Raw genomic sequence first — 57,671 nt, forward strand, 5'->3', positions numbered from 1 at the left:
GCCGAGCAGAGCGTTGATGGGATCGCCGGGCGCCAAACGGGGCAAGAAGAAGTTCGCCGCGAGAGCCGCGAGCAAAGTCAGCAGATACTGCAGTGTCGTGCGCAGATAATACATGGACTGAAACGCCAAAAAGCCCGCGCGACCGAAGCCGCGCGGGCGAGCCAGACTTATTCCGCGATCAACTGATCGATGGAGTCGGAGGTGCCGATACGGCCAGCTTCAGGCAAGAAGGAGTATTTGTGGAAGATGCCGTAGCCGAACGAAGAGGCGTAGTTGTCGTAGGCCTTCCAGTTGTAGGCAAACAGACCATCTGGGTACCAGAGCATGAAACGGCTCGGGTATTTCAGTTCATATTCCTGCAGCTTGAAGTGGGCGTCCTGACGCGTTTCGCGGCTGTCCGCTTCCCACCACTCATTGTAGAGCGCCAGACGTTCTGGTTCGCTTTCGAGCAGCGTCTTCATCTGCGGGCTCGAATAGAACTGCATGTACTGGTCCTGATCGGCCAAACCGTGCGGAGTAATTTCGGAGATCGAGAACTCGTAATTGCCATCGGTGGTCAGGCTGTTGAAGGTGGCAGCGTCCACGGCCTCAACATGGGTCTTGATGCCCACGGCATCGAATTGCTCGACCATGACCTCGGCAGCACGCACATAGAGCGGCTGATTGGTCGAAACCACGATGCGCCAATCGAACGGCGTGCCATCGGGCAGATCGCGATAACCATCACCATTGGCGTCGACAAAGCCGAGGGTTTCAAAGCCAGCCTTTGCGGCTTCGGCATCGAATGGCACTTCAAGACCGGGCTTGGTCCAGGTGCTGTCGAGGTGCGGCCAGCCGTGCTTGCCGGACTGCGCGCGACCGAGCATGACGCGCTCGACCATTTCTTCAGGATTGATCGCGAGCGAGAGGGTATTGCGCAGATCACGGTTGTTGAACACCGGATCGTTGAGGTTCATCTGCATCCAGGTGCCCCAAAGGGTTGGCGCCTGTGCGATCTCGATATTGGGATCGTCCTTCCACTGCGCGACCATTTCAGGCGGCAGAGCGCGCGCAGCACCGTCGATTTCGCCGGACTTCAGAGCCGCAAAGATGGTCTGCGGGTCCTTGATCATGACCAGCGTCAGTTCCTTGACCGTCGGCGCGCCGCCCCAGAATTCTTCGTGCGCTTCAAAGCGGTAGAATTCGTCGGCCTTGTATTCGACCAGCTTGTAGGGGCCGGTGCCAATGACCGGATCGGTCATGGTGCGCGGGTCTTCGATGCCTTCCCACTGCTTCTTCTGCATGATCGGCAGCTCGGGCGCGGTCACGAGATCGAAGTTTGGCATGGGGCGCGGCGCCGTAAAGCGGACGCGGGTGGGCGAAACCAGTTCGATGGTTTCAATGCGTGGCACGTCAGAAACGTGGTGGGTCCAGCGGTTTGCCGGGCCGTTGAGGTAAAGATTGTAGGTAAAGACAACGTCTTCGGCGGTCATGTCAGTGCCGTCGTGCCACTTTACGCCCTGACGGATTTCCGCTTCCCAGATGCGCGCGTCTTCCGACACCTGCACAACTTCAGTCGCCAGCCACGAGCGGCCCTTGGACATATAGGGCGATGGCTCAAGCAGTTTATCGAGCGCCAGATACAGCACCCAATCGTTCCAGCTGTTGCCGATCGTATAGGTGGTGATGTTGGCGGCGGTGTTCCAAATGCCGATGGTCAGGCTATCAGCAGTCTTTGGACCCTGATTGTTGACCGTGCTGAGGATGCCCGCAGCCGTGTGAGGGCTGCCATTGCCCGCTTCAGGATTAGCGTGGAGCCTCGCATCGTGAGCAGAGCTAGGCGCGGCAAGGCATAGGGCGAGCGCAACAGCACTCGCACCCCGAAGGAGTGAACGACGCATTTGGAAGATCCGGTTTTGTAAACTGGGCTACAAGCACCCTTAACCGGACTGCTAAACTCATGTTAATGCCAGGTCAAGAGATTCTTGACCATAATTGTCATGTTTATATGGCACGCCCCTATGCTTTCTAAATAGCTAAGGCAGGTCATAAAATTCAGCGATGAGTTTAAACGTCGGCTTGCCAGTTTTGCTGTAGCTTCTGCACACTGGAGGGTTCCACGTGACCGAGCTATCCCCACAAGCGTCTATCGTCGTACACGGCATTACCACTGTTTCAGGCCGCTACTCACTTGGCGCGAGACCTGCTCACGCTGGCCTCAACCTGTTTGCTTGCCGGTTACGTATGATCGCAACGACCAGTCTGGGCGTGGCCGCACCGATTATTCCGCAATTGGGTGAAATGGTTACGGCACGCTTTGCCGCTTTTGGTGCCCTGCAGGGCCCGGTGACACGGCGCCTAGAAGATGGGTTTGAGATGGCTTTGCTCATGAGCAGCGCGCGCACATTGGAGCACAACGAACGTATCAACAATTTCACTGAAACACTGTGGACGGAAACCAACAACCGCCGCAGTAGCGAACGTCTGCTACCAAAAAACCCACGCACCATCATTTGTCGCGGACAGGATGAGTGGCCACAGCCATGCCTCGTCATCGACTATTCCGGTCGCGGGGCAGCGGTATCGGCACCGTTCCAACCGGCAATCGGCGAACTCGTCACCATCGGTCAGCTTGAGGGGGCGGTCGTGCGCCTCTTCGACATCGGCTTTGCTGTGCAGTTCACCGAGCACTATTCCACACGCGACGCGCAATTGGCACTGGAGGCGCCCAAGGATTGGCGTCACGCCATGCGCCGCGCCTTCCCAAGCCTATAAAAGAAAAAGGGGCCCGAAGGCCCCTTCCCCAAACCCTGCCAATTAGGCCGAGTAGTACATTTCGTATTCGACTGGGTGCGGGGTCATTTCGACACGCAGCACTTCAGCCATCTTGAGCTCGATGTAAGCGTCGATGAAATCGTCATCCATCACGCCGCCGACCTTGAGGAACTCACGGTTCTTGTCGAGGCTTTCCAGAGCTTCGCGGAGCGAACCGGCGACGGTTGGGATTTCCTTGAGTTCGTCCTTTGGCAGTTCGTACAGATCCTTGTCCATTGGCTCGCCTGGGTGGATCTTGTTCTTGATACCATCAAGACCAGCCATCAGCAGTGCGGTGTAGGCAAGGTATGGGTTCGCCAGTGGATCTGGGAAGCGAACTTCAACGCGCTTTGCCTTCGGCGACTGGCCGAATGGAATACGGCACGACGCCGAACGGTTACGAGCCGAGTAAGCCAGCAGAACTGGAGCTTCAAAGCCTGGAACCAGACGCTTGTAGGAGTTGGTGGTCGGGTTGGTGAAAGCGTTGATCGCCTTAGCGTGCTTGATGACGCCGCCGATGTAGTAGAGGCAGTCCATCGAAAGACCAGCGTACTGGTCGCCAGCGAAGAGTGGCTTGCCATCCTTCCAGATCGACATGTGGCAGTGCATGCCCGAACCATTGTCGCCAAAGACTGGCTTTGGCAGGAAGGTTGCAGTCTTGCCGTAGGAGTTAGCAACCTGCTGAACCCCATACTTGTAGATCAGCACGTCGTCAGCCGATGCGATCATGGTCTTGTACTTCAGACCAAGTTCGTGCTGAGCCGATGCCACTTCGTGGTGGTGCTTTTCAATGATGACGCCCATTTCGCCGAGGGCTTCGAGCATTTCACCACGCATGTCCTGCGCGTTGTCCAGCGGTGGAACTGGGAAGTAGCCCTTCTTGATGCCGATGTGGTGGCCGTTGTTGCCGCCTTCGAAGTCTGCATCATTGTTGGTTGGCAGTTCTGCCGCATCAACCTGGAAGCCAACCTTATAGGTGGCGGTCGAGTACTTCACGTCGTCGAAGATGAAGAATTCTGGTTCTGGACCGAAAACGACGGTGTCACCAACACCAGACGACTTGACGAGACCTTCAGCCTTCTTCGCGATCGAACGTGGGTCGCGGTTGTATGGCTGGTAGGTTGCTGGCTCGAGAATGTCGCAGTTGATTGCGAGGGTCTTGGCAGCAAAGAACGGGTCGATGTAGGCGGACGCCGGATCTGGCATGAGAACCATGTCGGACTCGTTGATGGCCTTCCAGCCAGCAATCGAGGAACCGTCAAACATCACGCCGTCTTCGAACATGTCGGCGTCGACAACAGACACGTCCATAGTAACGTGCTGAAGCTTACCGCGCAGGTCGGTAAAGCGCACGTCCAGGTACTTGATGTCCTCGTCTTTCATGCGCTGGATGATGTCGGCTGCGGTCGTCATTTGGGTCTTTCCCCTGTCTTGCGGAAACGGTTGTATTCAGTCGGGTGCGATGCGCTCGGTCTAAGGGGACTTAGAGCGCGTCGTCACCAAATTCGCCGGTACGGATGCGGATCGCTTGTTCGATCGAGTAAACAAAGATCTTGCCGTCGCCGATGCGCCCTGTCTGGGCTGCTGCACGGATAGCTTCGATTGCCTTTTCGGCGACGTCGTCGGTGCAAACCACCTCGACCTTCACCTTTGGCAGGAAGTCCACCACATATTCAGCGCCACGATAGAGCTCCGTGTGGCCTTTTTGGCGCCCAAAGCCTTTGGCTTCGGTCACAGTGATGCCCTGCAGACCTACTTCCTGCAGTGCCTCTTTTACTTCGTCGAGTTTGAACGGCTTTACGATAGCCTCGATCTTTTTCAACTCATGCCTCCATGGCCACTTTCGGCAATTACCGCCAATACATATGCATAGGGTGTGCCAACTCACGCAAGCTTCAAGAAAACCATATTTTCCATAGCCTTAGTCAATAAGCGAAAAACAGTGTAGCACGGGCAAAGTGAGGTATATGCACAAAGTTTAGGCGGCACGCACAGATTTGCAGCCCAACCACCACAAGACGCGGTTTTGGTGCCGCAGTTTTAAGCGGCGCTCTTGGGCAATGTCATAAGAGAGTGGAAGTGACGTCTATTCGCCACCGACAATGTGCGCAGATCATCCCGGAGCGCCACAGGCTGTAGAGCCGTAGATAACAAGAGAAATATGCCGTCGGCAGATCACACTAGGGGGGCGATGGCCCGTACTAACGACGCCAAACGCTAGATGCGAAAAAAGCGGCATCACGGCTGCCGCTTTTTCAATCAGATTACATCTGAAACCACTCAACAGGTGAGTGATGGTGCGCCCGGAGGGACTTGAACCCCCACGCCGTGAAGCGCTGGAACCTAAATCCAGTGCGTCTACCAATTCCGCCACGAGCGCGCTGTCGGCTTGCTATGATATTGTCATAACGGGGTCAATGCCCTGCCCTCATTCTCCTCAGCTCAAAGCACAGAATCTTGTGAAACAGCCGACTCTGGCGCATTCAACCATGTGGAAAACTGCGCAGTGAACCCGCTCCCTCACCACTTGATTACCGCGCCAAGATGCAACCACATGAAAAATCGCAGGTTTGCTAGGGTATCCGGCGTTTAGACAGGCATAGCAATGCTTGCACCAAGCCCGAATAGCCTCTATACGCCTCCATCAACCCGGCCTGAGGCCGCGCTTTGTTTTGGCGCGTCCAAATGATGGATTGGTGAAAGTGTCGACCCAACAGATGGGTCTTGTGCTTTCAAGCCCTGTATTTAACGCGGGGTAAGAAAAGCAAACGGCTCATCTGGCGCGAAAATTTCGCGTGGCCTCGCCTCCTGAATCAATGCGTCATGCCGTTGGCCTAACGAGATCAAACAAGACGGGAATAGACCCCCATGCAGGTAACTGAGACCCTCAACGAAGGCCTGAAGCGCAAGCTCAGCGTCACCATTTCGGCCGCTGACCTTAACGCGCGCCTCGACACCAAGCTCGAAGAGCTCAAGGGCCAGGCTAACATCAAGGGCTTCCGTCCCGGCAAGGTGCCGACCGCTCACATGAAGAAGGTCTATGGCCGTTCGGCTATGTCCGAAGTCATGACCGACGCGATCAACGAAACCGTTGCTAGCGCGCTCGACACCCGCAAGGAACGCGCAGCTGCTCAGCCAAAGGTTGATCTGCCGCAGGATCAGGCAGTGATCAACGACGTGCTCGACGGCAAGACCGATCTGGCATTTGAAGTTGAATACGAAGTTCTCCCACCAGTAACACTGATGGACACTGCTGGCGTCAAGATCACCAAGCCAGTGATCGAAGTGACCGACGCAGAAGTCGACGTCGAAGTGAACCGCGTTTTCGCACAGAACCGCGGCTACACCGACAAGGGTGATGGCGCAGTTGTCGAAAACGGCGACCGTCTCGGCCTTTCCTTCGTTGGCAAGATCGATGGCGTTCCATTCGATGGCGGAACCTCCGAGCACGCTCACCTGACCGTTGGTTCGGGCGAATTCATTCCTGGCTTCGAAGAACAGCTCGTCGGCCAGAAGAAGGGTGAAACCAAGACCATCAAGGTTACCTTCCCATCTGACTACCAGAACGCTGATCTGGCCGGTAAGGAAGCAACCTTCGACGTCACCATCCTGCATGCTGACGGCCCGAACGCTGGCGAACTCGACGACGAATTCGCTAAGAAGCTCGGCCTCGAAGACGTTGCAGCACTGCGCAAGATCATCCGCGAACAGATGGAATCGGCTCTCGCTTCCATGGGTCGCCAGCACATGAAGCGCCAGGTTCTGGACGCTCTCGATGACGGCCACAAGTTCGACGTTCCAGCTCAGCTGGTTGAAGCTGAATTCGCGACCATCTGGCAGCGCGTTGAGCACGAAGTGCAGTCGCACGGCCGTTCCTTCGAAGACGAAGGCACCACCGAAGAAGCAGCTCGTGAACAGTACCGCCGTATCGCGGAACGCCGCGTGCGTCTCGGTCTCGTTGTTGCTGAAATCGGCAACACCAAGGAAGTTCAGGTTTCGGACGAAGAGCACCAGCAGGCGCTTATCGCTGAAGTCCGTCGCTTCCCAGGCCAGGAACAGCAGGTTTACGACTACTACCGCAAGAACCCACAGGCTCTCGCAAGCCTGCGTGCTCCAATCTTCGAAAACAAGGTCGTCGACCTGATCATCGATACCGGTGCAATCACCGAGAAGAAGATGACCCGTGAAGAGCTCGCAAAGCTCATCCAGGCTGACGAAGACGAAGTGCCAGAAGAGCACCACCACTAAGATCTGAGCATAGCTCAAACGAAAGCCGCCCGCCGGGGCGGCTTTTTTTTATTCTTTGTTACCGAACACAGCCATTTTGAGTGAACCTTTTGGCGTCTGCCACATTGCCACTACGCACTGTGGAGTCTGAAATCATGAGCTATATTTCATCCGCCTTTGCCCCCCAGCCGCAAGTCGATCGCGATCGACGCATAGCACTTGGTCTCGATGCGAAGAGCTTCGCGCGCCGTGCGGGCATCACAACTGGCGAACTGCATGAATACGAGCTGACCCAAGAGAGCCAAAGCTTCGATTCAGAAGTGGCGGCGCGGATCGGTGAAATGCTGTCCGCCCTTGAGGCCCGCAGTCCGGTTTAGCCCCAGCTGACCATCCCATAATAAGCAACACCAAAAAGGATTTCATTATGGACCATACTCGTCACACACCCCTTTCCGTTACCGAGCTGAACGCTGCCGTTTTAGAAGGCGCGACAATTTACGGCCCGGATGACCACCATGTCGGCAAGGTCGCCCATGTTCACGGACTTGGCGCAATTTCGCAGGTTGTCGTTGATGTCGGTGGCTTTCTCGGCCTCGGCGCAAAGCCGGTCGCTCTGAACGTGTCAGACCTCAATTTCATGCGTGACGAGGACGGCAATGTGCACGGCGTCACGCGCTTTACCAAAGATCAGCTAAAAGCTCTGCCAGAGCATGTTGATCGCTGAACACTGACCTGACCTCCAGTCAGTTGGTGAGAACGGGAGCTCCTCGCGGGGCTCCCGTTCTTTTTAGAGAGCGGCAGCCATCTCCGCGAAAAAGTCTTCCGGACTGTCAACTTCGACCAGCCGCCTGCCCTTGATCTGCAAAAACCGCGTCCCAACCGCCCGCAGAAACGCGCGGTCGTGACTGACGATAATGGCCGTGGCACCCTGCCCGCAGATATCGTCCTCAAGCTGTTCTTGCCCGGGGATGTCGAGGTGATTGGTCGGCTCATCCAGCAAATAGAAATTGGGCTTGGCTAATCTTAGCGCCAAGAGCGCGACACGCGCCCGCTGACCAAGGGACAGTGTCGCCATTGGCTTGGTTTGCTTCTCGGTGGCAAAACCCGCGCCCGCCAACAGCGCAATCGTCCGCCGATCGCCCTCGTCAAACCGCTCCAATAGGTAATCAAGTGATGACCGATTGGTGGGGAGCCAAGCGAGGGCTTGGTCCATATATCCGGGCACAAGCTGGGGCGAGAGCCGCACACCGTCAACCACATCGCCCGCAAGTGCCTCTGTAATGATGCGCATGAATTGGGATTTGCCAGCACCATTTGCGCCTAAGAGGACAACCCGATCTCCCTGAAAAATATGAAGCTTTTCAATTGAGAATAAGGGGATAGCATTCGGAGTGGTAACAGGAAGGCTACTGATTGTCATCATGACGCGGGCGTCCGCACCGCTGTTGCCGAGCTTGACCAAGCCCGTCCGGTCGCGATGCACCTCCTGGACTTTGTTCTCAATCTTCTCGGCACGCTCGCGCAACTGCTTGGATTTCACCGTCAGCAGATCGCTTCCCGAGTTGATACCGATATTGGTCAGTTTTGCAGCTTGCTTGCGCAGCTGAGTGGCTTCTTTGAGATCGCGCTCGCGCTGGGCTTGGGCCGCCGCATCGACGCGATCAAGCTCCGAGCGGGCGGCTGAGTAGGCAAGCGGCAGATAGACAGGCTCGTCAGGACGTAGGAACAGTGTCCTATTGGTTACGCGATCGAGAAAGGCCCGATCGTGGCTAGCGATAACCACCGGCATGGATTTCGCCGCATAGGCGAGCCAATCCTCAAGCGCGACGATACGGGAGAGATCAAGATGGTTGGTGGGCTCGTCCATCAGCAAGCCATCCGGCTCGCCAACCCAACAGCGCGCCAAAAGGGCCATGCGCTGCCACCCACCACTCAACTGGTTGAGAGCCTTGTCTCGAAATTCTTCTGGGATGGAGAACTCCTCCAGCACCACATCAACACGCCAGCCTTCGCTTTCGAGCTGGCTGCGGTCGAGCCCCGTGCCAACGAAGTCGCGGAAGGAGAGCGTGAGAAATTCTGACGGAATGTCCTGCGGAATATAGCCGAGTTTCAAGCCCCGCGAGCGCGTGATCGCGCCTTCGCTCAATTCAAGCTCCCCCGCCAGGGCCCGCAAAAGCGTAGACTTGCCACGCCCGTTTGGCGCCACAAGGCCAACACGGTCGCCATCAGCGATGGAAAGAGTGAGCTTTGAGAATAAGAGATCGCCCGCACGGTGGCCGGCATTTTTGAGACTGAGAGTGCCCATGGATTTCGCTCATTGGATCGGCGCAAGTGTGGCGCCATTTGCCGTCAATTCAGCGCTACAGCATCAGCCGAAGCGCCATAAAGGGCGAACCAAGTGGGAAGGAGCGAAATATCGTCCGGACCGACTGGTCAGCCCTGCCGCCTAAGCAACAGGGCATGAACGGGACCACGCTGGCGATGCGTCGGAAATATTGTCACGTCACCCTCCCGTCTCGACATTGAACGATGCATAAGTTTATGCCGCCCCGAAGGACGGCACAAGATATTCAGCAGAAATAAAAGAGACCTATCGCCAACACCATCGCAAGAACACGCGAGGTGCGGAGATTGGCCAGCCGGTACGCAATACTATTTCCGGCGTGTGGCCAATGTCCTGGCACAGTTGGGCGGGGAACACTTGTTTGATACGCAATACTCAAGTGATCTGCCCTCATACGGCAACTCCATACAAAAACCGTATGTCCACATGAGTATCAGCACGCACTTAAAAAAGTGCTCCCAAGAAACAAACAGAACGTAAATTCATCCACGTATCCTGGGACACTCACTGTCCCGGAATGAGAACAAGCACCCATCAGGTACATCCAGAGTTCTCATATCGTTCACCTTGACGGCAATGAAGCACAGCTCATCTGTGGGAATTGAACGCAGGTCCAGACCGGCAAAAATCCTCGCGATATGGTAGAAAACCCAATTCGCCCGATTCGGGCCGAACTGATGGAAAATGTATGTCGTCAGATCTCTTCGGAGCAGCCGCTCCTCAGCAAGACCAACCACAGATCAAACCGAAAGCCGAAGTCGCGCCTCGCGTCTCCGGTTCGCCGGAGGCCTATGGTGCTGCCGACATCGAGGTATTGGAAGGCCTTGAGCCTGTCCGTCGCCGTCCGGGCATGTATATCGGCGGCACGGATATTAACGCCTATCACCACCTCTTCGCCGAAGTTATCGACAACTCGATGGACGAAGCGATCGCTGGTCACGCGACCCGCATCGAAGTTCATTTGGGCGCCGATGGCTATTTGACCATCTCGGATAACGGCCGCGGTATTCCGGTCGAAATCCACCCAAAGTTCCCAGGTCGCTCAACGCTTGAGATCGTGCACACGATTTTGCACGCCGGCGGCAAGTTCGACGGCAAGGCCTATGAAACATCCGGCGGCCTTCACGGCGTTGGCGTTTCGGTTGTGAACGCGCTCTCGGACGACTTGATCGTTGAGGTCGCGCGCGAGCAACAGCTTTATCGCATTCAGTTTTCACGCGGTAAGGTGGTGCAGGACGTGGTCAATGTTGGCCGCGTGCAGAACCGTCGCGGCACCACGACCCGCTTCCATCCCGACCCGGAAATTTTTGGCCCGACCGCAAAGTTCAATGCCGGTCGCCTCTTCCGCATGACCCGCGCCAAGGCATACCTCTTTGGTGGCGTTGAGCTGCGCTGGAGCTGCGACGAAGAACTGGCGAGCGACGACGTTCCGGCCAAGGCTGTGTTCCACTATCCGGACGGCCTCAAGGACTTCATGACGGCGCGGATCGAAGGCGAAACGCGCATTACCGACGAAATTTTCGCGGGCAAGACCGGCCGCCCCGGCAGCCACGCTTCGGTCGAATGGGCGATTGCCTGGACCTTGGGGGACGGCGGCGTACAGTCTTATTGTAATACCGTCCCGACGCCTGATGGCGGCACGCACGAAGCGGGCCTGCGCATGGTGCTGCTGCGCGGCCTCAAGAACTATGCGGAACTGATCAAACACAAGGGCGCGGCCAATCTGACCGCTGAGGACATTCTGACCTCCTGCTCGGCCATGCTGTCGGTGTTCGTGCGCGAACCTGAATTCGTCGGCCAGACCAAAGACAAGCTCGCCTCGCAAGAAGCCACGCGTATTGTTGAAACAGCGCTGCGCGATGCGTTCGACCATTGGCTGGCGGCCTCACCCAATCAGGCAGGCAAGCTGCTCGACTGGGCCGTAGAGCGCGCTGAAGAGCGCTTGCGTCGCCGCAAGGAAAAAGAGATCGATCGCGCCAGCGCCACACGCAAGCTACGCCTGCCCGGCAAGCTCGCAGACTGCACGCAGAATGCGGCGCAGGGTGCTGAACTGTTCATCGTGGAAGGTGACTCGGCGGGCGGATCTGCCAAGCAGGCGCGTAACCGTATTACGCAGGCCGTTATGCCGCTGCGCGGCAAGATCCTCAACGTTGCTGGCGCAAGCCGAGACAAGCTCGCCGCCAACCAGCTGATTGCCGATCTCATCCAAGCGCTCGGTTGCGGTACCCGCGATCGCTATTCTGAAGATGAGTTGCGGTATGACAAAATCATCGTCATGACCGACGCGGACGTGGACGGGGCGCACATTGCCGCGCTCCTCATCACCTTCTTTTTCCAAGAGATGCCCAAACTCATTGAGAATGGTCACCTCTATCTTGCCCTGCCGCCGCTCTACCGCATCACTCAAGGCAACAAGACGCTCTATGCGCGTGATGACGCCCATAAGAACGAGTTGATGAAGACCGAGTTCACCGGCAAGAGCAAAATCGACATCACCCGATTTAAAGGTCTGGGTGAAATGCCTTATGTGCACCTGCGCGAGACGACGATGTCGCCGAAATCGCGCCAGTTGCTGCAGGTGAAAATGCTGGATGATCGCGATGCAACCCGCACCGCCGTGGATCGATTGATGGGCAACAAGCCTGAATTGCGCTATGAATTCATTCAGGAGAACGCTGCTTTTGTGACCGATTTGGACATTTGATCAGCAAAGATTTACTGCAATATGGCGTGAATCGGGCAAACCCGTTGACAGTCAAGGGGTTTGCGCTATGGTCCGCGCCGCTAGCTATACGTTAGGCATCGGCATTTCTATCGCCGGGGAATGCTAACGTCAGCACCCTGCAACACTCTGGATCCGCCGTGTGTTGCTTTTGAACGCGAATGGTCACGCGACATTGTTTCCATTCGAAACTTTTAGGGCAGCGCGCCCGCAATAGCGGTACAGGCGCGCGCTCATCGGTGACGCTGAGGTCATGTACTGGCTGAATAGCGCCGCTCCGCACCGCTGATTGGGACGACCGACTTGACCGACGACTTTTCCGGACTTGGGCTTTCGAGCAAGGTAACCGAAGCTGTCACAGACGCTGGTTACACGAAGCCTACCGAGATCCAGGCTCAGGCAATTCCACACCTTCTGAATAAGAAGGATCTTATTGGTATCGCGCAGACGGGTACCGGGAAGACTGCCTCTTTTGTATTGCCCATGCTGACGCTGCTGGAAAACGGCCGCGCCCGCGCTCGTATGCCCCGCACACTCATTCTCGAACCGACCCGCGAACTCGCGGCGCAGGTTGCCGAGAACTTTGAGAAGTACGGCAAAAATCACCGTCTTTCGATGGCTCTGATCATCGGTGGCGTATCGTTTGAAGAGCAGAACAAGAAGCTTGATCGCGGCGTTGACGTGCTGATCGCTACTCCTGGCCGTCTGCTCGACCAATTCGATCGCGGCAAGATCCTGCTGACCGGCGTGGAAGTTCTCGTCATCGACGAAGCGGACCGCATGCTCGACATGGGCTTTATCGACGATATCGAAAAGATTTGTTCGCGCCTGCCGCCGCGTCGCCAGACCATGCTGTTCTCGGCAACGATGGACCCACAGATCGAGCGCCTCACCAAGCGTTTCCTCAAGGACCCAGTCCACGTTCAGGTCTCGCGCACCTCTTCGACCGCCGACACGATTGATCAGAAGCTGGTCAAGGTATCCTCGCGCCCAGATCAGAAACGCGCGGCTCTGCGCGAACAGATCAACGCGGCGGAGAACCTCACCAATGCGATCATCTTCTGCAATCGCAAGCGTGATGTGGCTACCCTCGCCCGCTCGCTTCAGCGCCACGGTTTCTCCGCTGGTTCGCTGCATGGCGACATGGACCAGAAGAGCCGCATGGAAACTCTGGATGCCTTCAAGACCAACAAGCTCACGCTCCTGGTTGCCAGTGACGTCGCGGCACGTGGTCTCGATATTCCAGCGGTAAGCCACGTGTACAACTTCGACGTGCCTGTGCACGCCGAGGATTACGTTCACCGTATCGGCCGTACGGGTCGCGCTGGTCGCTCTGGTGTTGCCTACACATTCGTCGCCCCCGCAGACGAAAAGCACCTCGATGCGATCGTAAAGCTGATCCAAAAGCAGATCGAATGGCTCGCGCCAAGTAAGACTGCCCAGGCAATCACAACTGAAGCGGCTCCCGATGCTGCTGAAGACGCTGAAGCCAAGCCATCGCGTGGCCGTCGTGGCGGTCGCACCCGCAAGGTCGCTAAGGCTGAAAAGTCCGATGTTGTGGCTCCGTCGCCTACAGAAGTAGAAACGAATACCGTGGACGAACCACTTAAGCCGCAAAGAACGCGCGCCGACAACGCACGCCGCAAGCGCAATAACGACACTGCACCAGTGGCAGCGCCGAACAATAATGGGCCATTTGGCGACGCCGGACCAATCCCAGCGTTCTTGCTGCGCCCGACGCGCATTGCCCAATAATCATTAAACGCTCCAAGATTAAGCATTGCTACATCTTGGAGCGTTACTTTCTCACATCCGCGTGAGAATATCCTTACGCACGACTCACTTAACCATGCTGGATTAGGCCAGCACACCGGGGGGCTGGTGGTAGTGTCGGATCAGGATCTAGAGCGCTCTTTTGGCTTTGCCAAAATCGCCATAAATCAATTGAAGCAGAATTGCGTACCGGCCGAACCGGCCTTTTACGAGCTGCTTTACACCTATGTCAAAGGCACCAACCAGAGCCTGAACGATCGCCTCAACGCGCTCTTCATGTCTGGCGTGCAGCTCACTCCGCTCACTGCCGAACTGCTCCACAAGGAGTTTTTCGAGGTGGCGGTCTCAGAACGGGTGTCTGTTGTTTCAGACCGCGTTGCCGAGCGCATCAATGCCGTGAACGGCGCCATTCAAGGTGCGCTCGAAACCGCGCAAGATTTCAGCACCACGCTCTCCAGCGCATGGTACGACCTTGATACAGCGCGCGATGCAAGTTCCGTAAAAGAGATCACGCGGAAGCTCATTGTTGAAACTGAGCGGATGCAGGATGACAACTCCTTGCTCAGCGCGCAGCTGGCCGCATCACGCGATGCAATTGCCAATATGCAGCGTGATCTGGACGAAGTCCGCCGCGAAGCGATGCTGGACCCGCTGACCAAGCTCTATAATCGTGCGCGCTTTGACACCTGTCTGATAGACGCCATGCACGAAGCGCGCCTAGCAGGCACGCCATTGTGTCTTCTGCTCGTCGATATCGATAATTTCAAAGCCTTTAACGACAGCTATGGTCACCTCACCGGCGACCAAGTGCTGCGCCTCGTCGCTGGGCAGTTGCAGACTTCGCTCGAGGGCAAGGGCATTGCTGCCCGGTTTGGCGGTGAAGAGTTCGCGGCAATATTGCCAGAAACCGACATGCGCCTAGCGTCCCTTACCGCAGAGATCATTCGCGAAGCCATTCAGAGCAAGCAATTGCTGCGCATTTCCACGAGCGAGCGCTTGGGCAATCTCACCGCGTCTATCGGGGTTGCAAAATTCGGCCAGGCCGACAGTTTCGCCAGCCTCGTCGACCGCGCCGATGCCTGTCTGTATGCAGCTAAGCGCGCGGGGCGTAATCGCGTCATCTGTGAAGATGAGTTGCAAACCCCGCGCTCGGTTGCCTCGTCCGTCGCCTAACTCAAGCCGCCGGCGTTAGCGTAACGCCGAGGCTTTCCAGCATGTCCCAATATTCCGGATAGGTCTTGCCTGTGCAGGCGGGGTCGAGAATAACCACGTTATCGACGAGTAGGCCCGCCAGAGCAAAGCTCATGGCGATGCGATGATCGTGATAGGTCTCAATTTTTGCGCGCGAGTTGCGCCCCTTAAGCTTGGCAGGGAGTTGTGGGTCGGATGCGATGAGCAGATCGTCCCCCTCCTCCGTGGCGAGGCCCGGCATGATCCGATTAAGCTCATTGGCGACGGCCCGAATGCGGTCCGTTTCTTTGACGCGCAAATTGGCAATGCCAACAAATCGCACAGGCGTGTTATTAAAGGCAGCGACGACGGCCATGGTCGGAACCGCGTCTTGCATCTGCGATCCGTCAATCACCGCTGGCATATTCGGGTAAGCCGCAATCATGGCTTGCGCCGAAGCGTCCGGCTGCGTGAAGGCATCGGCTGAGACACCAAGATCGATGCTGCCGCCCGTCAGTGCCTCAATGCCCCAAAGATAAGTTGCGGCAGACGCGTCGGGTTCGATGTGGAAATCGGTTGCGGTGTAGCCGGTTGACTGCACAATCCAAGTGCCTTCGTCGGCCTGTTCAACGTCAGCGCCAAAGGCGCGCATAGCCGCAAGTGTGAGATCGACATAGCCACGGGCGCCGATGTCTTTGCCCGCGAGCGCGATTTCAATTGGGCCATCGCCGAATGGCGCTGCCATAAGCAGCGCGGAAACATATTGGCTCGACAGAGAGGCGTCGATTTCAACGCGCCCCTTCCCAAAAGTGCCATTGCCTTCAACAGTCACAGGCGGGCAGCCGGTCGGGCTCGACGCCCCGATGCCGAGCGCATTGAGGGCATCAACCAGAGGCTTGATCGGGCGAACGCGCATTTCCTCGTCGCCATCGACGACCACTGTGCCGTTAATCGTTGCCACTGCGGCGGTCAGAAAGCGCGTTGCGGTCCCGGCATTGCCGAGGAAGAGCGGCGCATCGGGGACGGCCAGCTTGCCTGTGCTGGTGACGAGGAAAGTAGTCGCATCCGGCTCTTCCACCGTGACGCCCATTTCGCGCAGGGCGCGGGCCATGAGCACAGTGTCCTTGCTCTTGAGCGCCCCCGTCAGGCGGCTCGTGCCATGCGCCAGCGCTGCCAACAGCAGAGCGCGATTGGTGATGGACTTGCTCCCCGGAGGCGAAACGCGACCGTTCAGAGCTTTGCCGGGCGGGGTGATGGAGTAAGCAGCTGGAAGAGTTTTTGGCATGCATTCGCTCTAGGACAAAGCCGCAACTCGCGCAATCTCGCTTCAACGCGAAAGCGTACGGGGCGCGGGGATTTTTATACGGGGCATATCCCGATGCGGACGATGGTCCCTGCCCCCAAAAAACAAAAACGCCCGGATCGCTCCGGGCATTTTGAAATTTCAGACAAGTCGCCAATTATGCTTCGGCGCGGGCTTCCACCAGTGCTTTGAGGTCCGCAGGCTTGAGCGTGATGCTTTCGCCGCAACCGCAGGCACCGGTCTGGTTCGGGTTTTTGAAGGTGAAGGTCGAGCCCAGCTTGCCGGCCTCAAAATCCATCACCGTGCCGAGCAGGTACATGGTCGCCTTGGGATCAACCCAGACGTTGACGCCCTTGTCCTCGACATGGTCATCGCCCGCCACAGCTTCGCTGACATAGTCCATCGTGTAGGCAACACCCGCACAGCCGGAATTCTTGATGCCAACGCGCAGACCGATCACAGGCGTATCCGAGTCTTCGATAATCTCGGTGATCCGCTCTACAGCGGCGTCTGTCAGCGACATGATCTTGAACGGCATGGATCGAAACCTTTATCGGTAATTCACGATATATAGGACGAAACGCGTCCCATTACCACCAGTTCAACGCAACCTGAGCTTCTTCGCTCATGCGGGTCGCATCCCAAGGTGGATCAAACACCATGTTGACCTTAACGTCCTGAATGCCTTCAACGCTGCGGGCAGCGTTTTCGACCCAGCCGGGCATTTCGCCAGCCACGGGGCAACCGGGCGCGGTCAGGGTCATGTCGATGGTGAGGTTACGATCCTCATCCAGATCAACCTTGTAGATCAGGCCAAGCTCATAAATATCGACTGGAATTTCCGGGTCGTAGACGGTTTTCAATGCGCCAATCAGGTCGGTCGTGATCCGCTCGACTTCATTCTCAGGCAGGCTGGCAGAAACACTGGGGGTGATGCGCGTGTCGGTTACGGTATCGTCGCTCATGGTCGTCTTTCTCGTGCCTAATCAGGCAAAAAATTTCGCGGCGCGCTGAATGCCGTCGACCAGCGCGTCAATATCGTCTTTGCCGTTATATAGGGCCAAAGAGGCACGGCAGGTAGAGGTCACGCCAAAACGTTTCAGCAGCGGCTGGGCACAATGGGTGCCAGCGCGAACAGCGATGCCGTAACGATCAAGGACCGTGGCGACGTCATGGGCGTGCGCACCGGCAATCTCGAACGAGAAAATGCCGCCCTTGCCTTCGGCAGTGCCGATCATGCGCAGGGAATTGATGCTCTTGAGCTTTTCGGCGGCATAGGCAGCGACTTCATGCTCATGGGCGATGATGTTTTCACGGCCAAGGTTTTGCATGTAGTCGAGGGCTGCGCCGAGGCCCATGGCCTGAACGATAGCCGGCGTGCCCGCCTCAAAGCGATGCGGCGGTTCGTTATAGGTGACGCCTTCGAGGGTGACGGTTTCGATCATCTCGCCGCCACCCTGATAGGGCTGCATCTGGGCGAGAAGATCGTATTTGCCGTAGAGAACGCCAATGCCGGTCGGGCCGTAGAGCTTGTGGCCGGTCATAATGTAGAAATCGACGTCGAGGTCAGCCACGTCCACAGTGGTGTGAACGGCGCCCTGCGAGCCATCGATGAGCACAGGAATGCCGCGCGCGTGGGCGCGTTCGATCACGCCCTTGATTGGAGTGACAGTGCCCAAGACGTTGGACATGTGGGTCATGGCGACCATGCGGGTCTTGTCCGATAGCGCCGCTTCAAAGGCATCCATATCGAAAGAGCCGTCGTCCTTGACGTCGACCCATTTCAAAACCGCGCCCTGACGTTCACGCAGGAAATGCCACGGCACAATATTGGAATGGTGCTCCATGGTGGTGATGATGATCTCATCACCTTCCTTGATGCGCGGGCCAGCAAAGGAGGAGGCAACCAGATTGATCGCTTCGGTGGCCGATTTGGTGAAGATGATTTCTTCGAGGCGCGGCGCATTGATGAAGCGCTTTACGCTCTCCCGCCCGGCTTCGTAGCCTTCTGTCGCGCGATTGGCGAGCGTGTGCAGACCACGGTGGACGTTGGCGTATTCGTGGCGGAACGCATAATCCATACGCTCAAGCACTGCATTCGGCTTTTGCGCCGATGCGCCGCTATCGAGGTAGACAAGACGATGACCGTGAATTTGCTCCGACAGGATCGGAAAATCAGCACGAACGGCAGCTAGATCGAAGGTCATGTTTTGGTCCTTGTGGCGTCCCGGTCCACGAACGGAGCATTTTGGGTGGGTGAGGGGAAATTCCCCTACCCCTATTTGCGTTAAGGCCCCCTCACCCGGCGCTCTGCGCCGACCTCTCCCCCGAGGGGAGAGGAGAAGTGTGAGGCCCTTACTTGCCGAGAAGCCAAGTGTCGATGACGTCGTTGAGCACGCCAGCAACTGCTTCGTTTTCGATCGGATCGACCAGTTCTGCGATAAAGCCGCGAACCATCATGGTTTCGGCTTCAGCCTTGGGAATACCGCGGCTGAGGAGATAGAAGAGGCTATCTTCATCCAGTTTGCCGCACGTCGAACCATGGCCGCAGACAACGTCGTCGGCGTAGATTTCGAGTTCTGGCTTGGAGAGGATTTCCGCTTCGTCCGACAGCATCAGGCCCTGATGCATGAACTTGGCATCGGTCTTCTGCGCATCGCGCGCCACAATCAGCTTGCCCTGAATGACCGACTTGGAACGGCCACGAGCAATCGACTTGAACAGCGGCTGCGAGGTGGTGTGCGCCACAGCGTGCTCAGTGATCATGGTGATGTCAGCATGCTGACCATCGGCCACGAGATTAAGCCCAGTGACGTCCGCATGTGCCTCAGCGCCTTCAAGACGCGGCAGCACCTGTGTGCGAGCCAGATTTGCACCACCATGGACCACCAGCGTGCGCAACTGCGCGCCGGCTGCAAGGTGATACTCATTGGTCGCGAAGTGCGAGGACTGCGCTGGCGAACGGTCGATCGACACGTGCACAACTTCAGCGCCTTCGCCCAGGGCGATGTAGACGGCGTGGTTGCCCAAGTGCGCAGCGTCCGAACCGGCGAAGGTTTCGACGATGGTGACCTTAGCGCCATCCGCCACGAAGACCTTCACAGCGTCCGAGACGTGTGCAGCTTCGCCAACGATGGTGTGATCAATCTGGATCACCTGCTCGTCGCCAGCGGCGATGTCGAGCGAGAGAGCGGTCTTGGTCAGGCCGTTGTTGATGTGGGTTACAACATCATCGCGGGTCGACAGAACGCCACCCCGTGCGGTGCCGATCATAATGCCTGCAGGAGCGTCCGTAGACGCCTTTACAGCGCCATTGACGATCGAGATCACATAAGCGCCCTCAATCGCCACAGACGGCGTCACTGCGTCGTTTGCAGCCGCTGCGAGATCCGGTACGGCGCGCAGCAGAGTCTTCAAATCCGTATAGTGATAGGCTTCGACGCGACGGGTCGGCAGACCCGCAGTTTCGATGCGCTCCGCAGCCTGATCAGCGCCAGCGGCCTTCAACTGCTCAATCAGCGTATGCTCGGCAGCGCCGAGACGAACTGGAAAAGTCGCCATTGTTACGCTGCCTCGCCGCCGTAGTTGGCATAGCCTTCAGCTTCGAGCTTGAGCGCGAGCGACTTGTCGCCGCTTTCCACGATCTTGCCGTCCGAGAAGACGTGCACAACGTCTGGAACGATGTGGTTCAGTAGGCGCTGGTAGTGGGTGATGACGAGCATGGAACGCTTGCCGTCGCGCAGCGAGTTCACGCCGTTTGAAACAACCTGCAGCGCGTCGATGTCGAGGCCCGAGTCGGTTTCGTCGAGAACGGCCAGCGATGGCTTGAGGAGCGCCATCTGCATGATTTCCGCGCGCTTCTTTTCGCCGCCGGAGAAACCAACGTTGAGCGGACGCTTCAGCATGGATGAGTCAACGTTCAGCGCTGCGCCAGCTTCCTTGACGAGACGCATGAACTCTGGGGTCGAGAGTTCAGCTTCGTCACGAGCCTTACGCTGCGCGTTCATCGCCGCCTTGAGGAAGGTCATGGTCGAAACGCCGGGGATTTCGATTGGGTACTGGAAAGCCAGGAACAGGCCAGCAGCAGCGCGTTCATCTGGCTCGAGGCCAAGGATGTCGACGCCGTTGAGCAGCACTTCACCTTCGGTGATTTCGTAGTCTTCCTTGCCTGCGAGAACGTAGGAAAGGGTCGACTTTCCCGAGCCGTTACGGCCCATGATGGCGTGAACTTCACCCTGTGGGATCACAAGGTTCACACCCTTGAGGATCTCGCGATCTTCGATGCGAGCGTGCAGGTTGCGAATTTCAAGAACGGGAGTGGTCATCTGTTTGTCTCCAAATCCGGGGTCGCCGCTAGCGCCACCCGGGTATCCAACTGTTTGCGGTTTAGCCGACGCTGCCTTCGAGGCTGATCGAGATCAGCTTCTGGGTTTCGACCATGAATTCCATTGGCAGGTGCTGAAGCACGTCACGGACGAAGCCGTTGACGATAAGCGCCACAGCTTCTTCCTCGTTGAGGCCGCGCTGCATGCAGTAGAACATCTGGTCGTCGGAGATCTTCGAAGTGGTTGCTTCGTGTTCGAACACCGCAGTGCCGTTACGGCTCTCGATGTAAGGAACAGTGTGTGCGCCACACTTGTCGCCGATCAGCAGCGAGTCACACTGGGTGAAGTTACGAGCGTTCTTGGCCTTAGCGTGGGCAGAAACCTGACCGCGATAGGTGTTGTCCGAGAAGCCTGCAGCAATACCCTTGGAGATGATGCGGCTGGACGTGTTCTTGCCCAGGTGGATCATCTTGGTGCCGCTATCGACCTGCTGGTAGCCGTTCGAAATCGCGATCGAGTAGAATTCACCGCGCGAATTGTCGCCGCGCAGGATGCAGCTTGGGTACTTCCAAGTGATCGCCGAGCCGGTTTCAACCTGCGTCCAAGAAATCTTCGAGTGGTTGCCACGGCAATCGCCGCGCTTGGTCACGAAGTTATAGATGCCGCCCTTGCCGTCCTTGTCGCCCGGGTACCAGTTCTGGACCGTCGAGTACTTGATTTCGGCGTTTTCAAGCGCAACGAGTTCAACCACTGCAGCGTGCAGCTGGTTTTCGTCGCGCATCGGAGCGGTACAGCCTTCGAGGTAGCTGACGTAGCTGTCATCATCAGCGATGATGAGGGTGCGTTCGAACTGACCGGTCTTCTTCTCGTTGATACGGAAGTAGGTCGAGAGCTCCATCGGGCAACGGACACCCTTTGGAATGTAGACGAAGGAACCGTCGGTGAAGACGGCCGAGTTCAGCGTCGCGTAGTAGTTGTCCGAAACGGGAACCACCGAGCCGAGGTACTTCTTCACGAGCTCTGGGTGCTCGCGCACGGCTTCAGAGATCGAGCAGAAGATGATGCCCTGCTTGGCCAGTTCTTCGCGGAAGGTGGTGACAACGGAGACCGAGTCAAACACCGCGTCGACCGCAACATTGGCGCCGAATGGCGTGCCAACGGATTCCGCTGCGCCTTCAACGCCAGCCAAGATCGCCTGCTCCTTGAGCGGGATACCCAGCTTGGCATAAGTCGCCAGCAGTTCCGGATCGACTTCATCAAGGCTCTTGGGGCCCTTGAAGTTCTTCGGCGCGGAGTAATAGCTGATGTCCTGGAAGTCGATCTTTGGGTAGTGCAACTTACCCCAAGCTGGTTCTTCCATGGTCTGCCAGCGGCGGAACGCTTCCAGACGCCATTCCAGCATCCATTCCGGCTCTTCCTTCTTAGCCGAGATGAAGCGAACGGTGTCTTCGTTCAGGCCGACAGCAATCGTGTCGGATTCAATGTCCGTTTCGAAGCCGTACTTGTACTTGTCGACGTCAAGCGCAAGCACCTGCTCGACGGTTTCCCGATCGATCTCTTCCTTGAGGGTCGGAATATCGAAATCCGCCATTAGGCTCTCCTTTATGTCCATCGACGGGTCAAGGCCGCCGCGAACGAACTATTCTTTCAGCGACCTAGGCCGCTGTTCCTGAACGCTTGTGGCGTGCAAGAAGTTTTTCAAAACCGGCAAGAAACGCAGTCACGTCCTCGCTTGTGGAAGTCCAGCCAAAGCTGACGCGCAGGGCACATTCGGCCAAAGCCTTAGGCACGCCCATTGCTGCTAGAACATGGCTAGCGCCGACTTTGCCTGACGAGCAGGCCGAGCCGGACGAAATTGATAGACCCATAAGGTCCAAGGACATCATCGCTGTGGCATTGCCGAGACCGGGTACAGCAAAGTTGACCGTATTACCGACGCGCTGAGCAGTTTGCCCGAAGATTACGACCTCTGGCGCAAGCGCCTTCAGTCCGGCCTCAAGCTGGTCGACGAGCGCCAACATGCTCTGCGCATCATATTCACTTGCGGCCGCTGCCGCGCCAAAAGCTGCGATCAGCGCCGTTGGCTCAGTACCACCACGACGCCCCTGCTCCTGACCACCACCCGGAATCAACCGCACGGTGTCGGCGTGGCCTTTGACCAACAACGCACCAATACCGACAGGTGCGCCAATCTTATGGCCGCTTATAGCAACCATATCGGGAGCCGATGCGGCAAAATCCAGATCAATCTTGCCGTAGGCCTGAACCGCATCAATAAAAAGCGTGTGACGGGTTGGCCCCACCAGAGCACTAAGCCGGCCAATTGGCTGAACTACGCCGGTTTCATTGTTCACCCAATGAAACGCTGCAAAGAGCGTGATGTTTTCTGCATCCGCACGAGACAAAAACGACTGCAGTTGATCGAGATCAATGTTGCCGTCTTCTTTTAGCCCTACGGTCCACACAGGCAGGCCCGTGGCCTCAACTGCCTTGAGGACAGCAGCGTGCTCCCCCATGCTGGTGACTATGGCGCCTGCCGAAAAAACCTTTGTTCCGGCCATGATAGCCTGCGTAATGGCTTCGGTAGCGGAACTTGTGAAGACGACTTGACGGCGCTCTGCACCGGCCCGCGCAGCCACTTGTTGACGACCAGTCTCCATCACATCGCGCAGCGCGCGACCATGGGTGTGGACCGATGAGGCATTGCCGGTGAGCGCAAGCGCAGACAACAAAGCGTCTCGCGCTTCGGGGCGAAGCGGCGCAGCTGCATTGTGATCAAGATAGACCGAAGGTCTCGTCATTACGCCTACCGGACACAGTGTCCGACACCTTTATATAGAGCCAAACCGCAGCATAGAACGCATATGCGGCCAAACACGTCTTGAAATTGAAGGCCCAACTTCATTACAAGGGGCGCTCAAGCGCGCCGTTCTGCGGCGCACAATCGAGTTTCGAACCATTCTAAACTGATTTTTCGACCCATGTTTTAGGGAGAGCACCGCGCTTAGTCAAGCTGCGTGAACTCCTTTTGAAACGTCCGAAACGTCACTGTGACAGAGCCGGAAAGGCCGGATTAATCCTATGCCAGAAGTGATCTTTAACGGCCCAGAGGGCCGCTTGGAAGGCCGTTACCAGCCAGGTAAGGAGCCAAACGCTCCAATCGCCATCCTGCTTCATCCGCATCCGCAGTTCGGCGGCACGATGAACAACCAGATCATCTACAACCTGTTCTACATGTTCGTAGAGCGTGGTTTTGCGGTGCTCCGCTTCAATTCGCGCGGCGTCGGTCGGTCGCAGGGCGCATTCGACCACGGTATCGGCGAATTGAGCGATGCGGCGGCCGCTCTCGACTGGCTGCAGACCATCAACAGAGAATCACGCGGTTGCTGGATCGCCGGTTTCTCCTTTGGTGCGTGGATCGGCATGCAGTTGCTGATGCGTCGCCCAGAAGTTGAAGGCTTTATCTCGGTGTCCCCACCGGAAAACCTCTATGACTTCTCGTTCCTCGCCCCCTGCCCGTCTTCGGGTCTGATCATCCATGGTGATAAGGACCGTGTGGCCCCACCTGCTTCGGTGCAGAAGCTGGTGGACAAGCTCAAGACCCAGAAGGGCATCACCATTGAACAGCAGATCGTGGAAGGGGCTAACCACTTCTACGAAGGCAAGATCGATGAACTGACCGAACGGTGCGCCGAGTATCTCGACCGTCGTCGTCAGGAGATCGCGGACGGCGGCGGGCGCTAAACTCAGTAGCGCAAAGAGGCGATCGCCTCACCACGGTGTGCCCTGAGTGGGCACGCCGTCATCATTCCCAGACGCCAGATCATACAACTCCGCACTGGCGGCACTTGGATCGCAAAATGAGCAAGTACACTTCCGATTTCCTGCGCACCCTTGATGAGCGCGGCTTCATCCACCAGATTTCCGACGCTGAGGGCCTTGATAAGCTCTTCGCCACCGAACAGGTCACCGCCTACATCGGCTTTGACCCAACCGCGTCGTCGCTGCACGTCGGCAGCCTGATCCAGATCATGATGCTGCACTGGCTGGAAAAGACCGGTCACCGCGCTGTTGCCCTGATGGGCGGCGGCACCGGCATGGTCGGCGACCCATCGTTCAAGGACGAAGCGCGCAAGCTGATGGGCACGGATATGATCCAGTCGAACATCGACGGGATCAAGCAGGTGTTCTCCAACTATCTCGACTTCTCTGAAAAGTCGCTGATGGTGAACAACGGCGAATGGCTCTTACCGCTCAACTACCTCGAATTCCTGCGCGACGTTGGCCAGCATTTCTCGGTCAATCGCATGCTCAGTTTTGACTCGGTCAAGCAGCGTTTGGATCGCGAGCAGTCGCTTTCGTTTCTAGAATTCAACTACATGATCCTGCAGGCCTATGACTTTGTGGAGCTCAACCAGCGCTACAACGTTCGCCTGCAGATGGGCGGTTCGGATCAGTGGGGCAACATCATCAACGGGATCGACCTCGGTCACCGTATGGGTACGCCACAGCTTTACGCGCTGACCTCGCCTCTGCTGACAACCTCTTCGGGTCAGAAGATGGGCAAGTCGATGAATGGCGCGATCTGGCTCAACCCAGACATGCTCTCGGCCTATGATTTCTGGCAGTACTGGCGCAACACTGAGGACGCTGACGTAGAACGCTTCCTCAAGCTCTACACCACCCTGCCGCTCGACGAGATTGCAGGCATTGTTGCTGGCGACATCAACGAAGCCAAGAAGCGTCTTGCTTCCGAAGTCACCGCCATGCTGCGCGGCAAGGCTGCGGCTGACGAAGCTGCCGAAACCGCTCGCGCGACATTTGAAACCGGTAAGCTCGACCTCTCGCTGCCGACTGCTGAAGTGGCAGCGGCTGAATTGGCTGCGGGTATCGGCGTGCTCAACGCACTGGTTAAAGCTGGCCTCGCAGCGTCCAATGGCGAAGCCCGCCGTCACATCACCTCTGGTGCAGTGCGCGTCAACGATGCCGTTATCAGCGACGAAAAGCTGATGCTGGGTGACGATGCCCTGCTTGAAGAAGGCGTGATCAAGCTTTCCGTCGGCAAGAAAAAGCACGCACTGATCAAGCCGGTTTAAGTCGGTCTTTTACAACGAGTTTGAAGGGCGTCTCTCGGGACGCCCTTTCTTTTTGGGCTCAGTTTGCTGGTGGCAGTTCGCGTGAGCGGAACTCGAAGAACTCGCGCAAGAACCCCGGTGCCAGAACGCTCAGCGGGTTGATAACAAAGTTCGGGCTATCGAGCGCGCCATTGACCGCAAAAGTGACGCCCACGAGCCCTTCGCCTTCGCGGCCACCGAGGAACTCGCCGATGATCGGCAACTGCTGGAATACGTTGTTTAGGCCAAAGAGCGGGACGTAAGTGCCTGTGAGATCCCACTGGCGGCGGTCGGTGTAGATAAAGCCCCGCATAGTGCCGCCGACAGTCGCGCCCGCCAGGACCGCATTGCCCACTTCGACACGGTCGCGCTTACGAACGAAGTCGACCTGCGATGCGGTAAAGTCGAGACGGTTCTGCGTGGCAATAGCACTGCGCGAGTCTGAGTGATTGCCCAGCACCTGCACAACCTTGTCTTCATCGACGATGGCGAAATTGCGCATGATCAGCTGCCCGACTTCTTGATCAAGCTGCCGATCAGTGGTCATCACCAAGCTACCCGAGCCCCCGGCGAGCTGGGAGTAGATGCCGAGCAATCGCAATATCGTCCCGGCGTCGTTGAAGGCCACTGTCAACGTGCGCCCGTTCGGAGCGGGATTGGTCGTGATGGAAATGGCATTGCCTCCAGAGAACTGCGCTGCCAGCGTTGCCCGGCGCAGATCGGAACCACGCAAGAGCATGTCCACATCGAGATTGAACGCCGTCACGGCATAATAGCCAATGGCGCGATCGAGCTCGATATCCATCGAAATGGGCGCGCTCACCTGTGTCGCTTCCACGCCGCCCGAGCCCTGTTCAAGGCTGAAGAACCGTCCAAGAACAGGTTTCAGATCAAGCTGTTCACCGCGTACGCGGACGGCAAACCCATCCTCAAGCGGCGTCAGACGGACACTGGCGCTATCGCCCTTGCTGAGCTGGAAGGTGCCGAACTCGGCCGATTTGAGCGCTTGTTGTGCGTCAAGCTCCAGCGTCCCGGCGAGCCGCACATCGTCAAAGGCCAGCACGATGTTTTCGAGCCTTGTGCCTTGCGAGCCCAGCCGAACAATGGCGCTCAACGTGCCCGCGCGACCGATGGACTTATAAATCCCCAGATCGCGGACATTCACCCCCGCCCCTTCAAGATCGACCGTGAGGTCAATCGCGCCATCCGAGAGTGGGCTGGCGATGAACCGCACTGTCCCTTCCAAGAAGGCTGATAGATCAATGCCCAGCTTGCCAATGTCGTCTATCGAGACCGTCGAGGCCACTTGCAGCTTGGGCTCTGAGGTGGGCGTGCCTTCGACCAGAATATCGGCCGGCATGCCATCGATATTGGCGGAGCCGTTAAACCGATAGGCGTGTTGGGTCGCCGCGATCTGGAGTTCGGCATCCCGAATGACGCGCCCTTCGACGGGACGGCTGCTGCCAAAGCGGCTCAACCCGCCATTGATTACGTAGTCGACCTGTTCGGGCTTATCTGGCGCCGTGATCAACGTCGTCACTACGTTGACATCAACTTCACCAGACAGGGTTTCAATGTCGAGCGGCAGTTGCAGCTGCTCCAAAATCTGGGGTCGATGCGCCTTGGCAAAAGCCACAACGGAGGGAATATCGCCGAGCACGTCGCCGGAAAGTTCCATCACCGTCTGGTCGGGCGACGAGTTATCGAGCACAAAGCCGGGGTTGATTACTTCGATGCTGCCCACATCAGTGGCGACGCTGACGAGGCCCCCCGAATAGGACACCACAGCATCATCAATAGAGATGCGAGACGTGCCAGAAATGTGGATCGGCTCCATGCTCGGCAGCGGTCGGGCGACCATGCCGGTGCCGCTGAGCATGACCGAAATGCTGTCCTCAGGCAGTGGTGCATTGCCGCCCGGCGCGCCAATCGTGCCGACGGGGAAGTTGAAGCGCATCTGCGTGTCGAGAACCTGACCCGCCGACACGTTCTGCAAAACCCAATCCCTCGCCTCAGGGGCCGTGATGTAGGGCCACAGCCGCGTCATGTCCTCAACACTGAAATCGTGCCCAGTCAGCGACAGATCAATGCCCGTGCCGCTCTGCAGCATGTCAGCGCGACCCGAGAGGGAGAGTTGCCCGTCGCCCTTGGACACCGTCAGTTGATCGATACCAACAGCGCCATAGAGCCCCGCGGACCAGCCGTAGAAATCGATGCGATCAAACGGCTGCTCCATTTTGGGCAGATCACTGGGGTTGATGAACACATTGCGCGCTGAAAGCGCGATCCCCGTGGTCGAACCGAACTGCTTATCGAGCCCCAGCGCGATAACGCCATAAACACTGGCCGTGGTGTCCCCGACCTGAATTGTGCCTTCCTGCAGCACAAAGCGCCCTTCGCTAGGTTTCCAAACCACATCGAAAATCGAACTGACGATCGGATAGCTGTCAGTGCCGATCTTGAGGTCCAAGCCGGTGAGGTCGAGCTTGAATTCGCCCCCGATTAGCTCCCCAACATCGGGCGTGAAGGTCACATCGAGCGACAGCGCCCCAGTTCCCCGCAAGGCCACCAGAGCGTCCTGTCCGTCAAGGACAGGTAGGATATTGGCGTAGTCGATGTTGGTCACATCGGCCTGCAAATGCCTGGTGCCGTCTTCTGCCAACATCCTTGTCAGCGCCACATGCACCTTCCGTCCGGCGATGGTCGCGGAAATCTTGCCCTCAGTGCGCTGTGCATTGCCAGGGACCGGCGCGATATCGACTTCAACATTTTCTAATCTGCGGAATAGGCCGTTGACGGGGTCCAACATCGCGACCTCGCCACCCCGAATATAGAGACGCGAAAAGCGGCCTTGCGCCGTCTGCTCGACAAGGTCTGAAATCGCGGCTTCCGCCGCTTCCAGATTGTAAATCAGCCAATCATTGTCCGAACGCATGGGCGGGGCAGAGCTTTTCTCGGTCTGCACGCCCTCAGCATCGATCTCGATGGCCGGAAACCGGTCGGCGCCCTCCATCACGCTGATGGTCGGCAGGCTGTCTTCTGAAAGGCCGTGAAATTCGAGTTCCACCAGACGCGGCCCGTGCAGGTCCTGCACCATCTCGATATCTGGCCCGACGATGCCAATGGACGCGCCGGGCTGCCCAAACAGCGCTCGGGCGGGTGAGAACCCCACTTCAATAGCATCAACGGCGATATGGGTGCCCGATTTCCTGTCTGTCAGCCGGACCGGCGCGAACCGAATGACGGGCCAAACTCCGTTCTCCAACCCCAGTGCCATGTCGCCGATTTCGATATCGGTATCGGGGCCCATGGCGTTCTGCACAAACAAGCGCACGGCGGGTCCGGATAATGGCAGGCTGATCGGCGTCGCCAACAGCACCAGATAAAGGATCAGGGATAGCGCGCAGGGAATACCCAGAAGCCAGACGAGACTCTTGGTCGCCTGTCGAGCCCAGGCTCGTGGCGGCGAGGATGGCGATGGTTTCGGCGCTTCTGCAGAAATGATCGCGTCACTCACTATTGTCCCGAACAGCCTTGGCGTGCCCGGAGAATCAATGCCCTAAAGGCGTTTCATTGGGAGATGATACCGGCTGCAATGTGGCCTCGACACCCTCTCAATCGCTACATCTTAGGAGTGCCTTATGACTGAATTGAAAATCGGAGACGCGGCACCAGATTTTGCCGTGGAGCGCGATGACGGCACCACCGTCTCCCTCGCCGATTTCAAAGGGCAGCTAGTGGTGGTCTACTTCTACCCAAAGGACAACACCCCCGGCTGCACCACCGAGAACAAAGACTTCTGCGTCATGGCCGATGCGTTTGCCCAGCGCGGCGCGGTGCTGCTCGGCGTTTCGCCAGACACCGTCGCGACCCACCAAAAGTTTCGCGCCAAGCACGAACTCGCTCTGCCTTTAGGGGCTGATACCGAACGCAAGATGATCGAGGCATTTGGCGTGTGGCAGCTCAAAAAACTCTATGGCAAAGAGTTTATGGGGCTCGTCAGAACGAGTTTTATTATTGATGGCAATGGAAAAATTGCACGCATCATTCGCGCCACAAAAGTCGCGGGCCACGCCGAAAAGGTTCTTGCCGAACTCGACGCCGTACTGGCCCAATAAAGCCCCACTAACATAGGTTAGTATTTTTTAACGACAATCGTTCATCTTGAGTAAAACCCGTTTTACTTGAGGCATTTGCGTGAGCACGGCAGGAAAGCACCGAGAGTTGCGCGCACGACCCACCCCCCGAGCGGGCGTGTCGTCAAAACTGTTCTACGGCATGTTTGCCGTGCTCTTTGCGACCAATGCCGCAACTGGCCTTGCCTTCTACATGTCGGGCGATCTCACCCGCATCTTGGGCGAGCAAAACACCAGCGTCATCTCTGCTTACGAGGACCGACTGAGCCAGATGCGGGTCGAAATCGACCGCCTGCACTCTCGCGTCTACGCCCAGGCGGGCGACATCAACATGCAATTGCAGGAAGTCGTGCAGCAGCAAGATGTGCTGCTGGAACAGCAGCAATTGGTGCGAGCACTCGTCGATAAGGCCGGGCAGATGGGCATTGCCTCGCTGCCGGTGCCAAGCCTGCCAACGCTTGGCGATCCCACAGATCTGCTCGCCACCACCGACGCGCTCAATCTCATGCTCACGGAAACCGACGCGGTGATGACCTCAATCGCCGACACCGCCAGTAGCAGGACAGAGACCATCGCGAGTGAGTTGAATTCATTGGGTATTTATCCCGGCCAACTCTCCTCAGATCTCTCGATTGGCGGACCGCTCCTTCCGGCGGCTTCAGGGCCTGAATCCCGCGATATGTTGATTACGGCCAATCATGTGATGTCGGCATTGCTGCGCTACAACACGGCGCGCACCAGCCTCGAACAGGCCCCGGTTCACCTGCCTCTCGCCGAAAATTCCTATCGACAGAGTTCGGGCTTCGGCAATCGCTCCGATCCGTTTACGCGCGCACCGGCCTTCCATTCGGGGTTGGACTTTGCAGCGCCAACCGGCACCACCGTGCTCGCTGCGGGAGAGGGTCGCGTGATTTTTGTCGGCAGCAAGTCCGGCTATGGCAAAACGGTGGAGATAGAACATCCCTCGGGCCTATTGAGCCGCTATTCCCACCTCTCGGCCTATCTGGTCGAAATCGGCCAGGATGTCAGCACAGGGCTCCCTATTGCCAAAGTTGGCTCTACCGGTCGCTCCACTGGTCCGCACTTGCATTTTGAGGTGAGGAAAGGCGACCAAGCCTTAAATCCGAAACGCTTTTTAGACGTCGGCAACCGGCTACGCGCACAATTAGGATAGAAAAAAGGCCCGGTCTCCCGGGCCTTTCTCATCATCTTGTTTAGTCAGCGGTCACGTCAGTCGCAACGCCAACGCGCTGCGCCAAGGCCGCTTCCATGAACTTGTCGACGTCGCCGTCCAGAACCACGTCCGGCTGGCCGCTTTCGACGCCGGTGCGCAGATCCTTGACCATCTGATAGGGCTGCATCACGTAAGAGCGGATCTGGTGGCCCCAACCGATATCGGTCTTGCTGGCAGCCTGAGCGTTCGCCGCTTCCTCGCGCTTCTGCAATTCCTGCTCATAAAGACGCGCCTTGAGCATGTTCATAGCCGTCGCACGATTCTTGTGCTGGCTACGTTCTTGCTGACACGCCACGATGATGCCGGAGGGCACGTGGGTAATACGGATCGCCGAGTCCGTGGTGTTAACGTGCTGACCGCCCGCGCCCGATGCACGATAGGTATCGACCTTGAGGTCGCTTTCGCGAATTTCAATATCGATATTATCGTCGACCACTGGGTAAACCCAGCAGCTCGAAAAGCTCGTATGGCGACGCGCAGCCGAGTCATAAGGGCTGATGCGGACCAGACGGTGAACGCCCGACTCCGTCTTCATCCACCCATAGGCGTTGTGGCCCTTGATCATGATCGTCGCCGATTTGATCCCAGCCTCTTCGCCATCGTGCATTTCGATGACTTCAACCTTAAACTTGCGACGTTCAGCCCAGCGCGTGTACATGCGCAGCAGGATGTTCGCCCAGTCCTGGCTTTCCGTGCCGCCAGCGCCGGAGTGGATTTCCACATAGCAGTCATTGGCGTCGACTTCACCTGACAGCAGGGTTTCAATCTGCGTCCGGCGAGCGGAAACCTTAAGCTCGAGCAGAGCGTTTTCAGCGTCACGGATAATATCCGCATCGCCTTCCATTTCGCCCATTTCGATCAACTCGACATTGTCGCGAATGCCGGCTTCGAGTTCCTTGACACCCTTCACCGCAACATCGAGCTCATCGCGCTCGCGCATGGTGACGCGCGCCTTGGCGGGGTCGTTCCAAAAATCTGGTGATTCAGTTTGCGCTGTTAGCGCATCGAGACGGAGTTCTGCTGTATCCCAGTCAAAGATGCCTCCTCAGCAGGCTTAGGACCTGCTTGATTTCGGCGACGGTCTTTTCGATTTCCGCGCGCATGGATATTCCTTTATTACGTGCGCTCCGTTTAGCGGACACGCACCAATCGATCAACCTTGTGAGGGTGTTTCCCTCAGCGTTGCAGCTTCTTAAAACGTCGCAAAGCCGCATCCCGCTTGAGCCGCGAGACCTTATCTAGGAAGAAGATGCCGTTCATTTGATCGATTTCATGCATGGCAACGCGGGCTTCAAAGCCCGAGAGCGCCGTTTCTTGGCGCACACCGGCCGCATCGTCATAGCCAATGACGCACGAGATGGGGCGCACCACCTCCACCTCAATATCCGGCAGCGACACAGACCCCTCGGTACCGAGCTCTGCCTCATCCGACGTGCTCAACACCTCCGGATTATAAAGAAGCCGATAGTCCCTGCCCTCAACCGGGCCAAAGCTCACCACAACCACCGGAGCCACATCGCCAATGTGCACGGCCGCCAATCCATAGGCGCGATGCTCGGCAGCTGTGGCCTTCAACGCTTCGCCGATCGCGATCAACGCAGCGTCGACAGGGCGCGGCGTCGCGCGTTGTGCGAAACGAGGGTCTGGATAAAATAGAATTTGCGCAGGTTTGGTCATAAATCTCTGCTAATCGAAACCGTCTCGACCGCATAGCTTGAAACTTGTTTCCGACGCTGCTAGGTCGACATATGGCTGGTCCCGTAGCTCAGCAGGATAGAGCACAGGATTCCTAATCCTGGGGTCGTGGGTTCGAATCCCGCCGGGATCACCAAAGCTTCAATGACATGTAGGTTAGCATTTCAGCCAGTTCAGGTTTGAGTGACCCTGCGCCGTATCTCCAAAGTTGTGTTCGGTCTACGTCTCAGGAAGCGCTGTGATTTCAGTGTCCTAGTCAACTGTTGCGCGTGAAAAGATGTGCCCACAGTTGCGCCGCAGGTAAGAATTGGGCTCCTCCTTTCAATACAACGCGAGGCATTGAGGGAGAGTTTGGTCGATCACAACTGAACTGCCCCTTCAGCTTGCGTTCATAAGCTTGGGCTCACATTGCCTCCAGACAACGAGGAGGAGACCTCAAGTGACGAAGACCTTTATCGCCAAAATCGCTCTTGTTTCCACTTTACTGATCATTCCCGTAACCGCCGCCCAAGCCTATGTCATCCACAGCGTCAACGGCAAAAACTGGGTGACCTGCGACAACGGCCAGAATTGGTCGATGAATGGCGGAACGACGCCGATCACCCATGTCCAAGCCGCCCGTGGCTGCGCCAAGTTTGTCAGTACCATTGCCGCGCCACCAGCTGAGCCGACTGAACCAGGGGAGCGTGCCGACGAGGCCGCGAAATCAACCACCAAGTAAAATGAGCTCGGAAACGCACGAACCGGCCCATCGCTGGCACATGCGCTTCCCCGCTCCTCTCCCCTTGTAAGGTGCAGTTGGCACAATCAACACTGAGGCCTGGGTAGCCCCCGGAATTCCAGCCCACCTGGCGTTTCTCGTGGGCGTCGTGTTCGATTGAAAACATACCGAGGCCTCGCCGACCGCGCTGCGTTCAGTGCCGCCTATGCGGGGCTGAGCCACAGAGTTCGTCGCAAGTAGACGGAAAACAAAAATCACATCCAAAGAAGATGACGAGCCACAGTAATTTACCACCTATTAACGCGATTCATGGAAGCAAGTTGACAGATCAGAGCACGCAAGTGCTTCAGGCGGCATCACTAGCCTAAAAGACTAACCCCTGAAGACCTTGGGCCGTAATCGGGTCAAGAACGGCCAATAGGGCCCGTCAAGTTCAGTCTTTGAACGAGACGTCAGGGCATGCATGAGAGATGAAGTTCTCCAATTTAACTATACGCACCAAGCTGATGGCAGGTGCAGGTGTTATCATCGCTTCCAGTTTGGCAGTTATCGTGATCGGGGGCACTTCCCTGATGTCCAACGCCGCACGGAGCGAAGCAGAGGCGCAGGCACGCGCCCTCATGAGCTCGTATACAGAGATGGTCGAAGGCGAGTTCAGCTCGCTCATCGGCACAGCCCGCGGGTTGAGCGCTGCAGTTGAAGGCACGATTGAGCACGCTCAGTTTAGCCGCGACCAGCTCGGAGAAATGGTCAAATCCGTTGTCTCGTCGAACCCTGCCCTCACCGGCATGACGCTCGCCTTCGAGCCCAATGCGCTCGACGGCAATGACGCCCAGCATATCGGCCATCCCTATTCTGATGCGACCGGCCGTTTCGTTCCGTATTTCACGAACAGCGAAAACGGCTTGCAGACCGAACTGCTCGACATGTCGCCGGAGAACGGCACGGAGAGCTGGTATGATATGCCACTGCGGGAAAACCGCGATCTGGTGACCCCACCCTACGCCTATCCAGTCAATGGGCAGTCCATTCTGCTCAGCACCTTCACTGAAATCATTCGGAAGAACGAGAAACCAATCGGTATTCTCACGGCGGATCTATCGCTCGATACGATTGGTCACCTGATCGGCGATATGAAGCCTTTCGGCACCGGCCGCATTATGCTGGTCAGCCATGACACGCAGTGGGTGGCCCACTGGGACCCCGCGCAAGTCGGCCAGATGATGCCGCCGGCATTTGCTTCCGGCATGTTGGGCGAAGCCATGGTCACCACTGGCCAAAGCTATATCGACCCGACCGGCACCGAGCTCTTTGCCATTGCGAGCCGCGTCAAGTTTCCGGGAGTGTCCGAAGAGTGGACGCTAATCATGGAGATCCCGACGGAAACTATTTACGCCTCGATCAACGAAACGCGTAATCTGGCGCTGATCGCATCGGTCGTCCTGCTGATCATAACCTTGGCACTCGTGCGCCTGGGTGCCGGTATGATTGCCAAGCCGATTGTCCGCATGACTGGGGTTATGCGTGAGCTCACCGAAGGCAAGTATGACATCGAAGTTCCCTATCGCGACGGTGGGGACGAAATTGGCGGCATGGCGCGTGCGGTAGAAGTCTTCCGCGAAAACGGCCTCAAAATTAGCCAGATGACCGAAGCAGAAGCCGCGCGCATCATTGCCGACGAGCAGAGCCGTCGCGATATGATGACCGATCTGCAGGCGGCCTTCGGCGAAGTGGTGGATGCCGCTATCGCCGGCGACTTCTCCAAGCGCGTTCATTCCCAGTTCCCCGATCCTGAATTGAATGGCCTTGCAAGCAGCATCAATTCGCTGGTTGAAACCGTGGATCGTGGCATTGGCGAAACCGGTGTCGTCCTCGGCGCTCTGGCCCGCACCGATTTGACCGTTCGCATGTCGGGCGATTATCGCGGTGCCTTCGCCAAGCTCAAGGAAGACGCGAACGCCGTCGCCGAAACGCTCAGCGACGTCGTTAGCCAACTCAAGCACACCTCGCAGTCGATCAAGACCGCGACTGGCGAGCTTCTCTCTGGCGCAAACGATCTCTCCGAACGGACCACAAAGCAGGCTGCCACCATTGAGCAGACGTCTGCCGCGATGGAACAGCTCGCGCATACGGTCGTACAGAGTGCTGATCGTGCCCGCGATGCCAACCAAGACGCGCAGCTGGTCACACGCACTGCCGAAGAGGGCGGTGAAGTGATGACCAAGGCAACCTTGGCCATGACCCAGATCTCGACCTCTTCGGCCAAGATTTCCAACATCATCGGGCTCATCGACGATATCGCCTTCCAGACCAATCTGCTGGCGCTGAACGCTTCGGTTGAAGCGGCACGTGCTGGCGATGCGGGCAAGGGCTTTGCTGTCGTGGCTGTCGAAGTCCGCCGTTTGGCTCAGTCTGCTGCCCAGGCGTCTTCCGACGTCAAGGCACTGATCGAAGCGTCGGCCAATGAAGTCACCGTGGGCACGCGACTTGTCGATGAAGCCGCTGGCAAGCTTGCTTCTATGGTTGAAGCCGCCAAGTCCAACTCGCGCCTCATGGACAGCATTGCGCGCGACAGCCGCGAACAGGCCTCGGCCATTGAAGAGGTGACCATCGCCGTCCGCCAGATGGATGAGATGACCCAGCACAATGCGGCGCTTGTTGAAGAAACCAATGCTGCGATCGAACAGACCGAAGCGCAGGCGAATGAGCTGGATCGCGTTGTCGCAGTTTTCCGTACCGACGCCCGTGCTCGCACCACCGCGGCCGCTCCGGCGGCTCCTGCAGCACGTGCTGCCCGCCCCCAGCGCCGCAATCAGCCATCAGCCGCTCAAACCTATCTCAGCCGCGGCAATACCGCTGTGAACTCGGATTGGGACGAGTTTTGAGGGCCCAACCGGCGTGGGGCTAACCCTGAAACGACGATAGGTTTCAAGGGCCGGAGCACCAAGCTTCGGCCCTACTTCATTGGGGAGCCCCTACGATGGGCGCCTTCCATCAGTTGGGCACACCCTACCCTATCCCCCCTCGCCCATCTCCGCTAAGCTGAGGGGCAGGATTTAGGAGTATTCCCAGTGGCGTTGTTTGCGGTCAGTTTTAAGCTTGAAGACGGTGGCGATTATCAGGAACGCTATAATGCACTGATCAAATCCATCGAGACCAATGCCGATGGTGACATCTGGGGCGAAACCTCGAGCTTTTTCCTCGTGCCTTCAACCCGCAATTCGCTTGGCCTGAAAGAAGACATTATGGCTGGCGCCAATATGCAGGATGGCGATGTGGTCGTGGTCATCAATCTGAGCAAGACCAAAGGCCATTCGACCGACGGCATCAAAAAGAAGTCACTTTTCAAGAAGCTGATCGACCAGCGCTGAGCGCTAGCCGACTTTTTCGCTACGCATAGACAACATGGTCAACGCCTGCCGGTGTCACCGGTGGGCGTGTCCGCACTTCGCGGCGGAAGTCGCTCGGCGACATACCTGCAACTTTGCGGAATGACTTGTTGAAGGCGCTGAGCGAGCCGAAGCCGCTGTCCATGGCGATAGTGAGAACGCTTTCTTCGTCACGCATCAACAGCGCCTGCGCATAAGAGAGCCGCATCAGATTGGTGTAATCGTTCAGCGTCATGCCGGTCGATTTTTTGAACACCGTCATCGCATATTTTGGATGAACATCTGCTGCTACAGCTATGTCTACAGAATCAATTTCCTCGCGGAAGTTCTGCGAGATGAACTCACAAATGCGCACCACGAGAGGCGAGGTGTGCTGATCATTGGCCAATGTGCCAATGGGCTTATCATCCGGTAACATTCGGAACGGCGAGAAGCGGACGCGTTCAATGCGCAGCAGCAGTTCGTCTACGGCGATGCTCGCCTTCATCGGATCGCCCGAGCGCGCATAGGCGTCCCAGCGCGCAAAACTGACTGGGTCGGAGGCGTCCGTATCTTGGGTGATGAGGATATTGCCCTGCATCAGGCGCGATTGCAGCTCGGAGGACAGGCGTAGCCTGAAAAAGTGCACCAGCGGAAGATGAGCGCCAGCATAGACAAGGTCGTCGGAACCGGCAGACATCCAATGCGGCTGACCGCCCCAAAACATCGCCAGATCGCCGGCTGTGAAGGTCACTTCATGGCCCGCCATTTTGTAGTGGGCCCAACCTCTTACAATATAATTGATTTCAACCTGCGCATGCCAGTGCGCAGAGGTCATAATCAAGGGGTGTGCGTGGAATGTATGCAGCGATGTTGGCGTACGCTCAACACCATTAGGCAAGGCGACGTAGAATGCTTGGTGAGCAATCTTACTATCCGCCAACTTTGGATACCGTTTCAAAGCGACCAATTCCTCCCTTCAACTAGCTTAAGAACCGCTCAGAGGAAGAGCAACTGAAAACGGGAGGATAGTTATGACTAAAGTGAGCACGCGTTTTGCACGTACTCTCGCCACCGCTATGGCTGGCGTGAGCATGCTCGGTTTTGCGGCAGCCACCGCTGGCGAAGTGAATGTTTGGGCCTGGGACCCGAACTTCAACATCGCCGCCATGGCCGACGCCACCGCGCGCTACCAAGCCAATAATGCCGACACCACATTCGTCGTGACCAATGTCACCCAAGACGAAATCAACCAGAAGCTACAGACCCAGCTGCTCGCTGGCGTTTCTGATGGCCTGCCTGACATCGTCTTGATTCAGGACGACAATATTCAGCGCTTCCTGCAGTCCTTCCCTGGCGCGTTTGTGCCGCTGTCGGACCATATCGATATGAGCAAGTTCGCTGACTACAAGGTCGCGGCGGCTACATATGAAGGCAAGTCCTACTCCCTGCCGTTTGACTCCGGCGTGACCGGCCTCTTCTACCGCGCCGACTACCTTGAAGAAGCGGGCTACAAGCCTGAAGACGTTCAGGACATCACCTGGGATCGCCTGATCGAGATCGGCAAGGATATTCTCGCCAAGACCGGCAAGCAGCTGATCGACATGGACTATAATGATGATGGTCAGATCATCATGACCATGCTGTCCGCTGGGCAGTGGTATCTCAAGCCGGGCAATGAGCCGAATATTCTCGACAACCCTGCCCTCAAGGAATCCCTCGAAGTCTTCCAGGAAATGGCGCAGGCTGGTCTGATCAAGCCAGTGTCCGATTGGACCGGCTACACCGGCGCGTTCACCTCTGGCGAAATCGCCATGGTTCCACAGGGTGTTTGGATCACCGGCACCATCAAGTCGGCTGCCGATCAGGCTGGCAAGTGGCGCGTTGCTCCAATGCCAAAGCTCAACGACGTTGAAGGCGCGACCAACTTCTCCAACAATGGTGGCTCGAGTTGGTATGTTCTGTCCTCCTCGCAGAACCAGGAAGAAGCCATCGACTTCCTCAAGACCATCTGGGCTGAAGACGTCGACTTCTACCAGGGCATTCTGATCAATCAGGGCGCTGTTGGCTCCCTCCTCGCGGCGCGTGAAGGCGATGCCTACAAGGCCAGCGACGATTTCTTCAGCGGCGAACCCGTTTGGCAGAACTTCTCCGATTGGCTCGCTCAGGTTCCATCGGTCGACTACGGCACCTTCACGCCAGAAGCTCGCCTCGCTGTTCGTGCCCAGCTCCCGAACATCGCGAACGGAGGCAATATCGACGAAGCGCTGAAGGCTATGGACGCTCAGCTGCGCCAGCAGATGCAATAATTCCTCCCCGACGGGGGGCGGGTCACACCCCGCCCCCTTCCGAGAAATTCCAAGCATTTGATTGGAGCGGACATGGCGCAAGCGCGTTTGGACCGTAATGAGCAGTTCAATGGCTGGGCATTTGTCATGCCCGCATTGGTCCTGCTTGGCCTGTTTATGATCTACCCCATTATCTGGTCGCTCTGGATGAGCTTTCAGGTCGGGCGTGGCAACAGCTTCTCATTTGGCGGCTTCGCCAATATCCAGCGTTTGGCCAATGACGCCTTGCTCGTTCAGGCGCTGACCAACACCATCATCTTCTTCATCATCCAAGTGCCGATCATGATCGTTTTGGCCCTGCTGTTTGCAGTGGCGCTGAACGATCCATCGCTGCGCTTCCGCGGGCTCTTCAGAACTCTTCTGTTCCTGCCTTGCGTCACCTCGCTGATCGCCTATTCGAGCCTTTTCAAATCGATGTTCTCGACTGATGGCGTCATCAATCAGGCGCTCATGGGCTTGCATATCATCGGCGCGCCAATCCCGTGGCTGACCGACCCTTTCTGGGCCAAGATCGTCATCATCTCCGCCATCACCTGGCGGTGGACCGGCTACAATATGATCTTCTATCTCGCTGCGCTCCAGAACATCGACAAGTCGATTTATGAAGCTGCGCGCATTGATGGTGTGCCCGCGTGGGCGCGCTTCTGGAGGATCACCGTTCCTATGCTCAAGCCGGTGATCCTGTTCACCACCATTCTGTCCACCATCGGCACGCTGCAGCTGTTTGACGAGGTCAACAACATTACCCAGGGCGGCCCGGGCAATGGCACGATGACCCTGTCGCTCTACATCTACAACCTCACCTTCCGCATGATGCCAAGCTTTGGCTATTCGGCCCTGGTTTCGTGGGTGATCGTTCTGATTGTGGCGGTGCTCAGCATCATGCAGTTCTTCATTGCACGCGATCGCCGGAGGGCATCATGAGCAGCTATCTGATCAAGCGCACGGCGACCTATGCTCTGCTGGCCTTTGCCGCCTTCCTATCGGTCTTCCCCTTCTTCTGGATGGTGGTTGGCGCCACCAACAAGTCGAGCGATATCGTCACCGGTAGGCTCAGCGTTGGCACCAGCCTGTTCGAGAACTTCGCCAATCTGATGGCTCAGGTCGATCTCGTGCGGGTCTTTGGCAATTCCTTCTACATTGCCATTGTCTCCACCGTTCTCACCTTGGCCGTTTCGTCCATGGCGGGTTACGGCTTTGAGATCTTCCGCTCCCGTGTCCGCGAGCGCATTTTCCAGCTGCTCCTGCTGTTTCTGTCGATCCCCTTTGCGGCGTTGATGGTTCCGCTGTTCGTGATGATATCGCGGGCGCAGCTGAGCAATAGTTTCACCGCTGTGATCCTGCCCAGCATCGCCTCGATTTTCATCATCTTCTACTTCCGTCAGGCGACGAAGGCTTTCCCCAGCGAGTTGCGCGATGCGGCCCGTGTGGACGGCCTAAAGGAATGGCAAATCTTCCTTTTCGTCTATCTGCCGACCATGCGCTCCACCTATGCGGCAGCCACCATCATCGTCTTCATGGGCGCGTGGAACAACTATCTGTGGCCGCTGATCGTGCTGCAGACCAATGAGAACAAAACCATCACCCTCGTCCTGTCGACGCTCACCGCAGCGTATACGCCCGACTATGGGGTGATCCTCCTGACAACCGTTTTGGCCACGCTGCCAACCCTCGTCATCTTCTTTGTCCTGCAACGCCAGTTCGTTCAGGGCATGCTCGGCGCCGTAAAGTGAGGAACATCAAATGAGCAGCCTCAATCTCAGAGAACTCCGCAAATCCTACGGCGCCTTAGAGGTCATCAAGGGCGTTAATCTGGACATCACGTCCAAAGAGTTCGTCGTTTTCGTCGGCCCCTCGGGCTGCGGGAAATCAACCCTTCTTCGGATGATCGCCGGATTGGAACACATCTCCTCTGGTGATCTCACCATCGGCGGCAAACGGATGAACGATGTTGATCCGTCCAAGCGGGGCATCGCCATGGTGTTCCAGACCTATGCTCTCTATCCGCACATGACGGTGCGCGAGAATATGGGCTTTGCCCTGCGTTTCGCCAAAGTCCCCAAGGACGAAATCCGGCGGCAGGTTGATGCTGCCGCTAAAATCCTTGCGCTCGATCCCCTGATGGACCGTCTGCCCAAGGAACTGTCCGGTGGTCAGCGTCAGCGCGTCGCTATCGGTCGCGCCATCGTGCGTCAGCCGGAAGTGTTCCTCTTTGACGAGCCGCTTTCCAACCTCGACGCCGAGCTGCGTGTGCATATGCGCATCGAGATTGCGCGCCTACACAAAGAGCTCCAGACCACCATTATCTACGTGACCCACGATCAGGTGGAGGCCATGACTTTGGCCGATAAGATCGTGGTGTTGCGTGATGGTCGGATTGAGCAGGTCGGGCGTCCGCTCGATCTTTATGATGACCCAGACAATCAGTTCGTCGCCGGCTTCATCGGCTCCCCGAAGATGAACTTTTTCGCTGCTGAAGTTATCGAAGCCAGCGCTCAATCAGCTACCGTGCGCCTTGCCGATCATGGTGGCGTTGCGGTCACCCTGCCGGTCCAGAATGCGAAGAAGGGCGAAAAAGTCACGCTCGGCGTGCGCCCTGAGCATTTCATCACCGCCCCGGCAGAGGGACCATCGCTGACCTTCGCCATCGACGTTGCCGAACATCTGGGCTCGACCAGCTTTGTCTACGCGCATTCGCATGGCGAACCCATCATCATTGAACGCGAAGAAGCCCGCAGCGACGTTGGCGCGACCAGCATCACCGTCGGGATCGATCCGAGCAAGGCTTACCTTTTTGCCGCCAACGGCCAGCGTATCCGCTGACCCAAGTCGCCACATAGATTTGGACGACCGGTGCTGTGTCGTCCCATACCAAGGACCTTAGACTATGACGAAGACGAAAATCCGCTGGGGCATCATCGGGCCAGGCAGCATTGCCAAGGCCTTCCGCGGCGGCCTGCTCGATAGCGAGCATGGAGAACTCGCGGCCATCGCAACCCGCGATCCAAGCCGCGCCTCCCTCGCCACCGACTTCCCCGGCATCCGCGTTGTGCATGGCTACGACGCTCTGCTGGCTGATGCCGACATTGACGCGGTCTATATCGCCGTGCCGCACACCGGCCACGCCGAATGGGCCATCAAGGCTGCCGAGGCGGGCAAGCATGTGCTCGTGGAAAAGCCATTCGCCTTGAGCGCGCATGAGGCCGATGCCGTCTTCCATGCTCACCGCAAGGCTGACACTTTTGCTGGCGAAGCGTTCATGTATCGCCTGCATCCACAGACAACGAAAATCATTGAACTGGTGAAGTCCGGCGTCATCGGCGAAGTCCGCATGATCCAGTCGAGCTTCGGCTTCAACATGGGCTCCTTCCAGCCCGAGCACCGCCTGTTCGCGTCCAAGTTGGCCGGTGGTGGCATTATGGACGTGGGCTGCTACCCCGTTTCCATGGCCCGCTTGCTCGCTGGCGCGGTGGACGGCAAGCCCTTCGCCGATCCGGTAAAGGTCTCGGGCACGGCTGCGCTCAACGCTGAAGGCACCGACGATACCGCCGCAGCAATCCTCACCTTCGGCAATGGCATCGTCGCGCAGGTTTCTTGCGCCGTTATGGCCAATCTCGACAACGTCCTGCATATCCACGGCTCGCAAGGCCGCATTGACGTGCCAGACTTCTGGTTCGCTGGCGGCAATCGCGATCAGGGTCTTGGCAAGATCGAGATCGTGAAGGGCGGCAAGACCGAGAGCGTTTCGGTCAACGAATCCCGTCACGTCTATTCCTTTGAAGCCGACGCGGCCTCCAAGGCGATCCTCGAAGGTCGTCAGGAATTTGCCGAACCCGGCATGAGCTGGAATGACACCCTTGGCAATCTGCGTGTTCTCGATAAGTGGCGCGCAGACGCGGGCATCGAGTTCTCGATTGAAAAATCCAAGACCCGCCTCACCACGCTCGACAACCGCAAGCTTGGTGCCAACACTGGCATCATTCCCAAGCGCTCCATTCCGGGCCTCTCCAAGCAGGCTTCCGCGGTTGCGCTCGGCTTTGAAGATTTTAAAACCTTCGCATCTGGCGCCATTCTGCTTGATGCGTTTTGGGAGCGTGGCGGCAATCTCTTTGACACCGCCTTCGTCTACGGCGGCGGCTACACCGAAAAGCTCTTTGGCGAATGGCACACCAGCCGCGGCACCCGCGAACAGGCTGTGCTCATCGGCAAGGGTGCGCACTCCCCGCTCTGCTATCCGGACGTGATCGGCAAGCAGCTGACCCAGTCGCTGGATCGCCTCCAGACCGACTATGTCGATATCTACTTCATGCACCGCGACAATCTCGATGTCCCAGTGGGCGAATTCGTCGACGCTATGGACGCTGAGGTGAAGGCCGGTCGCATTCGTGGTCCGTTCGGCGGCTCAAACTGGACCAAGGAGCGTATGGACGAAGCAATTGCTTATGCCGAACGCACCGGCAAGACCAAGCCACAGGCGCTGTCGAACAATTTTGCCCTTGCAGAAATGCTCGATCCGATCTGGGACGGTTGCGTCACCTCGTCGACACCCGCTTATAAGCAGTGGTTGACTGACCGTCAGGTCGCCAACTTCTCATGGTCAAGCCAAGCGCGCGGCTTCTTTACCGACCTCGCAGGTCGCGACAAGACCTACAACGAGGAGCTGGTCCGCGTTTGGTACAATGACCAGAATTTTGGTCGCCGTGACCGCGCCCTGCAACTGGCAAAGGAACTCGGAAAGTCCCCGATCCACGTTGCACTCGCCTATGTGCTCACCCAAGAGTTCCCGAGCATACCGCTCATCGGACCACGTCGCGTGCTCGAACTCGACGATAGCCTGCAAGCCTTTGACATCAAGCTTTCGCCAGAACAGGTGAAGTGGCTTGAACAGGGCTGATCGCAATTAAAGTTTTGAATCAAGAAGTCGCCAGAATCCTCTGGCGGCTTTTTCGTTATTCAGCGTAGCGCCCTGAAAAGCCTTTAGGAATAACCAGCGGCGTGTGGGACACCGGATCGTCTATAATCAGGCACGGCAGGCCGAACACGGCCTCAACCAATTCCGCCGTGATGATGTCAGATGGCCTGCCTTCGGCCACCACTTGCCCGTCTCGCATCGCAATGATGTGGCTGGCATAGCGGCAGGCATGATTGAGGTCGTGCAAGACCGCGACCACGGTCTGACCATTCTTTGAATTGAGGTCACTCATCAGCTCCATCAGCTCGATCTGATGCGTGATATCGAGGAAAGTGGTCGGCTCATCAAGCAACAGAATTGGCGTCTGTTGAGCTAGAACCATGGCCACCCACACGCGTTGGCGCTGACCACCGGACAGCTCGTCCACCAGGCGATCGGAAAGCTCGGTCACCTTGGTCGCGTCCATGGCCTCCAATACGGCCGCCTCATCAGCCTCTGACCATTGCTGGAACAGCTTTTGATGCGGGTATCGTCCCCGCGCGATCAGATCGGCCACCCGAATGCCATCGGGTGCAATCGAGCTTTGCGGCAGAAGGCCCAAGCGCCGTGCCACTTCCTTGGCGGGCAGAGAGTGGATCGACTGACCATCGAGGATCACCTGACCTTCCCTGGGCTTGATCAATCTCGAAAGCGCCCGCAAGAGGGTCGATTTCCCGCACGCATTCGCTCCGACAATCACCGTAAAAGACTTGTCCGGAATTGCGACGGACAACTCGCGCGAGATGATCCGCTGCTCATAGCCAAAAGTGGCGCTCTTAGCGGCGAGCCGCACCGGGTAGCTTTTCTCGTCCGTCATCAGCGCCGCGCCTCACGAATAAGGAGCCAGGCGAAATAGATGCCGCCCAAGCTCACTGTAACTATGCCCACAGGCAGTTGCGTCGGCGCAAAGGCGCGTTGGGCGATGAAATCCGCTGCCAATAGCAATACCCCACCCATTGCCGCCGCCGGCAGCAAGGCAACGCCAGCGTCTCCCGTCAGCCGCCGCGCCAATTGCGGCGCGACCAGAGCCACAAACCCAATCGGCCCAGCCGTCGCTGTGACCACAGCCGTAAGGCCAACGCCCACCACCAATAAGAGAACCCTGCTTTTCTCGGCATTGACACCGAGACCGCGCGCCGCATCATCGCCCAACTCCAGCTGCGCCAAAGGGCGACTGAGCAGCAGTGCAGCCGGAATGAGAACAAGCAGGATCACGCCAGCATAGCTCAGACGCTCGAGCGTCATGCCATTGAGGCTCCCTGCCCCCCACACCGACGCCATCATTGCCACTTCAACCTTAGCCCGCAGTAGCATCCAGGTGTTGAGCGAGTTCAGCATGGCCGAAACGCCGATACCGACGATGATCAGTCTAAACCCCTGCACGCCGCGACGATACGCGAGGAGATAAACCAGCAGCGCCGTCACGAGCCCTCCAACGAGCGCTCCACCGGCGACCGCCATATAGCCCCCGCCAAGCAGCGTGATGACGATAAGCGCGCCCGTATAGCTTCCCGCGTCAAACCCAATGATGTCTGGACTGCCGAGCGGGTTTCGCGTCAGCGACTGAAAGATGGCTCCCGCCATGCCCAATGCCGCGCCGAGGATCAGCGCCAGCAGGACCCTCGGCAGACGCCATTCGACCACAACCATATGGGTCCGACCGTCTGCCTGACCGAGGAGTGCGCCAATCACATCGGGAAAGCTCACCGCAAAATCGCCGGAAGCCAGCGAGACGATTGTGAGGAACCCAGCAACGGCGAAAAGCCCGCCAATGACCAGCCACGACTGCACATCTATGCGCTGAGAGAACGGCCAGCGCCGCGATCGCAAAACCACAGTCCGCCGACCACTCGCGAGCGTTTTCATAATCCGCTCACCTTGCCCCTTCGGGCCAAGAAAATGACCACTGGGGCGCCCATAAATGCCAGCACTATGCCAACTTGGAGCTCACCCGGCGCCAACACCACGCGCCCGACAATATCGGATACCAAAAGCAGGATCGGCGCCAATACCGCCGTGTACGAAAAAATCCAACGCTGGTCAGGACCTACGTACCAGCGTGCCACATGCGGAACCATCAATCCCACAAAGCCGATGGGTCCAACCGCGGCCGTTGAAGCCCCGGCAAGAAGCGTCGTTGCGATAACCACCAAGGTTCTCGTGCGCCACAAATTCGCGCCTAAAGCGGCCGCCAAATCATTGCCCAATGCCACAGCATTGAGCGGACGCGCCACAAACAGCGCAAGCCCGAAGCCTACCAGAAAGAACGGCCAAACCGTTGATAGTGCTTCGTAACCCGTGGTCACGAGTGAGCCCGCGCTCCACTGACGCATGCGGTCAAAAGTGCTTGGATCGAGCAGCGATATCCCCGACGTGACGCCGCCCAGAACCGCGCCCAAGGCCACGCCTGATAAGGTCAATCGCAAGGGCGTTGCCCCGCCCCGACCAGCAGAGCCTATGACGTAAACGATCACTGTCGCGCTAATGGCCCCTGCCAGTGCAAACCAGACATAGCCGCCAATGCCGCTTATCCCGAAGAAGCCGATGCCGATAACGACGAAGAATGCCGCTCCTGCGTTGATGCCCAAAATACCAGGATCGGCCAATGGGTTACGCGTCAACGCTTGGATCAATGCACCAGACAGGCCAAGCGCTATCCCCACCAGCACGCCCATAATTGTCCTCGGTGCGCGCAACCCGGCGATAATGGCGTGATCGTCGCTATCGTTATAGGCAAACAGAGCGTCGACCACAGTGACAACAGGGATATAGCGCGCGCCAATAGCAAGACTGAGCATCACCGCGAAAATAAGGATGCAGAAACAGACAATTAGCCCCAAAAGACGCGAGCGATTGCTATCGACAACACCGGGGCGTTTCGCTTCCCCTTGCGCCAATTTTTGGCTTGTCATCGATAGCGACGCCATTAGAAGCCCTTTGTTTCAAGCATGCTAATTCAACTCGCCAAACTGGGCCCGGTGCAACCGCGCATAGGCCCCACCCAAGTTCAAGAGCTCTGCGTGCGGCCCCTGCTCCACAATGCCGGTTTCGTCGACGACGACAATCCGGTCCGCGTGCTGAATAGTGGCAAGGCGATGCGCGATGATCAACGAAGTGCGGCCAACAGCGAGCTCCGCCAACGAGCGCTGGATCGCCAATTCGGTAGCCGTATCGAGTGCCGATGTCGCTTCGTCGAGAACCAAAATCGGTGGGTTTTTCAAGAAGATACGAGCAATTGCTACACGTTGCTTTTGGCCCCCGGAGAGTTTCACTCCGCGTTCGCCGACCATAGTATCGAGCCCATTGGGCATGCGCGCAATGACAGCTTCAAGCCGCGCCCGACGCGCCGCTTCCATGATCTCCTCGTCTGTCGCGCTAAGGCGGCCATAGGCGATATTATCGCGCAAGGTGCCACCGAAGAGGAAGACGTCCTGCTGCACGATGCCAATTTGCTCGCGCAGACTGGTTTGCCTCATGTCACGAATATCGATCCCATCCACGGAGATGGAGCCGGAATTGATCTCGTAGAAACGCGGCAGGAGCGCGCAAAGCGTTGTTTTCCCAGCGCCCGACGGTCCAACAATGGCGAGCGTTTCGCCTGCTTTGATGTCGAGATTGATATTGGCCAAAATCGTTCGGCCGCTTTCATACGCAAAGCTCACATCGTTAAAACGAATGTCGCCACGCAGGTGCGATACGGTTACGGCATCGGGCTTATCGGCAATATCTGGTGCCGTATCGAGCAGTTTGGTAAATCGCGTGAAGCCCGCTATGCCTTTGGGATAACTCTCCAAAACGCCTGCGATCTGGTCGATTGGGCGCATAAAGACCGTTACCAAAAGCAAGAAGCTGACAAAGCCGCCATAGCTCAACTCGCCCAGAGTAACGAGCCAAGCCCCCACCAGCATGACCATCAGCTGGACCACTCGGGTCGAGAGATAGGTTACGACCTGACTGGTGGTCATAATCGCATAGGCGCGCAGTTTGGTGGACCGATAGGCCTGATTGTTGCCGGCAAAGAGCTTTGCCTCGTGCTCCTCATTGGCGAAGGCCTTGACCACTCGGACGCCCCCAATGGCGTCTTCGACACGGGTATTGAAATCCCCCACTTGGCGGAACAGCTCACGCCAGTTGCGGGTCATTTTCTTGCCCTGGGTCGCGACCAACCAGCTCAGCACCGGCACGAGCACCACGGTGATCACAGCCAATTTCCAATTGGTCAGGAACATCAAAATGAACGCGCCAATGAAGGTCATGATGGCGATGAACACATCTTCGGGGCCGTGGTGCGCAACCTCACCCACGTCTTCCAAGTCCTTGGTAACGTGCGTAATTAGGTGGCCGGTCTTATGATTATCGAAGAAGCGGAAGCTCAGCTTCTGCAAGTGATCGAACACCTGCCTGCGCATATCGGTCTCGATAGAGACACCCAGCACGTGACCAAAATAGTTCACGACGGCTTTAAGAACGGCGCCAAAGCAGTAGATGACGAGCAAAGTTATCCCCGCAAGGAGGATCAGGTTGTAATCTCCCTGCGGCAATAACTCGTCGACAAATTTGGAGACAGCGACAGGGAAAGCCAGCTCAAGCAATCCAGCGAGCACGGCGCATCCAAAGTCTAATATAAACAATCCCTTATAGGGAGCATAGTAAGCAAAGAAGCGCTTCAGCATAACCTGACCAATCTATTCCACTTACGCTTTGCCGGACCTCGGCCGGTGGCGCAAGTGCGAATTTGCCAGTTTAACGATGCTCTGCGTGGTGGCCGACTGCACTCAGGGCGATATTCGCTTCAAATCGCGTACCGGCACTGGGCAAATACTCATAAGTGCCGCCCATCTGCGCGACCACGCCCCGAATGAGGCGGAGGCCCATGCTGGTGCTGGGCACGCCATTTTTCGGCATACCGACCCCATTATCAGCGACGATGAGCTGGCATCGCCCGTTGTAAAAGTCATTCATAATGATGCGGATACGCCCTTCCCGCCCATCAGGGAAAGCGTATTTCAGCGCATTGGTCACAACTTCACTGAGCAGTAGTGACAGGGGCGTGATGTGGTCGCGATCCACATAACACCTATCCAGTTCGTAGATGATTTCCACCGGCTTGCCGTAGGCACGAACCACTTCATTGATAACCACCGGGACAATGTCGTGAGCGTCAATGTCCTCATACTCATCACGGCGGTAGATATGTTCATGCATGGCCGCCATCGCGCCCAAGCGACTTTGCAAATCGAGCTTGGCCGCTTCAGGGATATCCTGAAGCCGGATAAGGGACTGAACAGACTGGAGGTTATTTTTGACGCGGTGATGGATTTCGCGAAACAACATCATGTTGGTTTCATTCGCCGTCTCGAGCTCTTCAGCGTGGGCAGCGTCACGACGCAAAAGCCGCCATATCCACAGACCGACGATAATCAGCGCAACGCAAATGGGGGCTACGATGACCAAGATGGACATCAGTTCCGCCCGATATCGTCCCCACGCGCCTTCCGTAGGGATTGCGACCACGGCGACCATGTCGGTTCCCTGTATCGCGCGATAGCCGATAATTTTTGGCTGGCCGTCCGAGGGTGAGCGATCGGCAAAAAATGTCCCGCTGTCACCTCGTTCAAGGTGTTCGGTGAACAGAACGTCGCCCACGAGATCAGGCACATTGGTATGTGGATAGCGCGCCATAAGCCGCCCGTCACGCCGAAAGAGGCTGATGGACGCCCCAGCCTCCAGCTCAACGTCACGCACGAAAGATTCAAGAACACTGTTCGGGTAAGCGACTGCAACCGCACCAACAAAGACATTGTTGCGCGTCAATCTCTTAGCAAATACAAAGCCTTCGCGTCCCCTCGGTTGCATCACGACCTTGGCTGAAGTCGCAAACGCTGCTCCGCTGCGTATCGACTGAAAATAGTCACGCTCACGCAGATTTACGCCGGGCATAAATCGCGCGCTACTGAACAAGAGGTTGGCATCGGCATCGATAAGACTAACGATGAGTTCCGGCGGACGGTCCTCCATAATCTTGCCAAATGCCTCGGCATCTACAGACAGAGGACTATCCTCGATGAGTGAATCCATCCGGCGCAAAGTTTGAATTGCCAGCTGGTTCATCCAAAGCCCATTGGTCGCGACCACTTGCGTTGTAGAAGCGGCGTCATCTTCGAGCTGAATTTTGGTTTGCGCAGCGACATTTGCGAGAAAATAGGTGAAGACCCCAACGAAAGCGGCGAGGCACAACACGAGGAAAATCACGGACACTGACGTGGCACGCACTTCTTGTACGGATTTAGACAGACTCACAGTCAGTGCAACCTCCCCCACAATGCTGCCTTGTTTGCCAGCTCTCAGTGCACAAGGAACACCAAGGTGGCCAATATCTAATGAAAATCGTCATAGTGCCGGTTTTTAACGGCCAACCAACTGAGCTAATATAGATATATGGACGAAGTCTCGCTCCTCTTATGGACCGCGGCGCGCCAGAAGGAAAGATATGTCGAATAACAGAAGTTTGGCCCGCTTTGCACTCATGGGGTCGATGACGTTGCTCATAGCCGGGTGCGTTTCATTTGGTGGTGGTGGCGGATCTTCTCCCGCAGGCCTCCAACCTGCTCTGACCGCACGGATGGACGTGCCCAATGCACGCCTCGACTCACAGCAGGCCATTGGGCTCGTAAACGCCTATCGCGCCAACCAAAACATGCCTCCGCTGGTCGCTGATGCTGGCCTCAATGGCTCCGCACAGGCGCTGGCCAATCAGTACGCTCAGACCGGCGTCGCGCCGAGCATGCCGGGTGGGCTTGTCCAAATGAAGCTGAGCGCAGGCTATGCGACATTCGCTGAGACCTTCTCAGGCTGGCGCAACAACCCTGCGGATGCCGTCGCCCTCGCCGCAAACGCCTCAAAGGCTGGTATCGGCGTCGCGTTCAACCCGAACTCCGCCTATGGCATTCACTGGGTGCTTGTTCTTGGAAACTAACGTCCTGACCATTGATGCAAGGGGGCTGAAATGCCCCCTTCCCGTCTTGAAGCTGGAAAAGGCCGCCGCAACTGCGAATGGGGGCGATCAGCTCCTCATCCTCGCGACGGACGCTATGGCAAAAATCGATATCCCGCTGTTCTGCCGTCAGAATGGACATCATTGCGACGTGCAAACGAACGGAGAGGTTATCTCTCTCACCGTCCGGATTGGCTCGGCGGGCTAGAGGTCCGCGGGACGCGGTATTGGCAGGGATACTGCTCGTTCCGCTACAATCGGAGCCGTCGAGGTGGCGGCTACCGCTGGCGCCGCGAAACGCGAAACATGCGCCGGGCGTGGACGCGGAAACGCGACGGACCGTGTGCGGCCCAAATCCACAACCGTATATTCGCGCAATGGAATCTCATCGTTGAGATAGCTTGGCTGGCCTTTAAGGCCCATAGGGAACTCAGCTTCGCGCGCCTTGATATACTCTGGCGCCCCAGCGCCGCACACCAATGGCCGCATGTCTTGGGCTGCTCCACCCGAGTTCACGAGGCTGAGCAGCGACTGGCCACTCCCTTGATAACGACCCGACAGGGCATTGGTGAATAGCTCGGCGGCCCGCTCATTGCGCTCGCGTGCTGAGGAACCACCGAGAACAACAGCTAAGAGGCGGCGACCATTACGGTCGACTGTCGCAACGACGTTCAGCCCCGCAGCACAGGTGTACCCTGTCTTCATGCCGTTGGTGCCGGAAAACCCCTTTAAAAGCGCGTTGTTGGCCTCATACACGGCCTTGTTCAGGCGCACAGTGCCCGTCTGGAATATGGGCATGTACTGCGGATAGGCTTGCTCGATGTAGAGAGACAGAATTGCTAGGTCGCGCGCCGTGGAAACCTGGCCGACAACATGCAGACCGTGGGAATTGACGAAATTAGTCCCCGTCATCCCCATGCGACGTGCAACGTCATTCATCTTCACCGCGAAATTGGCTTCTGTGCCCGCAATGGTTTCGGCGATGGCATAGGCAACGTCATTGGCAGAGCGGACTATCAGCAAATAGAGCGCGTCTCGCATCGTAACAGAGCTATCGACGGCCAGGCCTGACTTGCTCGGCGCGAGGGCGACCGCCCCTTTTGATATCCGGACAGGGGTATCAAGAGTAATTGTTCCAAGCGCCAGCTCTTCGAAAACCACGTAGGCCGTCATGAGTTTGGTGAGCGAAGCCGGATGCCAAGGCTGACCGGCATCTTGCGCATACAGCACTGACAAATTGGATCGATCGACAACCAACAGCGGTGTTGCCTGAACAGGCAAAATACTGGCTGCAATCATGAAAAAGATCAAAGCTATGCGCTGAGCGAAAGACAAGTCAGGAACACTCCGACGGCACGATATCAGGAAGCACACCTACTATCAGGCAGGAGCATCAATCTCAAGGAAACGGCGAGAGTTTGACCAGCCCCTCGCATTTGCGACGGGGGCTAGTCACAAGTAGTAACCTCGCATATATTCTGTGCCTTAGTTCTCAAATAGGTGTCCCATGTCGCTCACAGACACATCGCTGCACTCAAATTGCTCTGCCATGTCGGACGTGCTCAATCGCATTGGCGACAAGTGGAGCGTCATGGTCGTCGGCATGCTGGGGCGTAATGGCACTCTGCGGTTCAACGAACTCAAGCGCATGATCAACGGCGTATCGCAGCGCATGTTGACGCTAACCCTACGCAATCTGGAGCGCGACGGGCTCGTGACACGCACTATCTATCCTGAAGTCCCCCCACGCGTAGAGTACAGCCTCACGCAATTGGGCAAGACATTACAGGGGCCCATCAGCGCGCTATGGGATTGGTCGGCTGAAAACCATGAGGCCATTATTGACGCCCGCGCCACCTATGACGCGCGCGAAAATGTTGTCGCCACGCAGGAACCGCGCAAGGCTGCTTACGCGCAAGGCTAAGCGTCGTCTCGCACGGTTTCTTCAAAACGGATCGTCTCTGGAGCCTCGGCTGCCAACAATTCCATACGCTGTACCGCGCGCTGAGACAGCGGCAGGTTCAAGGCATTGACGAGCGTGCGGTATTCCTGCCGAGCACTCGTATGTGAAGCAGATGGCATGCCACCCAACAACTCTTCGCTCAGCGGATCAAAAACTGTCATGCCGCTAGCAAAGAGCGAGCGGAAGATCACACGCTCGGCAATGCCATCGGCAACCCGGCACCCCAGACGCTCAGCAATTCGGTCCAGCATTGTCTGCACCTGACGCATATTACGCGAGGAGAGCATCGAGATGCGATTTCGAACGAGCACCCAATCAATGTTCCGCCCGTCAATCGCCAGACGTTCAGAGCGCGCGCGCTGAACCAATCTTGCATAGTGGCTGAGCTCACGCGGTTCCCCCGTCACAGGGTCAACCTGTGCCATAACAGCCAAGTCGATAAGGCTATCATTGACTGGAGACACTAAAGTGTCGGCCAATGAATGGGCGAGCCGCGTCAGGTTAGTGTCGAAGCCTGGCGTGTCGATAATAATGAAATCTGCCGTGTCTTCGACCTCACCAATTGCCTGAGTGAAGAGATCGAATTCGATCCGATGATTTTCACGCAGAGAATCGCCCCGCGACAAAGGCAGGTGATAGTGAGTGGGGTGCGGAATGACTTGCTCGTTTAAGCGCGCCCATTCACGGCGGTTGCGGACATAGTGCGTAAAGGTCTGCTGTCGGCTGTCGACGTCGAGCGTCGCAACCTTAAATCCCTGATGCAGAAGCAGTATGGCGATATGAAATGCTGTGGTCGACTTGCCCGACCCACCCTTCTCATTACCGACAACAATGACATGGGCGCCTTGCCGCACTGGATATCACCTCGCTGAACTCGGCCGGAGTGTCTGTGTTCGCCCCCCTAGGGGCAAGCGGAATTATGGTTAATAAAAAGGTTTTACATCGCAACAGGGAGATTTCCGGAGAGGAATTTGTGTTCGTGACAAGATGATGAAAATGCCATGCATGCAGCGCATGCGTCATCTGACCACACGCCCCTGAGCAAGGCTCACAGGATCGCTTATGTATTGGGACGACGAGTCCACGAAACCTTGGGTGTACCCCCCATGTTCGTCCGCACAGTCTGGCGCTCGGTTCGCGCACTAGAACCTAAGCCTAGTCAACTTCCTAGCATTGTTCGCATCAGTCGCGAACCTGGCATAATCGGCATTTGCCCACCCGACTTCATGCAAATGACGAAATCGCTGTTCGATCGCTAAAGCGGCCGCACAGTCATTCTGGATTTTGAGCCTCGCCTCCGTCACTCGCCGCCTTGCAAAAAGTGCATAGCTAATCTGAGTAAATCCAGACTGCTCATTTTTACGCCACGCACTAAATATGATCACGTAAACAACAGGAGACATCCGATGGACATCCGTAAGACCTTTAAGAAGTGGGCCGCTTATCAGCAGACCGTTCGTGAACTCGCTTCGCTCGACAACCGTCAGCTCAACGACCTTGGCATTTCGCGTACCGATATCACTCGCGTAGCTCGCGATCATGCAAACACGCTCTAAGCCTGCAGCATACGTCGACCCAAACCGAACGCCCGCCTCTCTCTGAGACGCGGGCGTTTTCTTTTTGGATCTTGTTCTCTATCCGCGTCCGCGGTCTCCGGTTAGGGCGCAAACGCCCGTCCGCCCCGCGATGACCTCCAAGTCTTCTCGCAAAAGATCATCGAAAAGCGCAAAGAAGGCCCTCATGAGGGGCGCTCGCTATAAGGCGAGTTGCAGCGGCATGACGGGCTTGGTATTTGGCTCATCATGTCAAACAAAACCATCCACATCATCGGCGGGGGCCTTGCTGGTTCTGAAGCTGCCTGGCAGGCAGCTGAAGCTGGCGTAACCGTCATTCTCCACGAAATGCGTGGCGTCAAAGAAACCGACGCTCACAGCACAGATAGCTTCGCCGAGCTCGTGTGCTCGAACAGTTTCCGCTCAGACGATCATGAGCAGAACGCGGTTGGCCTGCTGCATGAAGAGATGCGTCGCTGCAACTCGCTGATCATGCGCGCTGCGGACCTGCACAAGCTCCCGGCAGGCGGCGCGCTCGCCGTTGACCGCCACGCCTTCTCCGCAGAAGTCACACGTGCGATCGAAAACCATCCGAACATCACAATCGCGCGCGAAGAAGTCGGCGGCTGGCCAGATCCGAGCTGGGAGCACGTCATTATTGCGACGGGGCCCCTCACCTCGCCCGCGATGGCAGAAGCCATCCTCGAGAAGACGGGCGAAGACGCCCTCGCGTTTTTTGACGCGATCGCCCCGATCGTGCACTACGACAGCATCAATCACGACATCGCGTGGAAGCAGTCGCGTTACGACAAGGCCGGCCCAGGCGGAACTGGTGCTGACTACCTGAACCTGCCGATGGATAAGGATCAGTATTTTGCCTTCGTGGAAGCGCTGAAGACGGCGCCGCTGCACGAATTCAAGGATTGGGAAAAGGTCCCCTATTTCGACGGCTGCCTGCCGATTGAAGTGATGGCAGAACGTGGCGTTGAAACCCTGCGCCACGGTCCAATGAAGCCAGTTGGCCTGACCAACCCACGCAACCCAACCGTTAAGCCATATGCCATCGTCCAGTTGCGTCAGGACAATGCGCTGGGCTCGCTGTGGAACATGGTCGGCTTCCAGACCAAGATGCGTTATGGCATTCAGGCGGAAATCTTCCGCATGATCCCAGGCCTCGAGAACGCACAGTTCGCACGCCTGGGCGGTCTGCACCGCAACACCTTCATCAACTCCCCGAAGGTTCTGCAAGGCGATCTCAAGCTCAAGAACGATCCGCGCATTCGTTTTGCGGGTCAGGTCACCGGCGTTGAAGGTTATGTGGAAAGCGCCGCTTGCGGCCTGATCACTGGACGTCTCACCGCTGCCGAAGCTCTTGGTGGCACGATGGGCCTACCGCCAGCCACGACAGCTCTCGGCGCTCTTATTGGCCACATCACCGGGGGCCACCTTGAAGCAGAAAGCTATTCAGGCGCTCGGAGCTTCCAGCCGATGAACGTCAATTTTGGTCTGTTTCCTGAAGTCACCATCACCAAGCCAGAGGGCGTGACCCGCTGGCGCGGTCCAGACAAAACCATCGCCAAGCGTCGCGCGATCACCAGCCGCGCGCTTGAAGACCTCAAGTCCTGGGCATGACGCCCGAGGCGCTGACGCAATATCTGCACACCACGATCCCGCTGTCGCGGGCCATGGAGGTGAGTGCAGTGCGTGCCAGCGCTTCAAATGTCGTTTTAGTGGCTCCGCTGCTGCCCAATATCAATATGCATGGCACATTGTTTGGCGGCAGCGGGGCTACCCTCTGCCTCCTCGCCGCATGGAGCGCTGTGCATTTGCGGTTAGAGCGCGATCAGTTTGAGACAGAGCTCGTCATCCATACATCGCAAATGGAGTATATCGCGCCTGCGCGTGAAGCCATATCGGCGCATAGCGCCATCGACGATGGCCCGTGGGAGCGCACCGCTACGATGCTCGCCAAGCGTGGCCGCGGCCGGATCACAGTCAGCGCGCAGCTTTTCAGTGGCGAAACGCTTGCGGCCCGCTTTGTTGGAGAATTCGTCGCGACCACTTACGAGCGGTTGCGCAACGACCAATAGGTCAATTTGGCAATCTTCTGCCACGCTGCGCTATCACTAGCCACAGCAAAGGCATTCGTATTTTCAATCACTTGCGCCAGTTGCTTCTCGAGGAGAGTCACGATTGCGAACGCAGGACGAAGCGACGCGGGCAGAAGCGCAATAGCGTCTCGCGCCTTGACCAAATGTTCTGACGCGATCTCGCCAAGCTGGCTGAACGCAGCGTGGAGGCCTTCAGAGTTTTGCCCACGGAAGAGCTCAGTCTCTTGCACGCCATTGGCCTGCAAAAGGCTCCAGGGCAGCATGATCCGGCCTTGTGCGGATACGTAGCCGAGAGCCCGCATGTGACCGATCAGAGCTTGTGCGACGCCCAAATGCCCAGCGGCGTCCCCTGTCTCGACCGAGTTGCCCTCATTGAGCACCATTGCCGAGAGCTGGAGCAGAGTTGATGCCGTCTCCCCGGCATAGCCCTCAAATGTCTCGAGATCCGGCATTGGATCGTCGTAAAGATCGAACCGACGCGCACCAATAAGACGGAGGAAAGTGCCCGTTGGAAGGTTGAATTTTTCGATCGTCTGCAGAAGCGCATCGGCTATGGGATTTTGCCGAACTTCACCATGCCCTTCGCCTGTGAGAGCGTCGCTCCACCATTGAAGCCGCACTTCGCCGGGAGCGGGGCCAGAGACACGATCCCGAATACCCGCGACATCGGCATTGAACGCATAAAGCGCAGCGATATAGGGGCGAGCCTTTGCGGGCAGCACAAGTGTGGAGAGGTAGCGATCGGGGTCGGCTGTGCGGAGCAGGTCTGCCGCGTGATCGAAGGACGTGGCAGTCATCGGGCGTTCTCGACAGCAATGAAAGCGCC

General features: G+C 57.4%; 51 protein-coding genes and 2 tRNA genes (2 of these 53 running past the window's edge). 26 read left to right on the forward strand and 27 right to left on the reverse strand.

Features of this window, described 5'->3' with window-relative positions; all coding sequences use genetic code 11:
- Together HKD40_RS02110 and HKD40_RS02115 are read right to left on the reverse strand one after the other, a co-directional pair.
- Positions 1–114, reverse strand: partial view of an ABC transporter permease gene (locus tag HKD40_RS02110; RefSeq protein WP_169194057.1) — the 5' end (the start) only. It extends 858 nt beyond the left edge of the window; the window shows 114 of its 972 coding nt (coding positions 1–114); its start codon is at positions 112–114; its stop codon lies off the left edge, out of view.
- A 53-nt stretch (positions 115–167) separates the two neighbouring features.
- A complete protein-coding gene (locus HKD40_RS02115) occupies positions 168–1,880 on the reverse strand; it encodes an ABC transporter substrate-binding protein (protein ID WP_169194058.1) in 1,713 nt (570 codons plus the stop codon).
- A 220-nt stretch (positions 1,881–2,100) separates the two neighbouring features.
- Between HKD40_RS02115 and HKD40_RS02120 the strand changes: the two genes are divergently transcribed.
- On the forward strand, positions 2,101–2,754 hold the full coding sequence (locus tag HKD40_RS02120; protein WP_169194059.1) for a hypothetical protein: 654 nt from the start codon (positions 2,101–2,103) through the stop codon (positions 2,752–2,754).
- 42 nt (positions 2,755–2,796) lie between these two features.
- Here the strand turns inward: HKD40_RS02120 and glnA are convergent, their stop codons facing one another.
- The 3 genes from glnA to HKD40_RS02135 form a co-directional block, all read right to left on the reverse strand.
- The gene (glnA, locus tag HKD40_RS02125; RefSeq protein WP_169194060.1) at positions 2,797–4,206 is read right to left on the reverse strand and encodes a type I glutamate--ammonia ligase; all 1,410 of its coding nucleotides are present in this window, start codon (positions 4,204–4,206) and stop codon (positions 2,797–2,799) included.
- A 70-nt stretch (positions 4,207–4,276) separates the two neighbouring features.
- On the reverse strand, positions 4,277–4,615 hold the full coding sequence (locus HKD40_RS02130; protein WP_169194061.1) for a P-II family nitrogen regulator: 339 nt from the start codon (positions 4,613–4,615) through the stop codon (positions 4,277–4,279).
- Between the two features lie 473 nt (positions 4,616–5,088).
- Positions 5,089–5,173, reverse strand: a tRNA-Leu gene (locus tag HKD40_RS02135).
- Between the two features lie 488 nt (positions 5,174–5,661).
- Here HKD40_RS02135 and tig point away from each other — a divergent pair.
- The 3 genes from tig to HKD40_RS02150 all read left to right on the forward strand — a co-directional run bounded on the left by tig (position 5,662) and on the right by HKD40_RS02150 (position 7,744).
- The gene (tig, locus tag HKD40_RS02140; RefSeq protein ID WP_169194062.1) at positions 5,662–7,041 is read left to right on the forward strand and encodes a trigger factor; all 1,380 of its coding nucleotides are present in this window, start codon (positions 5,662–5,664) and stop codon (positions 7,039–7,041) included.
- A 134-nt stretch (positions 7,042–7,175) separates the two neighbouring features.
- Entirely contained in the window at positions 7,176–7,397 is a 222-nt protein-coding gene (locus HKD40_RS02145) for a hypothetical protein (protein WP_169194063.1), read from the forward strand.
- Positions 7,398–7,444: 47 nt separating this feature from the next.
- Positions 7,445–7,744 carry a PRC-barrel domain-containing protein gene (locus HKD40_RS02150; protein WP_169194064.1) on the forward strand — a complete coding sequence of 100 codons (300 nt, stop codon included), beginning with the start codon at positions 7,445–7,447 and terminating at the stop codon, positions 7,742–7,744.
- A gap of 63 nt (positions 7,745–7,807) precedes the next feature.
- On the opposite strand, the gene HKD40_RS02155 is transcribed toward HKD40_RS02150, so the two are convergent.
- The gene (locus HKD40_RS02155; RefSeq protein ID WP_169194065.1) at positions 7,808–9,325 is read right to left on the reverse strand and encodes an ABC-F family ATP-binding cassette domain-containing protein; all 1,518 of its coding nucleotides are present in this window, start codon (positions 9,323–9,325) and stop codon (positions 7,808–7,810) included.
- Positions 9,326–10,052: 727 nt separating this feature from the next.
- On the opposite strand from HKD40_RS02155, the gene parE reads away from it, so the two are divergent.
- The 3 genes from parE to HKD40_RS18140 all read left to right on the forward strand — a co-directional run bounded on the left by parE (position 10,053) and on the right by HKD40_RS18140 (position 15,032).
- Positions 10,053–12,068 carry a DNA topoisomerase IV subunit B gene (parE, locus tag HKD40_RS02160; protein ID WP_169194066.1) on the forward strand — a complete coding sequence of 672 codons (2,016 nt, stop codon included), beginning with the start codon at positions 10,053–10,055 and terminating at the stop codon, positions 12,066–12,068.
- 321 nt (positions 12,069–12,389) lie between these two features.
- The gene (locus HKD40_RS02165; RefSeq protein WP_169194067.1) at positions 12,390–13,841 is read left to right on the forward strand and encodes a DEAD/DEAH box helicase; all 1,452 of its coding nucleotides are present in this window, start codon (positions 12,390–12,392) and stop codon (positions 13,839–13,841) included.
- Positions 13,842–13,973: 132 nt separating this feature from the next.
- A complete protein-coding gene (locus HKD40_RS18140) occupies positions 13,974–15,032 on the forward strand; it encodes a GGDEF domain-containing protein (protein WP_169194068.1) in 1,059 nt (352 codons plus the stop codon).
- A 1-nt stretch (position 15,033) separates the two neighbouring features.
- On the opposite strand, the gene aroA is transcribed toward HKD40_RS18140, so the two are convergent.
- The 8 genes from aroA to HKD40_RS02210 form a co-directional block, all read right to left on the reverse strand.
- The gene (aroA, locus tag HKD40_RS02175) at positions 15,034–16,314 is read right to left on the reverse strand and encodes a 3-phosphoshikimate 1-carboxyvinyltransferase (RefSeq protein WP_169194069.1); all 1,281 of its coding nucleotides are present in this window, start codon (positions 16,312–16,314) and stop codon (positions 15,034–15,036) included.
- Between the two features lie 175 nt (positions 16,315–16,489).
- A complete protein-coding gene (locus HKD40_RS02180; protein WP_169194070.1) occupies positions 16,490–16,870 on the reverse strand; it encodes an iron-sulfur cluster assembly accessory protein in 381 nt (126 codons plus the stop codon).
- A gap of 52 nt (positions 16,871–16,922) precedes the next feature.
- Positions 16,923–17,297 carry an SUF system Fe-S cluster assembly protein gene (locus HKD40_RS02185; protein ID WP_169194071.1) on the reverse strand — a complete coding sequence of 125 codons (375 nt, stop codon included), beginning with the start codon at positions 17,295–17,297 and terminating at the stop codon, positions 16,923–16,925.
- Positions 17,298–17,318: 21 nt separating this feature from the next.
- Positions 17,319–18,539 carry a cysteine desulfurase gene (locus HKD40_RS02190; protein WP_169194072.1) on the reverse strand — a complete coding sequence of 407 codons (1,221 nt, stop codon included), beginning with the start codon at positions 18,537–18,539 and terminating at the stop codon, positions 17,319–17,321.
- Between the two features lie 148 nt (positions 18,540–18,687).
- Positions 18,688–19,893 (reverse strand): Fe-S cluster assembly protein SufD, encoded by a 1,206-nt coding sequence (gene sufD, locus HKD40_RS02195; RefSeq protein WP_169194073.1) that lies wholly within the window; start codon positions 19,891–19,893, stop codon positions 18,688–18,690.
- 2 nt (positions 19,894–19,895) lie between these two features.
- The gene (gene sufC / locus HKD40_RS02200) at positions 19,896–20,657 is read right to left on the reverse strand and encodes a Fe-S cluster assembly ATPase SufC (protein ID WP_169194074.1); all 762 of its coding nucleotides are present in this window, start codon (positions 20,655–20,657) and stop codon (positions 19,896–19,898) included.
- Positions 20,658–20,718: 61 nt separating this feature from the next.
- On the reverse strand, positions 20,719–22,248 hold the full coding sequence (sufB, locus tag HKD40_RS02205; RefSeq protein WP_169194075.1) for a Fe-S cluster assembly protein SufB: 1,530 nt from the start codon (positions 22,246–22,248) through the stop codon (positions 20,719–20,721).
- A 64-nt stretch (positions 22,249–22,312) separates the two neighbouring features.
- The gene (locus HKD40_RS02210) at positions 22,313–23,458 is read right to left on the reverse strand and encodes an aminotransferase class V-fold PLP-dependent enzyme (RefSeq protein WP_169194076.1); all 1,146 of its coding nucleotides are present in this window, start codon (positions 23,456–23,458) and stop codon (positions 22,313–22,315) included.
- A gap of 280 nt (positions 23,459–23,738) precedes the next feature.
- Here HKD40_RS02210 and HKD40_RS02215 point away from each other — a divergent pair, with 280 nt between their 5' ends.
- On the forward strand, positions 23,739–24,401 hold the full coding sequence (locus tag HKD40_RS02215) for an alpha/beta hydrolase (RefSeq protein ID WP_169194077.1): 663 nt from the start codon (positions 23,739–23,741) through the stop codon (positions 24,399–24,401).
- 116 nt (positions 24,402–24,517) lie between these two features.
- The gene (tyrS, locus tag HKD40_RS02220) at positions 24,518–25,753 is read left to right on the forward strand and encodes a tyrosine--tRNA ligase (RefSeq protein WP_169194078.1); all 1,236 of its coding nucleotides are present in this window, start codon (positions 24,518–24,520) and stop codon (positions 25,751–25,753) included.
- 58 nt (positions 25,754–25,811) lie between these two features.
- On the opposite strand, the gene HKD40_RS02225 is transcribed toward tyrS, so the two are convergent.
- Entirely contained in the window at positions 25,812–29,288 is a 3,477-nt protein-coding gene (locus HKD40_RS02225; protein ID WP_169194079.1) for a hypothetical protein, read from the reverse strand.
- Between the two features lie 124 nt (positions 29,289–29,412).
- Here HKD40_RS02225 and HKD40_RS02230 point away from each other — a divergent pair, with 124 nt between their 5' ends.
- Both HKD40_RS02230 and HKD40_RS18145 read left to right on the forward strand, forming a co-directional pair.
- The gene (locus HKD40_RS02230; RefSeq protein WP_169194080.1) at positions 29,413–29,889 is read left to right on the forward strand and encodes a peroxiredoxin; all 477 of its coding nucleotides are present in this window, start codon (positions 29,413–29,415) and stop codon (positions 29,887–29,889) included.
- A gap of 136 nt (positions 29,890–30,025) precedes the next feature.
- Positions 30,026–31,081: a M23 family metallopeptidase gene (locus HKD40_RS18145; RefSeq protein WP_169194081.1), complete on the forward strand. Its 1,056-nt coding sequence runs from the start codon at positions 30,026–30,028 to the stop codon at positions 31,079–31,081.
- 40 nt (positions 31,082–31,121) lie between these two features.
- On the opposite strand, the gene prfB is transcribed toward HKD40_RS18145, so the two are convergent.
- Positions 31,122–32,244 (reverse strand): peptide chain release factor 2 gene (prfB, locus tag HKD40_RS02240; protein WP_169194082.1). Its coding sequence is split into 2 segments (ribosomal slippage): positions 31,122–32,174 and positions 32,176–32,244, totalling 1,122 coding nucleotides; the frame shifts between segments, so codons are not numbered across the junction.
- Positions 32,245–32,317: 73 nt separating this feature from the next.
- Positions 32,318–32,818, reverse strand: coding sequence for a peptide deformylase (locus HKD40_RS02245; RefSeq protein WP_169194083.1), 501 nt, complete (start codon positions 32,816–32,818; stop codon positions 32,318–32,320).
- A 77-nt stretch (positions 32,819–32,895) separates the two neighbouring features.
- Between HKD40_RS02245 and HKD40_RS02250 the strand changes: the two genes are divergently transcribed.
- The 4 genes from HKD40_RS02250 to HKD40_RS02265 all read left to right on the forward strand — a co-directional run bounded on the left by HKD40_RS02250 (position 32,896) and on the right by HKD40_RS02265 (position 36,928).
- Positions 32,896–32,972 (forward strand) — tRNA-Arg (locus tag HKD40_RS02250).
- 303 nt (positions 32,973–33,275) lie between these two features.
- A complete protein-coding gene (locus HKD40_RS02255; RefSeq protein WP_169194084.1) occupies positions 33,276–33,557 on the forward strand; it encodes a hypothetical protein in 282 nt (93 codons plus the stop codon).
- 470 nt (positions 33,558–34,027) lie between these two features.
- Complete coding sequence (locus tag HKD40_RS02260; protein WP_248305856.1) at positions 34,028–36,442, forward strand: methyl-accepting chemotaxis protein; 2,415 nt, start codon at positions 34,028–34,030, stop codon at positions 36,440–36,442.
- 186 nt (positions 36,443–36,628) lie between these two features.
- Complete coding sequence (locus HKD40_RS02265; protein ID WP_169194085.1) at positions 36,629–36,928, forward strand: hypothetical protein; 300 nt, start codon at positions 36,629–36,631, stop codon at positions 36,926–36,928.
- A 19-nt stretch (positions 36,929–36,947) separates the two neighbouring features.
- On the opposite strand, the gene HKD40_RS02270 is transcribed toward HKD40_RS02265, so the two are convergent.
- Complete coding sequence (locus tag HKD40_RS02270; RefSeq protein ID WP_248305881.1) at positions 36,948–37,826, reverse strand: helix-turn-helix domain-containing protein; 879 nt, start codon at positions 37,824–37,826, stop codon at positions 36,948–36,950.
- Positions 37,827–37,959: 133 nt separating this feature from the next.
- On the opposite strand from HKD40_RS02270, the gene HKD40_RS02275 reads away from it, so the two are divergent.
- The 5 genes from HKD40_RS02275 (at position 37,960) to HKD40_RS02295 (ending at position 44,167) form a co-directional block, all read left to right on the forward strand.
- The gene (locus HKD40_RS02275) at positions 37,960–39,234 is read left to right on the forward strand and encodes a sugar ABC transporter substrate-binding protein (RefSeq protein ID WP_169194086.1); all 1,275 of its coding nucleotides are present in this window, start codon (positions 37,960–37,962) and stop codon (positions 39,232–39,234) included.
- Positions 39,235–39,306: 72 nt separating this feature from the next.
- Positions 39,307–40,197 (forward strand): sugar ABC transporter permease, encoded by an 891-nt coding sequence (locus HKD40_RS02280; RefSeq protein WP_169194087.1) that lies wholly within the window; start codon positions 39,307–39,309, stop codon positions 40,195–40,197.
- Positions 40,194–41,006, forward strand: a complete 813-nt coding sequence (locus HKD40_RS02285) for a carbohydrate ABC transporter permease (protein WP_169194088.1) — start codon at positions 40,194–40,196, stop codon at positions 41,004–41,006. The genes HKD40_RS02280 and HKD40_RS02285 overlap by 4 nt, the downstream gene beginning before the upstream one ends.
- A 10-nt stretch (positions 41,007–41,016) precedes the next feature.
- Positions 41,017–42,096 carry a sn-glycerol-3-phosphate ABC transporter ATP-binding protein UgpC gene (gene ugpC / locus HKD40_RS02290; RefSeq protein ID WP_169194089.1) on the forward strand — a complete coding sequence of 360 codons (1,080 nt, stop codon included), beginning with the start codon at positions 41,017–41,019 and terminating at the stop codon, positions 42,094–42,096.
- 64 nt (positions 42,097–42,160) lie between these two features.
- Positions 42,161–44,167, forward strand: coding sequence for an aldo/keto reductase (locus HKD40_RS02295; protein ID WP_169194090.1), 2,007 nt, complete (start codon positions 42,161–42,163; stop codon positions 44,165–44,167).
- A 55-nt stretch (positions 44,168–44,222) separates the two neighbouring features.
- Here HKD40_RS02295 and HKD40_RS02300 read toward each other — a convergent pair whose 3' ends face one another.
- From HKD40_RS02300 to HKD40_RS02320, 5 genes are all read right to left on the reverse strand, one after another.
- Positions 44,223–45,041 (reverse strand): ABC transporter ATP-binding protein, encoded by an 819-nt coding sequence (locus tag HKD40_RS02300; protein WP_169194091.1) that lies wholly within the window; start codon positions 45,039–45,041, stop codon positions 44,223–44,225.
- A complete protein-coding gene (locus tag HKD40_RS02305; RefSeq protein ID WP_169194092.1) occupies positions 45,041–46,090 on the reverse strand; it encodes an iron chelate uptake ABC transporter family permease subunit in 1,050 nt (349 codons plus the stop codon). The genes HKD40_RS02300 and HKD40_RS02305 overlap by 1 nt, the downstream gene beginning before the upstream one ends.
- Positions 46,087–47,151 (reverse strand): iron chelate uptake ABC transporter family permease subunit, encoded by a 1,065-nt coding sequence (locus tag HKD40_RS02310; protein WP_169194093.1) that lies wholly within the window; start codon positions 47,149–47,151, stop codon positions 46,087–46,089. Before HKD40_RS02310 ends, HKD40_RS02305 begins: the two co-directional genes overlap by 4 nt.
- Before the next feature lie 24 nt (positions 47,152–47,175).
- A complete protein-coding gene (locus HKD40_RS02315; protein WP_169194094.1) occupies positions 47,176–48,897 on the reverse strand; it encodes an ABC transporter ATP-binding protein in 1,722 nt (573 codons plus the stop codon).
- Positions 48,898–48,967: 70 nt separating this feature from the next.
- On the reverse strand, positions 48,968–50,524 hold the full coding sequence (locus HKD40_RS02320; RefSeq protein ID WP_169194095.1) for a histidine kinase dimerization/phosphoacceptor domain -containing protein: 1,557 nt from the start codon (positions 50,522–50,524) through the stop codon (positions 48,968–48,970).
- Between the two features lie 190 nt (positions 50,525–50,714).
- Between HKD40_RS02320 and HKD40_RS02325 the strand changes: the two genes are divergently transcribed.
- A complete protein-coding gene (locus tag HKD40_RS02325; protein WP_169194096.1) occupies positions 50,715–51,200 on the forward strand; it encodes a CAP domain-containing protein in 486 nt (161 codons plus the stop codon).
- Entirely contained in the window at positions 51,166–51,426 is a 261-nt protein-coding gene (locus tag HKD40_RS02330) for a sulfurtransferase TusA family protein (protein WP_169194097.1), read from the forward strand. Before HKD40_RS02325 ends, HKD40_RS02330 begins: the two co-directional genes overlap by 35 nt.
- Here HKD40_RS02330 and HKD40_RS02335 read toward each other — a convergent pair.
- The gene (locus HKD40_RS02335; RefSeq protein WP_169194098.1) at positions 51,423–52,517 is read right to left on the reverse strand and encodes a D-alanyl-D-alanine carboxypeptidase family protein; all 1,095 of its coding nucleotides are present in this window, start codon (positions 52,515–52,517) and stop codon (positions 51,423–51,425) included. The two genes, HKD40_RS02330 and HKD40_RS02335, sit on opposite strands and share 4 nt — an antisense overlap.
- A 208-nt stretch (positions 52,518–52,725) precedes the next feature.
- On the opposite strand from HKD40_RS02335, the gene HKD40_RS02340 reads away from it, so the two are divergent.
- Entirely contained in the window at positions 52,726–53,142 is a 417-nt protein-coding gene (locus tag HKD40_RS02340) for a helix-turn-helix domain-containing protein (RefSeq protein ID WP_169194099.1), read from the forward strand.
- Here the strand turns inward: HKD40_RS02340 and HKD40_RS02345 are convergent.
- Complete coding sequence (locus tag HKD40_RS02345) at positions 53,139–54,035, reverse strand: division plane positioning ATPase MipZ (protein WP_169194100.1); 897 nt, start codon at positions 54,033–54,035, stop codon at positions 53,139–53,141. The genes HKD40_RS02340 and HKD40_RS02345 overlap by 4 nt on opposite strands.
- A gap of 552 nt (positions 54,036–54,587) precedes the next feature.
- On the opposite strand from HKD40_RS02345, the gene HKD40_RS02350 reads away from it, so the two are divergent.
- From HKD40_RS02350 to HKD40_RS02360, 3 genes are all read left to right on the forward strand, one after another.
- Positions 54,588–54,737, forward strand: a complete 150-nt coding sequence (locus tag HKD40_RS02350; protein ID WP_169194101.1) for a DUF1127 domain-containing protein — start codon at positions 54,588–54,590, stop codon at positions 54,735–54,737.
- A 246-nt stretch (positions 54,738–54,983) separates the two neighbouring features.
- On the forward strand, positions 54,984–56,366 hold the full coding sequence (trmFO, locus tag HKD40_RS02355; RefSeq protein ID WP_169194102.1) for a methylenetetrahydrofolate--tRNA-(uracil(54)-C(5))-methyltransferase (FADH(2)-oxidizing) TrmFO: 1,383 nt from the start codon (positions 54,984–54,986) through the stop codon (positions 56,364–56,366).
- Positions 56,363–56,824, forward strand: coding sequence for a YiiD C-terminal domain-containing protein (locus tag HKD40_RS02360; RefSeq protein ID WP_169194103.1), 462 nt, complete (start codon positions 56,363–56,365; stop codon positions 56,822–56,824). Before trmFO ends, HKD40_RS02360 begins: the two co-directional genes overlap by 4 nt.
- Here the strand turns inward: HKD40_RS02360 and HKD40_RS02365 are convergent.
- Positions 56,797–57,642: a phytoene/squalene synthase family protein gene (locus tag HKD40_RS02365; protein WP_169194104.1), complete on the reverse strand. Its 846-nt coding sequence runs from the start codon at positions 57,640–57,642 to the stop codon at positions 56,797–56,799. The two genes, HKD40_RS02360 and HKD40_RS02365, sit on opposite strands and share 28 nt — an antisense overlap.
- Positions 57,639–57,671: the 3' portion of an MTH938/NDUFAF3 family protein gene (locus HKD40_RS02370; protein ID WP_169194105.1), read on the reverse strand. It continues 360 nt past the right edge of the window; 33 of the gene's 393 nt are visible here — the last part of the coding sequence; its start codon lies beyond the right edge, outside the window; its stop codon occupies positions 57,639–57,641. The genes HKD40_RS02365 and HKD40_RS02370 overlap by 4 nt, the downstream gene beginning before the upstream one ends.

This window comes from Devosia sp. MC1541 (assembly GCF_012847305.1).
Classification (GTDB): domain Bacteria; phylum Pseudomonadota; class Alphaproteobacteria; order Rhizobiales; family Devosiaceae; genus Devosia.

What these genes read in the sequence shown, in the direction of transcription:
- HKD40_RS02350 (WP_169194101.1), top strand. Translation starts at nt 54,588, where the DNA reads ATGGACATCCGTAAGACCTTTAAGAAGTGGGCCGCTTATCAGCAGACC.
- parE (WP_169194066.1), top strand. Translation starts at nt 10,053, where the DNA reads ATGTCGTCAGATCTCTTCGGAGCAGCCGCTCCTCAGCAAGACCAACCA.
- HKD40_RS02280 (WP_169194087.1), top strand. Translation starts at nt 39,307, where the DNA reads ATGGCGCAAGCGCGTTTGGACCGTAATGAGCAGTTCAATGGCTGGGCA.
- HKD40_RS02325 (WP_169194096.1), top strand. Translation starts at nt 50,715, where the DNA reads ATGTCGAATAACAGAAGTTTGGCCCGCTTTGCACTCATGGGGTCGATG.
- HKD40_RS02245 (WP_169194083.1), bottom strand. Translation starts at nt 32,818, where the DNA reads ATGACCAAACCTGCGCAAATTCTATTTTATCCAGACCCTCGTTTCGCA.
- HKD40_RS02190 (WP_169194072.1), bottom strand. Translation starts at nt 18,539, where the DNA reads ATGACCTTCGATCTAGCTGCCGTTCGTGCTGATTTTCCGATCCTGTCG.
- HKD40_RS02340 (WP_169194099.1), top strand. Translation starts at nt 52,726, where the DNA reads ATGTCGCTCACAGACACATCGCTGCACTCAAATTGCTCTGCCATGTCG.
- HKD40_RS02275 (WP_169194086.1), top strand. Translation starts at nt 37,960, where the DNA reads ATGACTAAAGTGAGCACGCGTTTTGCACGTACTCTCGCCACCGCTATG.
- HKD40_RS02230 (WP_169194080.1), top strand. Translation starts at nt 29,413, where the DNA reads ATGACTGAATTGAAAATCGGAGACGCGGCACCAGATTTTGCCGTGGAG.
- HKD40_RS02330 (WP_169194097.1), top strand. Translation starts at nt 51,166, where the DNA reads ATGGCATTCACTGGGTGCTTGTTCTTGGAAACTAACGTCCTGACCATT.
- trmFO (WP_169194102.1), top strand. Translation starts at nt 54,984, where the DNA reads ATGTCAAACAAAACCATCCACATCATCGGCGGGGGCCTTGCTGGTTCT.
- HKD40_RS02295 (WP_169194090.1), top strand. Translation starts at nt 42,161, where the DNA reads ATGACGAAGACGAAAATCCGCTGGGGCATCATCGGGCCAGGCAGCATT.
- HKD40_RS02185 (WP_169194071.1), bottom strand. Translation starts at nt 17,297, where the DNA reads ATGAGCGACGATACCGTAACCGACACGCGCATCACCCCCAGTGTTTCT.
- HKD40_RS02260 (WP_248305856.1), top strand. Translation starts at nt 34,028, where the DNA reads ATGAAGTTCTCCAATTTAACTATACGCACCAAGCTGATGGCAGGTGCA.
- tyrS (WP_169194078.1), top strand. Translation starts at nt 24,518, where the DNA reads ATGAGCAAGTACACTTCCGATTTCCTGCGCACCCTTGATGAGCGCGGC.
- HKD40_RS02210 (WP_169194076.1), bottom strand. Translation starts at nt 23,458, where the DNA reads ATGACGAGACCTTCGGTCTATCTTGATCACAATGCAGCTGCGCCGCTT.
- HKD40_RS02365 (WP_169194104.1), bottom strand. Translation starts at nt 57,642, where the DNA reads ATGACTGCCACGTCCTTCGATCACGCGGCAGACCTGCTCCGCACAGCC.
- HKD40_RS02300 (WP_169194091.1), bottom strand. Translation starts at nt 45,041, where the DNA reads ATGACGGACGAGAAAAGCTACCCGGTGCGGCTCGCCGCTAAGAGCGCC.
- sufB (WP_169194075.1), bottom strand. Translation starts at nt 22,248, where the DNA reads ATGGCGGATTTCGATATTCCGACCCTCAAGGAAGAGATCGATCGGGAA.
- HKD40_RS02155 (WP_169194065.1), bottom strand. Translation starts at nt 9,325, where the DNA reads ATGGGCACTCTCAGTCTCAAAAATGCCGGCCACCGTGCGGGCGATCTC.
- HKD40_RS02360 (WP_169194103.1), top strand. Translation starts at nt 56,363, where the DNA reads ATGACGCCCGAGGCGCTGACGCAATATCTGCACACCACGATCCCGCTG.
- HKD40_RS02180 (WP_169194070.1), bottom strand. Translation starts at nt 16,870, where the DNA reads ATGCCGTTCAAGATCATGTCGCTGACAGACGCCGCTGTAGAGCGGATC.
- HKD40_RS02115 (WP_169194058.1), bottom strand. Translation starts at nt 1,880, where the DNA reads ATGCGTCGTTCACTCCTTCGGGGTGCGAGTGCTGTTGCGCTCGCCCTA.
- ugpC (WP_169194089.1), top strand. Translation starts at nt 41,017, where the DNA reads ATGAGCAGCCTCAATCTCAGAGAACTCCGCAAATCCTACGGCGCCTTA.
- HKD40_RS02335 (WP_169194098.1), bottom strand. Translation starts at nt 52,517, where the DNA reads ATGATTGCAGCCAGTATTTTGCCTGTTCAGGCAACACCGCTGTTGGTT.
- HKD40_RS02310 (WP_169194093.1), bottom strand. Translation starts at nt 47,151, where the DNA reads ATGGCGTCGCTATCGATGACAAGCCAAAAATTGGCGCAAGGGGAAGCG.
- HKD40_RS02215 (WP_169194077.1), top strand. Translation starts at nt 23,739, where the DNA reads ATGCCAGAAGTGATCTTTAACGGCCCAGAGGGCCGCTTGGAAGGCCGT.
- glnA (WP_169194060.1), bottom strand. Translation starts at nt 4,206, where the DNA reads ATGACGACCGCAGCCGACATCATCCAGCGCATGAAAGACGAGGACATC.
- HKD40_RS02315 (WP_169194094.1), bottom strand. Translation starts at nt 48,897, where the DNA reads ATGCTGAAGCGCTTCTTTGCTTACTATGCTCCCTATAAGGGATTGTTT.
- HKD40_RS02285 (WP_169194088.1), top strand. Translation starts at nt 40,194, where the DNA reads ATGAGCAGCTATCTGATCAAGCGCACGGCGACCTATGCTCTGCTGGCC.
- aroA (WP_169194069.1), bottom strand. Translation starts at nt 16,314, where the DNA reads ATGCCAAAAACTCTTCCAGCTGCTTACTCCATCACCCCGCCCGGCAAA.
- HKD40_RS02305 (WP_169194092.1), bottom strand. Translation starts at nt 46,090, where the DNA reads ATGAAAACGCTCGCGAGTGGTCGGCGGACTGTGGTTTTGCGATCGCGG.
- HKD40_RS02150 (WP_169194064.1), top strand. Translation starts at nt 7,445, where the DNA reads ATGGACCATACTCGTCACACACCCCTTTCCGTTACCGAGCTGAACGCT.
- HKD40_RS02145 (WP_169194063.1), top strand. Translation starts at nt 7,176, where the DNA reads ATGAGCTATATTTCATCCGCCTTTGCCCCCCAGCCGCAAGTCGATCGC.
- sufD (WP_169194073.1), bottom strand. Translation starts at nt 19,893, where the DNA reads ATGGCGACTTTTCCAGTTCGTCTCGGCGCTGCCGAGCATACGCTGATT.
- sufC (WP_169194074.1), bottom strand. Translation starts at nt 20,657, where the DNA reads ATGACCACTCCCGTTCTTGAAATTCGCAACCTGCACGCTCGCATCGAA.
- tig (WP_169194062.1), top strand. Translation starts at nt 5,662, where the DNA reads ATGCAGGTAACTGAGACCCTCAACGAAGGCCTGAAGCGCAAGCTCAGC.